Source organism: Streptomyces sp. NPDC096105, from assembly GCF_044763335.1.
Lineage (GTDB): Bacteria > Actinomycetota > Actinomycetes > Streptomycetales > Streptomycetaceae > Streptomyces.
This window is the reverse complement of the sequence record NZ_JBIWGC010000014.1, coordinates 1-56,258: the sequence shown is the minus strand read 5'-3', so window position 1 is coordinate 56,258 and position 56,258 is coordinate 1. Positions and strand designations below refer to the sequence as shown.

The following is a 56,258-nucleotide window of genomic DNA, read 5'->3' as shown; positions in this document are numbered from 1 at the left end:
TGCTCAAGGGCCTGCCGAGGATCAAGACGGACATGACCTGGGTGCCCTGGACCCACCGCAGGCTGTCCCGGGCCGGCGGCTACGGCGCGGGCATCGACTCCCCGGGGTGGTACGCGCACCTGTTCGCCGCCCCGGACCGGCCGGTCGAGCGGTGGCTGATCAAGGTCGCGGGGCTGCTGCGGGCCGAGGACCGGACCGTGTCGCCCGGCCACGTCATCGAGGCGGTGCGGCTCGCGGAGACCCTCGCCGCGCTGCGCGGAAGGCCGCTGCCCGGCCTGGGCGAGGCCACCGACGCCGTACGGGCGGTGATGTGCGAGGGGTCCGACGTGCCGCTGGCGCTGGTGCGCGACCGGTTGGTCGTCGACGATGTGCTGGGGGACGTGCCGGATTCGGCGCCCGCGGTCCCGCTGCAGCGGGACCTGGAGCGGACGCAGCGCCGGTTGCGGCTGAAACCGGAGGCGGCCGAGCGGGAGCTGGACCTCGACCTGCGCAGGGAGACCGACGCGGGCCGCAGCCGCCTGCTGCACCGGCTGCGGCTGCTCGGCATCGCCTGGGGCCGGCCGGCCGCCTCGCGGGGCGGCACCGGCACCTTCCGGGAGACCTGGCGGCTGCGCTGGGAGCCGGAGCTGGCCGTGCGCACGGCGGAGGCGGGGATGTGGGGGACGACCGTGCTCGCCGCCGCGACCGCCAAGGCGGAGGCGGACGCGGTCGCCGCGCGCGGCCTCGCCGACGTCACCGGCCTCGCGGAGCACTGCCTGCTGGCCGCCCTGCCCGAGGCGCTGCCGACGGTGATGCGGGTCCTCGCCGACCGGGCGGCCCTCGACACCGATGTCGCCCACCTCGCGCAGGCGCTCCCCGCCCTGGTCCGCTCGCTGCGCTACGGCGACGTCCGGGGCACCGACACCGCCGCGCTCGCCGGCGTCGCCGCGGGTCTCGCCGAGCGGGTCTTCGTCGGACTGCCCCCCGCCTGCACCGGCCTGGACGCCGACGCGGCCGAGGAGATGCGGCGCCGCGTCGACGCGGTGCACGGCGCGCTGGGCCTGCTCGGCGACGCCCCCGCGGCACGCGACGGGGGACTGCGCGCGCGCTGGCGCTCCGTGCTGCGGACGCTGTCCGCGCGGGACACCGTGCCGGGGGTGCTGCGCGGCCGGGCCGTGCGGCTGCTGCTGGACGAGGGGGAACTGGCGCAGGACGAGGCGGCGCGGCTCATGGGGCTCGTGCTCTCGCCCGGCACACCCCCGGCGGACGCGGCCGCGTGGATCGAGGGGTTCGTCGGAGGCTCCGGCGGCGGGCTGCTCCTGGTGCACGACGAGCGGCTGTTCGGCCTGGTCGACCGGTGGCTGACGGCCGTCCCGGCGGAGACGTTCACCGATGTGCTGCCGCTGCTGCGGCGGACGTTCTCCGCCTACGAGCCGGGGGTGCGGCGCACGCTCGGGGAACTGGTGCGCCGCGGGCCGGGCGGACCCGGCCGCACGGACGCCTTCACGGCCGGCGCGCCCGGTTTTGGACCGGGTGTGGACGCGGCGCGGGCGGACGCCGTCCTGCCGGTGCTGCGGCTGCTGCTGGGGCCGGACGCCGACGAGGAGACGCACGGGGAGCGAGCGGAGGTGCGGCGATGACGGAGGACGCGGCGGGGGAGCGGCTGCGCCGGTGGCGGCTCGTGCTCGGCGGGGACACGGCCGACGGCACCGGACACGCGCTGTCCGGACGGGACGCCGCGATCGACGACGCGCTCACCGCCCTCTACGGCAAGGACGACACCCCCAGGGCGGGGCGCGACCGGGCGGGAGGGCTCGGGGCGTCGGCACCCTCGGTGGCGCGCTGGCTCGGGGACATCCGCACGTACTTCCCCACCTCCGTCGTCCAGGTCGTGCAGCGCGACGCCATCGACCGGCTCGGCCTGGGCACGCTGCTGCTGGAGCCGGAGATGCTGGAGGCGGTCGAGGCCGACGTACACCTCGTCGGCACGCTGCTCTCCCTCGCCAAGGCGATGCCGGAGACGACGCGGGAGACGGCACGGGAGGTCGTGCGCAAGGTCGTCGAGGACCTGGAGCGGAGGCTCGCCACCCGCACCCGGGCCACCCTCACCGGCGCCCTCGACCGCGGCGCCCGCGTCCGCCGGCCCCGCCACCACGACATCGACTGGAACCGCACCGTCGCGGCCAACCTCCGGCACTACCTCCCCGACCACGGCACGGTCGTGCCCGAGCGGCTCGTCGGCTACGGGCGCGCCTCGAGGTCGGTGAAGAAGGAGGTGGTGCTCTGCGTGGACCAGTCCGGGTCGATGGCGTCGTCGGTCGTGTACGCCTCGGTGTTCGGGGCGGTCCTCGCGTCCATGCGGGCGGTCGCCACCCGGCTCGTCGTCTTCGACACCGAGGTGGCCGACCTGACCGAGCGTCTCGACGACCCGGTCGACGTGCTCTTCGCCACCCGGCTCGGCGGCGGCACGGACATCAACCGGGCGCTCGCCTACTGCCAGTCGCGCATCACCCGCCCCGCCGACACGGTCGTCGTGCTGATCAGCGACCTCTACGAAGGGGGGATACGCGACGAGATGCTCAAGCGGGTGGCGGCCGTCAAGGCGTCGGGCGCGCAGTTCGTGACACTGCTCGCCCTGTCCGACGAAGGGGCGCCCGCCTACGACAGGGAACACGCGGCGGCCCTCGCGGCGCTGGGGGCGCCGGCGTTCGCCTGCACCCCCGATCTGTTCCCGGAGGTGATGGCGGCGGCGATCGAGAAGCGCCCGCTGCCGATACCGGACGCGGGGGCCGGACCGGACTCCCCGCACTGAGACGGACGTGAGCGCCCATCGGCGACGCGGGGCACGCGGGCACGCGGGCGTCGCGTGCGAGAACCGGGGCCGTTCGATCGGGACCGTTGGATCGAGGACCCGCGAAGGCGCCCGCCTCGGACCCCCGCGCCCCCGCCCGCCGGGGCGCACAGCCCCGCGGCACCCGCACCGGCCGGCTGCCCCCGCCGCCTACGGCCCGCCGACCCCCGTAGCCGCCGCAAGCGCCACGGCCCCGGCAGCCACCCCCACACCCCCGCACCCCCCGCACCCCCCGCACCCCCCGCACCCCCCGCACCCCCCGCACCTCCCGCACCTCCCGCACCTCCCGCACCCCCCGCACCCCCCGTCCCGGCCGGAACCGCCGTGAACCGCCCCTCCCCGCGTCCTCCGGCGCGCACCCGCCTGCCGTCCGTTCCTGACTCACGGGTAATAAAAGATTCCGCGGGACACCAGGACCCGGACAGCCGAAAGCCGTCGGTTCGTCCGGACGCGGCCTCGCGGAGGGGTGGACGGCCCTCGTCGGGGAAGGGAGGCCGACCGCCCCGCAATCCCGGACCACGGGCGTGCCACGCCCCGTCCGGGTTGTCCGGCAGGGCCTCACCGGGCCGGCCCCAGCCCGGTGAGGCCCCTCACGCACGGCACGGCGTGCCGGAGAAGGCGGCATCATGTGACAGGTATCACCGCTCACGTGTGACCCGCGATTTAGAGCCTCCCCCTGTGCGGCGATAACCTGCGAGGCGGACATGCCGCGCGCTCGGACACCGTGTGCGCCTCCCTTGTGACAGAGCGGACGTCACGTTGCCCTTCGCGGCACGCCCACGCATCCAACGAACCGCGAGATCACTGATAGGGACGGAAGCGCGTGGACCTGTTCGAGTACCAGGCGAGGGACCTCTTCGCCAAGCACGATGTACCGGTGCTGGCCGGTGAAGTCATCGACACGCCTGAGGCGGCCCGCGCAGCCACGGAGCGTCTCGGCGGCAAGTCCGTCGTCAAGGCCCAGGTGAAGGTCGGCGGCCGTGGCAAGGCCGGCGGCGTGAAGCTCGCCGCGACCCCGGACGAGGCCGTCGCCCGCGCGACGGACATCCTCGGCATGGACATCAAGGGCCACACGGTCCACAAGGTGATGATCGCCGAGACGGCCCCGGAGATCCTGGAGGAGTACTACGTCTCCTTCCTCCTCGACCGTGCCAACCGCACCTTCCTCTCCATCGCGTCCGTCGAGGGCGGCGTGGAGATCGAGGAGGTGGCGGCCACCCGTCCGGAGGCCGTCGCCAAGATCGCGATCGACGCCATCGACGGTGTGGACGAGGCCAAGGCCCGCGAGATCGTCGAGGCCGCCAAGTTCCCGGCCGAGGTCGCGGACAAGGTCGCGAACGTCCTGATCAAGCTGTGGGACACCTTCATCAAGTCGGACGCCCTCCTCGTCGAGGTCAACCCGCTGGCGAAGGTCGCCTCCGGTGACGTCATCGCCCTGGACGGCAAGGTGTCGCTCGACGACAACGCCGAGTTCCGTCACCCCGAGTACGAGGAGCTCCAGGACAAGGCCGCGGCGAACCCGCTCGAGGCCGCCGCCAAGGAGAAGAACCTCAACTACGTCAAGCTCGACGGCGAGGTCGGCATCATCGGCAACGGCGCGGGTCTCGTCATGAGCACCCTGGACGTCGTCGCGTACGCCGGTGAGAAGCACGGCAACGTCAAGCCGGCCAACTTCCTGGACATCGGCGGTGGCGCCTCCGCCCAGGTCATGGCCAACGGCCTCGAGATCATCCTCGGCGACCCGGACGTCAAGTCCGTCTTCGTCAACGTCTTCGGCGGCATCACCGCCTGCGACGAGGTCGCCAACGGCATCGTCCAGGCCCTGAAGCTGCTGGAGGACCGCGGCGAGAAGGTCGAGAAGCCGCTCGTCGTCCGCCTCGACGGCAACAACGCCGAGCTCGGCCGGCAGATCCTCACCGACGCGAACCACCCGCTGGTGCAGCGCGTCGACACCATGGACGGCGCGGCCGACAAGGCCGCCGAGCTGGCCCACGCCGCCAAGTAAGCACTCAGGACGAGGACACCAACACACCATGGCTATCTGGCTCAACAAGGACAGCAAGGTCATCGTCCAGGGCATGACCGGCGCCACGGGCATGAAGCACACCAAGCTCATGCTCGGTGACGGCACGAACGTCGTGGGCGGCGTGAACCCGCGCAAGGCGGGTCAGACCGTGGACTTCGACGGCACCGAGGTACCCGTCTTCGGGACCGTCAAGGAGGCCATCGAGAAGACCGGCGCCAACGTCTCCGTCATCTTCGTGCCGGAGAAGTTCACCAAGGACGCGGTCGTCGAGGCCATCGACGCCGAGATCCCGCTGGCCGTCGTGATCACCGAGGGCATCGCCGTGCACGACACGGCCGCCTTCTGGGCGCACGCCGGCAAGAAGGGCAACAAGACCCGGATCATCGGCCCGAACTGCCCCGGCATCATCACCCCGGGCCAGTCGAACGTCGGTATCATCCCGGGCGACATCACCAAGCCGGGCCGCATCGGCCTGGTCTCGAAGTCCGGCACGCTGACGTACCAGATGATGTACGAGCTGCGTGACATCGGCTTCTCGACCGCCGTCGGCATCGGTGGCGACCCGATCATCGGCACCACGCACATCGACGCGCTCGCCGCGTTCGAGGCCGACCCCGAGACCGACCTCATCGTGATGATCGGTGAGATCGGCGGTGACGCCGAGGAGCGTGCCGCGGCGTTCATCAAGGACAACGTGACCAAGCCGGTCGTCGGCTACGTCGCGGGCTTCACCGCGCCGGAGGGCAAGACCATGGGTCACGCCGGCGCCATCGTCTCCGGTTCCTCCGGCACCGCGCAGGCGAAGAAGGAGGCCCTCGAGGCCGCCGGCGTCAAGGTCGGCAAGACGCCGACCGAGACCGCCAAGCTGGCGCGCGCGATCCTCGCCGGCTGAACCGCCGGCGCGACAGCGCATCGTACGGGTGGGCCCGTTCCCCGCGGTGGGGGGCGGGCCCACCCGTCTTCGCGTACCGCCCCTGCCCCGCCCGGTGGGGTCAGCGGGCCTGGGGCGTCAGGCGTTCGGGGCCGTCGAGCAGGGCCTCGCGCAGCCGAGCGCGCAGCTCACGCCGCTCGTCCGGGAGCGGGCCGGGCGCCACCCGGGGCGGCAGGCCCCGCACCGTCTCGCCCGGCGGCACGGGCGGCACGTAGTGCGTGGGCGCCGTGTGCAGGGTCATCGCCGTGCTGCCGATCAGGACGACGGTGACGGCCGTCACCGTCCGCGTCCGCAGACGCGCCCGGCGCTCGCCGCCGCCGCGCACCGCCGCCGGCTCCGCCGCCCGCGTCCGTCCGGTGGACGCCAGCTCCGCCAGCCGGTCGTGCAGTTCCCCCGGATCGGCCAGCTCCGGCAGCCGCTCCGCGAGGACCTCCCGCGCGCACATCAGCCGCCCGGCCGCCGCCCGGGTGCTGGCCTCCGTCTCCGCCGCCGTCTCGGGCAGGTCCAGGCCGACGCCGTCGTACAGCACGAGCGTGCGGCGGTACGGCGGCGGCAGGCTCAGCAGCGCGTCCAGCAGCACGCGGTCCTCCTCCTCGGGCGGCGGGGGGTCGGGGTGCCGGTAGCGGTGGCGGAGGCGGTGCCAGGGGGAGAGGGCCCAGTCGTGCGTGGCCGCGCGCACCCAGCCGGCCGGGTCCGGGTCGCGCGCCACCTCCGGCCAGTGGTCCCACGCCCGCTGGAAGGCCCGCTCCACGGACTCGTGCGCGAGGTCGCGCCGTCCGGTGAGCAGGTACGCCTGCCGGACGAGGGTGGGCGCGCAGTACGCGTACAGCGCGTCGAAGGCCTGAGCGGGCGCCAGGTACGGGGACGCCTCCCGCGGGGCGGGGGCGGTCACCGACGCGCGGCCCCTGCCCGCCGACCGCCCGCCCCGCCCCGGCAACAACGCCCGCGCCCAGGACGGCCCCCTCCGCCTCCGCGACCCGGTCCCGGACGAGCGGCCGCGGCTCGATCCCGGCTCGTCCTTCGGTCCCGGCTCGCCCTCCGACCTAGGCTCGTCCTTCGGTCCCGGCTCGTCCTTCGGCCTCGGCTCGCCCTCCGACCTCGGCCTGCCTTCTGCCCCCGGCTTGTCCCGCGACCCCGGCTTGTCCTCCGGCTCGGCTCCGCCTTCCGAACCCGGCCCGTCTTCCGAACCCGGCCCGTCTTCCGAACCCGGCCCGTCTTCCGAACCCGGCCCGTCTTCCGAACCCGGCCCGTCTTCCGAACCCGGCCCGCCTTCCGACACGCGTCCGCTCTCCGGCTCCGGTCCGCCTCCCGGCGGGGACGCGTCTTCCGGCTCCCGGCCGCCGCCCGACCCGTGTCCCGCTTCTCGCGACGGTCCGGCTCCGGGTTCCGGCTTGTCCGCCGGTTCCCGTTCGGCATCCGGATTCGCCCCGTCTTCCGGCACCGGTTCGCCGTGCGGCGCGGGTTCACCCTCGGGCACCGGTCCGCTTCCCGGCGTCGGACCGGCCGCCGGCTCCGCTGCACCTGCCCCGGCCTCCGGCCACGGGCCGCCGGCAGGGGACGGCCGGGCCTCCGGCGGCGGAGGCGGGACCGGAGGTGACGGCGTGTCCGCTTCCGTCGGAGAGGTCGTCACCGTGATCCCGGGCACCGGTGCCAGGACGAACGCGGCGGGGTCGGTGGGCGTACCCCGGTCCGAGCCGTCGCCGCTTCCGGCCGCCGTCGCACGGATCGTCACCATGGCGGGCCGACCAGCCGGCTGACTCTCCGTCGCAAGGGCGGTCAGCAGGTCCGCGTACGCCTTGCGGTTCCGGCCTCGTGGCGTGCTGCGGCCGGACTCCCACGCCCGCACCGTGTCGGGGCGCACGCCGAGCCGTCCGGCGAGCTGAGCGCGTGTCAGCGAGCCGGCCTCACGCAGGCGTCGGCGTTCCTTGGGCGGGGGGAGCGGGATGGCGGGGCGCCGTGTCACTGGACGTCCCTCAGTACGAAAAAGCACATAAGCGTATTTTTAGCGACACAGCCGGTCTTCGCTCGTTACACCGGAAAAGCGCGTGTCGTTGGGAGCATGGCGGGCGTGATCCAGACGACCGTACGCCGATCGACGCCGGCCTCCCTGCTCCTCCGGCGGCGCCGCCGCTCGCCCGGACTGGCCTCCGGCCTTGTCGGTGGCGCCCTCGCGGCCGGGCTGGGCCTCGCGGCGTTCACCGTGCTCGTGATGCTGCTGTGGGTCAGCTCGCCGTACCCGGACAGCGGACCCGGTGGAGCCCTGCACGTCGCGGCGGCGCTCTGGCTGCTGGCGCACGGCGCCGAACTGGTCCGTGTGGACACCCTCTCCGGCGCCCCCGCCCCGATGGGCGTGCCCCCGCTGCTGCTCCTCGTGGTGCCGCTGTGGCTGCTGCACCGGGCGGCGCGGGACACCGCCGAGGGAGGCGCCCGCGACGACGCCCCGCTGGTGCCCGGACGTACCGCGTGGGCGGGCGTCGTCCTCGGCTACCTCGCCGTCGGCGCCCCCGCCGCCCTCCACGCCGCCGGCGGTGTGCTGCGGCCCGCGTGGGCGCCGACGGCGGTGTGCGTGCCGCTGGTCGCGGCGGTGGCTGCCGGGGCGGGGGTGTGGACCGCGTACGGACGGCCCAGCGGACCGCTGGAGCGACTGCTGGGTGCGGTACTGCCCCGGGGCGCGCGCCACCTGGTGCTGGGCCCGGACGGCCGCCCCGGTGTGGCGGCGCGCGCGGCGGCGGCGGGGGCGACGGTGCTGGTCGCGGGCGGGGCGGTGCTGCTGACGGTGTCGCTGGTGTGGCACGGCGGCGAGACCCGCGGGGCGTTCGGGCGGCTGGCCGAGGGCTGGTCGGGGTGGGTGGCGGTGGCGCTCCTCTGCGTCACGCTGCTGCCGAACGCGGCGGTGTGGGCGGCGGCCTACGCCCTCGGCCCCGGCTTCCTGCTCGGCGCCGGGGCCTCGGTGACGCCGTTCGGTTCGCGGGACGCGCCGCTTCTGCCGCCGTTCCCGCTGCTGGCGGCGGTGCCGGACCCGGGCGCGGGCACGGCGCTGCACGGGGCGGTCGTGGCGGTGCCGCTGGCGGCGGGGGCGGTGGTCGGCTGGTTCGTCGGCCGGGGGTCCGTGACGGGCGGGGGGCGGCTCGGCGCCCGGACGGCGGGCCGGACCGCGGGTGCGGCGGTTCTCGCGGCGGCACTGTGCGGGATGCTGCTGGCGCTGCTCGCCGGGCTGGCGGGCGGTCCGCTGGGCACGGCCGCGCTGGCCCGGTTCGGCCCGGTGTGGTGGCAGGTGGGCGCGGCGACGGCGGTGTGGCTCGGGCTGACGGCGGCCCCGACGGCCCTGACCGTACGGGCCTGGCGCCGCCGGCGGTCGTACGGGCGGGACGGGGGCGACGGGCGTCCGGGCCGTGTGGCCGCGCCCCGTCGCCGTCCGGTCGTTCCGCGTCCGGCCGGAAGGACGCGGCGCCCCCGCCGCCGCTGACTCGTCCGGAACCACGAGCAGGGCGTCCCGCGGCCGGTCCCGCCCGCCGCCCAGGACGAGCCCTGCCTGCTCCTCGACCACGACGACGGCGACGACGGCGACAACGACAACGACGGCGACGGCACCTCACCCTCCGCCCTCGACGTACGCCAGTGGCGCTCGGCCCCCAGAACGCCGGACCCCGTCCGCCCGCGTGAGCGGGCGGACGGGGTCCGGCGGACTCCCCGCGCGCTTCCCGTCAGCCTTCCTCGTCCAGCAGACCGCGCAGCTGCTCCGGCAGATGGTCGCCGCAGGACTGGCGCGCCTGCTGCGTGAGGGCGTCGCTGGTGCACTCGTAGTAGTCGCTGTAGACCAGGCGGGCGCCGAAGACCCCGGCCACCAGGAGCAGCGCCAGCGACCCCAGGACCAGGCCGCTGATCGCCGCCGTGGTCTGCGGGCGGGCCTTCTGCTCGGACGCCGGGGTGTCCGGGTCCTGCCCGCGGGGCTTGACGCGCAGGGCGCTGATGCCCCAGTACAGGGCGAGAGCGCCCAGCAGCAGCGCCAGGTACGGCCAGTTGAAGAGGGCGAAGAAGAAGGCCCACATGCCGCCCAGCAGGGCGTAGCGCGCGCGGCGCTGCGCCGGGTCCGTGGGGTCCCAGCGCATGCCCGGGCCCTGCTGGCCGCCGCCTTGCCCCTCCGGGCCGCGCGGGCGCTCGCCGAAGCCGCCGGGCGAGCGGCCGGGCTGCCGGTCGCTCCAGTTGCGGCCCCAGGGTGAACGGCCGCCCCCCTCCCCGCCGCCCGAGGGGTGACGGGGCTGCCAGGGGCGGTCGGGCGTGCCCTCCGGCGGGGGCGCGAACGGGTTGTCGTCCTGACCGGCCCCCTGGCCCTGGGCGTCGCGGCGGTCGTCGCCGGCCTCGCCCTGGGAGGCGTCGGGGGACGAGGACGGGCGCTCCCGCAGCAGCACGGCGCCACGCTCCCCTCCCTGGGCCGACTGCTGGGGGAACGTGAGGAGTCGCAGGCTGCGGTCCGGCATCAAGTGAGCGTCTTCCCCTTTGTGAAGCACGGCGTGGGTGCGGTGTGACCGCCTCGCACGACGTATCGACTACGAGTGAGCTGTGAGCTGGTGCGTTCCCGTCAGCTCCGCGCGGCCCGGGTCCGTCGCCCTGTGAACGATCGGTGCGCGGTCCGCGTTCCCGTGCGCCCCGGCGTCCAGGACTCGCGTACCCCGGCCGGCTCCCACCAGACGCTACCTTCCGGCCACGCCCCCGTCCCGTGGGGGCCCGTCGGGGGTGCCGGTATCGTTGCTGCCGGTCGGCCGCTTCGTAGGCTTCCCCGTATCAGGGGGCGCGAAGCATTCGGAGGAATGTACAAAGCGCTGTGCCGCCGACCGCACAGACGCTCCCCGAGAAAGGGCCCCACCGTGGCCGAGCACGCCAGGCGTCTCGTCGTGCTGGTCTCCGGATCCGGCACCAACCTGCAGGCGCTCCTCGACGAGATCGCCGCCGTCGGAGCCGAGGCCTACGGGGCCGAGGTCGTCGCCGTCGGCGCGGACCGCGAGGGCATCGAAGGGCTGGCCCGGGCCCGGCGCGCCGGGCTGCCGACCTTCGTGTGCACGGTCAAGGACCACGCGACCCGTGCGGAGTGGGACGCGGCGCTCGCCGAGGCCGTCGCCGCGTACGAGCCCGACCTCGTGGTGTCCGCCGGGTTCATGAAGATCGTGGGGAAGGAGTTCCTCGCGCGCTTCGGCGGGCGGTTCGTCAACACCCACCCCGCCCTGCTGCCCAGTTTCCCGGGAGCCCACGGCGTACGGGACGCGCTCGCGTACGGCGCCAAGGTCACCGGCTGCACCGTCCACTTCGTCGACGACGGCGTCGACACCGGTCCGATCATCGCGCAGGGCGTGGTGGAGGTCCGGGACGAGGACGACGAGAGCGCTCTGCACGAGCGCATCAAGGAAGTCGAGCGAAAGCTGCTCGTCGAGGTCGTGGGGCGCCTCGCCCGCAACGGCTATCGCATCGAGGGACGAAAGGTAGTTATCCAGTGACCGCCGAGAGCAACAAGCGGGCCATTCGACGGGCGCTCGTCAGCGTCTACGACAAGACCGGCCTCGAGGATCTCGCGCGCGGCCTGCACGAGGCCGGGGTGGAGCTGGTCTCCACCGGGTCCACCGCCGCGAAGATCGCCGCCGCGGGCGTCCCCGTGACCAAGGTCGAGGAGCTGACCGGCTTCCCCGAGTGCCTGGACGGCCGGGTCAAGACCCTGCACCCGAAGGTGCACGCCGGCATCCTCGCCGACCTGCGTCTCGCCGACCACGAGCAGCAGCTCGAGGACCTCGGTGTGGAGCCGTTCGACCTGGTGGTCGTGAACCTCTACCCGTTCCGCGAGACCGTCGCCTCCGGGGCCACGCCCGACGAGTGCGTGGAGCAGATCGACATCGGCGGCCCCTCGATGGTCCGCGCCGCCGCCAAGAACCACCCGTCGGTCGCCGTCGTCACCAGCCCCGCCCGCTACGGCGACGTGCTCGCCGCGGTCCAGGGCGGCGGTTTCGACCTCGCCACCCGCAAGCGGCTCGCCGCCGAGGCCTTCCAGCACACGGCCGCGTACGACGTCGCCGTCGCGAGCTGGTTCGCCTCCGCGTACGCGCCCGTCGACGACTCCCCGTTCCCCGACTTCCTCGGCGCCACCTGGGAGCGCAAGAACACCCTCCGCTACGGCGAGAACCCGCACCAGCCGGCCGCCCTCTACGTGTCGGGGACGGGCGGTCTCGCCGAGGCCGAGCAGCTGCACGGCAAGGAGATGTCGTACAACAACTACACGGACACGGACGCCGCGCTCCGTGCCGCGTACGACCACGACGCCCCGGCCGTCGCGATCATCAAGCACGCCAACCCGTGCGGCATCGCGGTCGGCGCGGACGTCGCCGAGGCGCACCGCAAGGCGCACGCCTGCGACCCGCTGTCCGCGTTCGGCGGTGTGATCGCGGTCAACCGGCCGGTGTCGAAGGAGATGGCCGAGCAGGTCGCGGAGATCTTCACCGAGGTCATCGTCGCGCCGGACTACGAGGACGGCGCGCTCGAGGCCCTCACCAAGAAGAAGAACATCCGCGTGCTGCGCGCCCCGCAGGCGCCGTCCGCCCCGGTCGAGGTCAAGCCGATCGACGGCGGCGCGCTGCTCCAGGTCACCGACCGGCTCCAGGCCGAGGGCGACGACCCGGCCACCTGGACGCTGGCCACCGGCGAGGCCCTGTCCGAGGCCGAGCTGGCCGACCTGGCCTTCGCCTGGAAGGCCTGCCGCGCGGTGAAGTCCAACGCGATCCTGCTCGCCAAGGACGGCGCCTCCGTCGGCGTCGGCATGGGCCAGGTCAACCGCGTCGACTCCGCGAAGCTGGCGGTCGAGCGGGCCGGCGCCGAACGCGCCCGCGGCTCCTTCGCCGCCTCCGACGCGTTCTTCCCGTTCCCCGACGGCCTGGAGATCCTCACCGAGGCCGGCGTGAAGGCCGTCGTCCAGCCCGGCGGCTCGGTCCGCGACGAACTGGTCGTGGAGGCCGCCGAGAAGGCGGGCGTGACGATGTACTTCACGGGGACGCGGCACTTCTTCCACTGATCCCGCGCACGACGGGGGGCGGCCCCGGTCCCGAGGAGGGACCGGGGCCGCCCCCCGTCACGCCCGCCGCGTCAGCAGGGGCGCAGGTACCAGATCGGGTCCCAGGTGGCCGTGCCCGACTCGTACGCCGTGGACGTCCAGCGGACGCTGCCGTCCTTGTTGTAGAAGCGGGCGACCGTGCCCGGCGTCTGGTTGTTGGTGAACGGGCCGTCGCCGGTCCAGTTGCTCAGCTTCCACGTCCGGCACGTGTAGAAGTCGAACTTCGTGCCGTTGACGACCATGCACAGGTGCCCGTAGCCGCAGGACAGGGCCTTGGTGGACGCCTCGCCCCGGGGCGCGGCCGTGACGGTCAGGCCGTCGTAGCGGACCGCGTCGGCGGTCACCTCCCGCGGCTTCGCGTCGGTGCCCACCACCCGCTCGGCCGCCTTCCGGAGCGCGGTGACGCGGGTGCCGTCGGGGCCGGGGGCGGCGGTGGCCGCGACCGAGCCGCCGGCGACGAGTGCGGTGGCCGCGACGAGCAGCGCGGCGGACCTGAACGTGTTCACTGTTTCCCTCATGGCTGTTTCCCCCATGGACGAACTGGTCGGTGGCACCGCCGAGGCGGTGTGCTCACACCGTGCCGGGGGATCCCGCCGCCCGGTACCTCACAGCTGCGAGGGTCACCTCCCGCCCGGCGGGGTGTACTCCTCGAGGTAATGGGCGACGCGGTCGGCGTAGGCGCGGTACTTGGCGGGGACGCCCCCCGCGTCGTTGACCCGGCGCCACGACGTGCGGTAGGCGGCGGCGATCAGCACCCGCCGGTCCTCCCGCAGCCCCTCGTCCAGCCGCGGCGCGATCCAGCACAGGTAGCGGCCCATCGCGGGCACCGACTCGGCGGGCGGGAACGGCGGTTCGGGCACGTTCTCGGCGGGCGTGCCGTCCTCGTTCATCCACCACCGCAGCACCTTCGGGGTCCAGCGCGCGATGCCGTACTCGTCGGTGACCGGGTCGGCCAGGTCGGGGTCGAAGTCGCTCTCCACCTTCAGCATCGCCGCGATCAGCGGCGCGGAGACGTCCTCGTTCGGGCAGTCGTGCGCCGTCTCCACGATCAGCAGCCGGTAGGCGGCCGGCACGCCCCGGTCGGTGCGCAGCACGCCGGCACCGTACGTGGCGGCGGCGTCCGTGCGCGCGCCCGGCTCGCCGCCGGACGCGGCCCACCGGTCGACGCCGTACCCGAGGGCGGCCACCGTGGCGGTGGCGAGGGCCGCCGAGACGGCGACCGCCCGCCGGGAGCGGCGCCGGGCGGGCAGCAGCCGGGGCAGCGGGAACGGGCGCCCCGTGCCGGCCGCCTCCCGCACCCGCCGCAGCAGGTCCGCCACGCCGATCCGCTCCTCGTGGGTGCGGGCCAGACAGGCGCGGACGATGTCCCGCCAGGCGTCCGGCAGCTCGGGGGAGAGCCGCAGCTCGTCCGTGCCGGAGGCGTAGGCGGCGGCGGCCGTGCGACGGGCCGCGGGCGTGGCGCCGGGCAGCGGGAAGGCGCCGGTGAGGACCAGGTGGGCGAGCACCCCGAACGCCCACACGTCGGCGGACGCGCGGATCCGGCGGCCCCGCTCGCCGATCTCGGACCACAGCAGCTCGGGCGGGGTGTAGTCGGGCGTGGCGAACGCGGACGTGTAGGCGTGGGTGCCCTCCAGCTCGGCGGCCATGTTGAAGTCGGCGAGGCGGACCGAACCGTCCGCCATCAGCAGCACGTTGGCCGGCTTCAGGTCACCGTGCACCCAGCCCGCCCGGTGCAGCTGGGCCAGCCCCTCGCAGGTCTGGGCGAGCAGGCCGGGGCCGGCGCCGGGGCGGGGCGAGGCGGCCAGCAGCGCCGACAGGGAGCCCTCCGCCCTCTCCAGCACCAGCACGGTGGCGCCGTCCAGCTCCGGGCGGCCGGGATCGTCGACGGTGAGCGTCTCGTACATGCGGATCAGGCGCGGCTGCCTCAGCCGGCGCAGCACGTCCACCTCCCGCTCGGCCAGTTCGCGCAGGTGGTGCAGCTGGCGCGGGGTGCGGGTGCCGGTGGGCAGGAACTTCAGCGCGACCGTGCGCGGCCCGTCCCCGCCGCCCTCGGCGCGGCGGCCGGCGTACACGCTGCCGAACGCGCCCGTCGCGAGCGGCTCGCGCACCTCCCACGCGCCCACCCGGTACCCCTTGGGCACCGGCACGGCGTACGTCCCGGTCACCGGCCCCCCTGGCGGAGCGGGGCCGCCAGGACCGCCAGGTCGTCCTCGCGGACCAGGTCGAAACGGAGCGCCAGGGAGACCAGCGACTCCTTCTTGCCGTTCAGCCGCGGCCCCGGCTCCGCGGTCTCCGGACCGGGTTTGAGGCGCAGCTTCACCGCCAGGTAGTCGATGTTCCACTGCACCGAGGCGCGGGACGCGGCCGGCCACAGCGGGCGCAGCCGCTCCACCGCCTGCTCGACCGTGGGCAGCGGGGCGTGCGGCTCGCCGCGCAGCCGGGGCTCGCACAGCGCGGCCAGCACGGCGAAGTAGCGCTTGGAGCGGTCCAGGGAGAAGGCGGGCGCGGTGGCGGCGCCGTCGTCACCGGCGTCGTGGCGGACGTGATCGTGGCACGGCGCCCACACTTCCAGCGGCAGCAGGTCGCCGCAGGCCGGCAGCACGATCCGGGAGAACTCGAACGGCACCGGGGCGTCCAGGCGGCCCGGCCCGACCTTGATGTGCTCGCCCGCCCCCTCCGGGTTCTCCACGACGTACGTCTGCTCCCGGCTGAGGTTGCTCAGCAGCCAGAAGGCGCCCTGCGCGGTGATCTCCCCCGCTCTGCGGGACACGCCGTCGTGGACGATGCGCAGGCCGTCGCCCTGCGGGGCGCGGCCGAAGGAGAGACGCTCGCCGGGAGCCAGACGGTACTGGTCACGGCGGCCGGAGTGCTCCGGCGCGGTCGCCGGAGGTACGACGATGATGCTGTACACGGTGCGTCCCCCCATGCCTGACAGCTACTCGGTCAGGGTAGGGGGGCGCCCCGCCGCCGGACCTCCCCCGATCGGGTGCGACACGGGTGTGCGGCGGGCCCGGCGCGCGCCGGGCGGTGCGTACGACGGGGCCGTGTCCCCCTCGCCCCGGAGGGGGGCACGGCCCCGTGAGGTGTGCCGCGGCGCGCGGACCGGGACGGCTCAGTACTGCGGCGGCCGGTTGAACCAGTAGCTGCCGTTCCTGTTGGCACAGAACACGATGATCAGGATGCCGAGCACCAGGCTGACCAGCGCGAAGATGTTGGCGCCCAGCAGGCTGATCACGCTGAACAGGGTGACGACCGAGGCGTAGATGATCGCGGAGACGCGTGTCCCGCCACGGCCCGTCCCGAACTTGGCGGCCGTGAGGATCGCCCAGGCGGCGAACGCCAGCACGATCACCCCGAACACGATCATGAAGCCCGCGCCGACGCTCGACACGTTGTCCACGTCCTCCGCGGTGAAGGACGGGTCGTCGGCCAGGATGTCTTCCAGCTGTTCGGCGAACCAGCCGCTCGCGACCACCATGAGGAGGCCGCCGAGCGCCTGAAGGCCGCCGAGCACGAAGAGCATCACGCGCGCGGCCTTGACGCTGCCGGGCATGGACACCGGCCCGCCGGGGTGACCGTAGGGCTGGACCGGCGGGGCGGAGGGGTACCCGTAACCGGGCTGGCCGGGCTGCTGGGGGTAGCCGTAGCCGGGCGGCTGGCCCTGCGGAGCCCCGTAGGGGTTGTTCGGGTCGCCGAAACTCATGGCGGTTCTTCCTCCGTTGCGCTTCTGGTGCGGGGACGGCGCGGGGCGCGGCGCGGAGGAAGTACTGCAGATGCGGTCCGTCCCCCCCCGGTTCTGCCCGCGGCACTGCGCGTTCATCGTTCTTGACCGTTCCTTTCCTTGTCCAGCGGTACGACATATGTGTTGTGCAAGTGCAACATCGCGATCTTGTTCGCATTGGTGGCGATCCTGATCGGATGTCCGGCGCGGCGTCCCGGCCGACCGGAATGCGGGCTGATTGGAACAGCGGCCCGGTCATCCGCGAGGATGGGGCCATGACCGCCCAGATTCTCGATGGCAAGGCCACCGCAGCCGAGATCAAGTCCGATCTGACCGCCCGCGTGGCGGCGCTGAAGGAGAAGGGCGTCACGCCCGGCCTCGGCACGATCCTCGTGGGGGACGACCCCGGCAGCCAGAAGTACGTCGCCGGCAAGCACCGCGACTGCGCCCAGGTGGGCATCGCCTCCATCCAGCGTGAACTGCCCGCCACCGCCACGCAGGAGGAGATCGAGGCGGTCGTCCGCGAGCTGAACGAGGACCCGGCCTGCACCGGTTACATCGTCCAGCTCCCGCTCCCCAAGGGCATCGACGAGAACCGCATCCTCGAGCTGATGGACCCCGGGAAGGACGCCGACGGCCTCCACCCGATGAACCTCGGCCGTCTCGTGCTCAACGAGCCCGCCCCGCTGCCCTGCACGCCGAACGGCATCATCACCCTGCTGCGCCGCCACGGCGTGGAGATCAAGGGCGCCGAGGTCGTGGTCGTCGGGCGCGGCGTCACCATCGGCCGTCCCATGCCGCTGCTGCTGACCCGGCGCAGCGAGAACGCCACCGTGACCCAGTGCCACACCGGCACCCGCGACCTCTCCGCCCACCTCAAGCGGGCGGACATCATCGTCGCCGCGGCCGGCAGCGCCCACCTGATCCGTCCCGAGGACGTCAAGCCGGGCGCGGCCGTCCTGGACGTCGGCGTCTCGCGCAGCGCCGAGGGCAAGATCGTCGGCGACGTCCACCCGGGCGTGGCCGAGGTGGCCGGCTGGGTCGCCCCGAACCCCGGCGGCGTCGGTCCGATGACCCGGGCGCAGCTGCTGGTCAACGTGGTCGAGGCGGCGGAGCGCAGTGTCGGCTGAGCGGAAGGCGCCGGAGGCCTCCGAGGCCCCCGCGGCGGCGGAGGCCGGGGAGGAGCTCACGGTCCGTGACGCGATCAGCGCCCCCGACGCCGAGGGCACCCCGCGCCGGGCCACCCGCAGGTTCCCGCTGTTCACCCGGGACACCGCGCGGCCCGAGGGCGGCGGCCGGGCGGCCCCCGGTGACGCCCCCGCGCCCGCCCGGCAGTGGCCGATCCTGGCCGTGCTGCTCACCGTGGGGCTGGGACTGCTGCTGACCGCGGTGGACGTGTTCCGGGCCGGGCTGCTGCTGATCGGCGCGGCGCTGGTCGCCGGGGCGGTCCTGCGGTGGGCGGTGCCGCACGTCGGGATGCTCGCCGTGCGCTCCCGCTTCACCGACATCGTCACCTACGGCGGCCTGGGGCTGGTGATCGTGCTGCTGGCGCTGATGGTGCAGCCGGACCCGCTGCTGCGGATCCCCTTCCTGCAGGACATGCTGCACTTCACGGTCGACGGCTGAGCCGCCGGCGCGGGGAGCGGCGGCCCGTCCGCACCCCCGTGAGCGGACGGGCCGCGCACCACGTTCCTGCACGGCGGGCGGCCCGTTCAACGGCGGCCCGGCCGCTGTGGCACGGAAGTGACCGTTCCGCTACGCGCCCCGGAAGCCCTCTACACCCTTGTGACGACTCCGGCACGTGTTCGCGACACGGAGGCTCCGCCCAGGGGTGATGTGGCCACGGACACCTCCGCGCGGAGGCACCGGGGTGGTAGGACAGGAAGACGGTGGGACGGTCGTACCGGTCCGGTCCACCCGGTCCGTGGGTTCCGGGGTTCCGTTCGGCCGGGCGGCCGACCGGTGGGACACTGATGCACAAGCGACTGGGCGTGCAATGCCGCACGCGTCCTGTCGCTCCCGTGCGCCCCCACCCCGGGAACTGAAGGCCCGTCCCCGTGGCATCCCTGTGGGTAGCCAGACGGGGCGTGGCAGAGGGCACCATGCGCGAGGGAAACACCAGCACGAACCGGGGGAAGAGGGGGAGAGCAATGCCTCGTTGGAAGGCTTTGCCGGATGAGCTCGATCCGCAGATCAGGGAGTTCACCAGCCAGCTCAGGCGGCTGGTGGACCGCAGCGGCCTGAGCGTCGCGTCGGTCGCCGACCGCACGGGCTACAGCAAGACGTCCTGGGAGCGCTATCTGAACGGCCGGCTGCTCGCGCCGAAGGGCGCGATCGTGGCGCTGGCCGAGGTCACCAAGACCAACCCGGTGCACCTGACCACCATGTGGGAGCTCGCCGAGCGCGCCTGGAGCCGCTCGGAGATGCGGCACGACATGACCATGGAGGCGATCCGGATCTCGCAGGCGCGCGCCGCGCTGAGCGAGCTGGCCCCCCCGCCGTCGGGCGGGGGCGGACGGCGGGGCGGCGGGGCCCGTACGGGGGTCGCCGGTCCGGCCGGCGTGTCGCCGAGCGTGCCGCCCCAGCCGACCGCCACCGACGTCCGCGACGCGTCGGGCAGCGGCAACTCCTGGGGGGTCGCAGGCCGGGACGCCGGCCGCCCGGGGGCGTACGGCCCCGGCGCGCCCGTGGCGGGCGGGTACGGTCCGCCGCCCGCGGACCCGTCCGGTCCCGGCGGCGGCCCCGGCCGTCCCGAGGGCAAGCGGCGCACGGCGATGTTCCTGGTCGGCGCGCTGGGCGCGCTGGTGGTGGTCGCCGCCGGGCTGTACGTCACCGAGACGCAGGGCGACACGACGAAGGCGAAGCCCTCCCCGTCGCCCACCGTCACCAGGGAGGCGCAACTGCCGCCGGGCGTGAAGTGCAGCGGCGAGAGCTGCGACGGCAAGGACGCCGAGGTCATGGGGTGCAGCGGCGACCTGGTCACCACGGCCGGCACCGCGACCGTCGGCGCCACCACCGTCGAGGTCCGCTACAGCGAGGTCTGCGGTGCCGCGTGGGGCCGCATCACCCAGGCCACGCAGGGGGACACGGTCGAGATCACCTCGGGGGCGTACCAGCAGACCGACTCCGTCGACGCGCCGGGTGACACGGTCACCTACACGATGATGGTCCCGGCCGCCGCCGCCACCGAGGCCAAGGCCTGCGCGGTGCTGGCCGCGACGGGCGAGAAGGGCTGCACGGAGTAGGCAGCGCGCCCCGGGCCGCCTGTTCGTGCGACGCGACTCCTGTTCGACGCGCCCGGTGGGCGCGGCGTGCGGACGCCGGCGGCGCACACCGGCCGGCCGGCGCCGGCGTCCGGCCGCTCGCCGGAGCCGGCCCGGTGACCCGGTGCCGGCGCGGGCCGCGTGGATGCGGGCGACGGCAGCCGTCACGGCCGGCGAGGGCGGCCGGAACCACGTCCGTGTGGGCCGTCCGGGGCATGACATGTGAGGGATCCGTGGTGACGTGAATGCGGCGGCGCGGGGCGGGCACGCGAGAAGTACCCCCACGGGATTCCGGCACGGTCGGTCCCGGACGGCGGCCGCCCCGTCCCCACCTCTCCCGGGCGGGGCGGCCGCCCCCTCCCTCACCTCTCCGCCGCCCCGGTTACCCGCGTGCGCGGGCGGTCACTCTGTGGGACGGGCCACAGGGAGCCCGACCGTGCGCGCCGACGGATGCGCGATAGCCTGACCGCTGGATCTCTCTTGACGCCAAGAGATCGATCATTCGAACCGGTGATCGATCATCGTGGCGGACGCCGGTCACGAGCCGGAGCGGGATCCCGCACCAGGGGGCAGGGACCGCCCCACCGCCAGCTGTCATACGGAGAACGCCATGACCCGCACTCCCGTGAACGTCACCGTCACCGGCGCGGCCGGCCAGATCGGTTACGCCCTGCTCTTCCGCATCGCCTCCGGCCAGCTGCTCGGCGCGGACGTGCCGGTCAAGCTGCGCCTGCTGGAGATCACCCCGGCGCTCAAGGCCGCCGAGGGCACCGCCATGGAGCTGGACGACTGCGCGTTCCCGCTCCTGCAGGGCATCGACATCACGGACGACCCGAACGTGGCCTTCGACGGCGCCAACGTCGCCCTCCTCGTCGGCGCCCGGCCGCGGACCAAGGGCATGGAACGCGGTGACCTCCTCGAGGCCAACGGCGGCATCTTCAAGCCGCAGGGCCAGGCCATCAACGCCCACGCCGCGGACGACATCCGCGTCCTGGTCGTCGGCAACCCGGCCAACACCAACGCGCTGATCGCCCAGGCCGCCGCGCCGGACGTCCCGGCCGAGCGCTTCACCGCCATGACCCGCCTGGACCACAACCGCGCGCTGACCCAGCTCTCGAAGAAGACCGGCGTCCCGGTCTCCGAGATCAAGAAGCTGACGATCTGGGGCAACCACTCCGCCACCCAGTACCCGGACATCTTCCACGCCACCGTCGCCGGCAAGAACGCCGCCGAGGTCGTGAACGACGAGAAGTGGCTGGCCGAGGACTTCATCCCGACCGTCGCCAAGCGCGGCGCCGCCATCATCGAGGCCCGCGGCGCCTCGTCGGCCGCCTCCGCCGCCAACGCCGCCGTCGACCACGTCCACTCCTGGGTCAACGGCACCCCGGAGGGCGACTGGGTCTCCATGGGCATCCCGTCCGACGGCTCCTACGGCGTGCCCGAGGGCCTCATCTCCTCCTTCCCGGTCACCGTGAAGGACGGGAAGTACGAGATCGTCCAGGGTCTGGAGATCAACGAGTTCTCCCGCGCCCGCATCGACGCCTCCGTCAAGGAGCTCGAGGAGGAGCGCGAGGCGGTCCGCGGGCTCGGCCTCATCTGAGCCCGGCCACCGCGGCCTTCGCGGGGCCCCGCACCGGTTCGCCGGTACGGGGCCCCGCGCGCGTCCGGCACGGGGCTCCGCACCGGCGCCGCCCCACAGGTCACCGCCGTCAGAACCTGTTCGCACGCGCCCGCCCCTCCCTGTGCTGATGCCCCGTCACCCCCTGTGGCCGTGACGTCCATTCGCGTATCGGGATCCGCGTGAGCACCGCGTTCGCGCCGCAGCAGCAGCCACAGCACCCGGGCGGGACGCCGGACGGTCCGCCGCCCGTGCCGCCGTACGCCAGCGAGGCGTCCCGGCTGCTGTGCGCGGGGGCCTACCTGGACCCCGGCTACCGCGACCGTGTCATCGAGGAGCTGTACCTCCACGAACAGCGGGCCGTGGCGCCCTCGCTCGGTTTCGACGCCGCCCGCGTCCTCGCCCACGCACTGCGCGCCCGGCGCCTGGCGACGCTGTGGGCGGCGGCCGTCCTCGGCCTGTGGATCGTGGGCACCCCGATCAGCGGCAACCTGCTCCCCCACTTCGTGGGGCCCAGCCTGCTGCTCGCCGTCGCGCCCCTGCTGCGCGGGCGGGCCGCCCGGCCGCCCCGGTACCGCTCGCCCGCCGCGTTCCTGGCCCGCTGGGGCGGGCGCGCCCTGACCGTGTTCGCCCTGTTCACCCTGGCCTCCGTGGCGTTCGGCGAGGAACGGGGGAGTTCCTCGTACGGGTCCTCCTCCTACGGCTCCTCCGGCGACGACGACCTGCTGGGGGCGGTCACCGACGGGCTCGCCGAGGGCGCCGAGCCCTGGCAGGCGTGGTTCGGGATCGGCGTGCTCGTGGTCATCGGCCTGTGCGCCGCGGGGCGGCGCACCCAGTTCGCCCGGGTCATCGCCGTCGAGCTGTCCCCGGCCCGCTTCCCCGACGCCGCCGGCGACCCCGCCGAACGGACCGGCGGACCGCGGTTCCGCGGGCTGTCGCAGCGCATCCGGCTGGAGCAGCACACCCCGCTCGCCATGTACCACGAGGCGCGCCCGTTCTGCGGGGCGGGCACGGCGCACGACACCTGGGTGCTCGCCGTCGAGCTGCGGCCCGAAGGGCGGAGCCGCGGCGGCGGGGGTCGCCGGGGCCCTGGTCCTGAGCCTCGTCGTCGGCGACGACGGCACGGACGCTCGTGCGGACGACCGGACCGGCGGTACGGCCGCGGCGCAGACGTCGCCGTCGCCGGCGGGGGAGTCGGAACCCGTGGCGACGGAGGGGTCCGACACCGCCGAGCCGTGGTCCGCCCCCGAGCCGTCGCCCCTCCCCGAGGGCTTCGGACTGCACCGTGACGCCGAGGGCCTCACCGTCGCCCGCCCGACGGGCCGGGAACGGGAGGCGGTGCCCTCCCCGCACGGCTTCGACGTCGTCAGCCACCGCAGCCCGGACGGCCTCCGCCGCCTCCAGGCGTACGAGGCCGAGGAGCGCTCGCCGGAGGAGTCCTTCGACCTGTACCTGTCCGGCCGGACGCCGAAGGCGGACGGCTTCGAGAAGGTCACGCTGGCGCCCCTGGAGACGGAGGGAGTGTCCGGCCTGCGCCTCGAGTACCGCGCCGACTCGCTGCGCGGAGAGCCCGACGTGGGCAGCTGGCACGTCCAGGACGCGCGCTTCCGCTCACCGGCCGACGGCAAGGTGTACGCCATCGCCGCGTACGGCGCCCCCACGGACGGCATCGACCCCGAACTCGCCCTGGTCCTCACGGCGGTCGCCCACTTCTGCCCCCGTCGGCGCCGTGCCCGTCGCCCTGACCGAGGCGGGTCCGCCGGCCGCCCGCTTCCGGTGACCGCCGTGGCCCCTCCCCACGGCCTGCCTGAGCCGGGCATCGCGGCGTGGCCGGGGGCGCGCCGTGCCGGCCCCTCCGCACGGCGCCCGTGCGGGCCGCCGTGCCGCGACCGTGCACGCTCGGCGTCCGGCTCCACGCCGTCCCGCATCCGGCCCGCCCGGCCGGCGCGTACCGGACCCGCCCCCGCCGGAGGGTCCCGCGGCGGGGCCGTGACGAAACGCACTCCGGGCCCGCGTTCCGCATGCATTCCGTCCGGCAGGGCAGGAGCACCCGGTCCCGGGGGTAGCAGGAATGTGACTCACGGGCGTGGAGAAGAACGGAAGGCAGCAAGCGATCATGGCGGACAGCACAGAACTGCGGGCACGCGACACCATTCACGCGGGAGGCGAGTGGCGAGCCGCCGTCTCCGGGGCCACCCGGGAGATCCTCGACCCGGCGGACGCCCGGCCGTTCGCCCTGGTCGCGGAGGGCGACGAGCAGGACACCGACCTCGCGGTCGCGGCCGCGCGCCGCGCCTTCGACGAGGGCGACTGGCCGCGCACCCCCGCCGCCGAACGGGCCGCGCTGCTGCGCCGCGTCGCCGACCTGCTGGTCCGGGACCGCGAGGAACTGGGTCTTCTGGAGAGCCGGGACGCGGGCAAGACCCTGGAGGAGGGCCGCGTCGACATCGACTGCGTGGCCGACGCCTTCCGTTACTTCGCCGACCTGGTCGCCGCCGAGGCGCCCGGCCGGGTCGTGGACGCGGGTTCGCCCGACGTCCACAGCGTCGTCGTGCACGAGCCGGTCGGCGTCTGCGCCCTGATCACCCCCTGGAACTACCCGCTTCTCCAGGCCAGTTGGAAGATCGCCCCGGCGCTCGCCGCGGGCAACACCTTCGTGGTCAAGCCCAGCGAGATCACCCCGCTGACCACGGTCGCCCTGATCGGCCTGCTGACCGAGGCGGGGCTGCCCGCGGGCGTCGCCAACATCGTCACCGGCCCCGGCCACACCGTCGGCGCGCGGATGGCCGAGCACCCCGACGTCGACCTGGTCTCCTTCACCGGCGGCCTGGTCAGCGGCACCAAGGTCGCCCAGGCCGCCGCGCCGACCGTGAAGAAGGTCGCCCTCGAACTCGGCGGCAAGAACCCCAACGTGGTGTTCGCCGACGCCTGCGCCACCGAGGAGGGCTTCGACACCGCCGTGGACCAGGCCCTCAACGCGGCCTTCATCCACAGTGGCCAGGTCTGCTCGGCCGGCGCGCGGCTGATCGTCGAGGAGTCCGTGCGGGATCGTTTCGTCGCCGAACTCGCCCGCCGTGCCGAGAGGATCCGGCTCGGCCGGGGCACCGAGGACGGCGTCGAGTGCGGCCCGCTGGTCTCCGCGCAGCAGCGCGAGAAGGTCGAGGCGTACGTCGAGTCCGCGCTCAAGGAGGGCGCGGTGCTGCGCTGCGGCGGCAAGCGGCCCGAGCCGGCGCCCGAGCGCCCCGCGTCCGGCTACTTCTACGAGCCGACCGTCCTCGACCGCTGCCACCGTGAGATGCGGGTGGTGCGCGAGGAGGTCTTCGGACCGGTCCTCACCGTCGAGACCTTCCGCACCGAGGAGGAGGCCGTCGCCCTCGCCAACGACACCGAGTACGGGCTGGCCGGCGGCGTGTGGACGGCCGACGCGGGCCGCGCCCGCCGGGTGGCCGGACGGCTGCGCCACGGCACCGTGTGGATCAACGACTTCCACCCCTACCTCCCGCAGGCGGAGTGGGGCGGCTTCGGCAGGAGCGGCACGGGCCGCGAACTCGGCCCGGCGGGGCTCGCCGAGTACCGCGAGACCAAGCACGTCTACCAGAACCTGGCGCCGGCGCCGGTGCGCTGGTTCGCCGGCTGAGCGGCGGACGACGCGGGGTGCGGGGCGATGTCCCCCCACCGCCACGGCGGCGGCCGTCCCGGCGCCCGCGCTGTCCGCCCCGTACGCGCCCCCGTACGGGACGCGCTCCTCCAGCCCCCTCCGGGCGGGCCGCGTCCCGTACGAGCCGTCCCCGAGCGGCCCCACCGAGTCGCCGCCTCCGCGGGACGCCCGTCCCGCACGACGCGAGACGACCCACCCACCTGCCCCGAGCCCCCGAGGAGTACCGTCCCGATGCCCGCCGAAACCCCCGCGCGCGAGACCGAGTACGACTACGTCGTCATAGGCGGCGGCACCGCAGGTTCCGTCATCGCCTCCCGCCTCACCGAGAACCCGGACGTCACCGTCGCCGTCATCGAGGGCGGCCCCAGCGACGTCGGCCGCGACGACGTGCTGACGCTGCGCCGCTGGATGGGCCTGCTCGGCGGCGAGCTCGACTACGACTACCCCACCACCGAGCAGCCGCGCGGCAACTCGCACATCCGGCACAGCCGCGCCCGCGTCCTCGGCGGCTGCTCCTCGCACAACACGCTCATCGCGTTCAAGCCGCTGCCGTCCGACTGGGAGGAGTGGGAGCGGGCCGGCGCCACGGGCTGGGGCGCCGTGCAGATGGAGGCGTACTACGCCCGGCTGAGGAACAACATCGTCCCGGTCGACGAGAAGGACCGGAACGCCATCGCCCGCGACTTCGTCGACGCCGCGCAGACCGCGCTCCGGGTGCCCCGCATCGAGGGCTTCAACAAGGAGCCGTTCGACGAGGGCGTCGGCTTCTTCGACCTGGCCTACCACCCCGAGACCAACAAGCGGTCCTCGGCGTCGGTGGCGTACCTGCACCCGGTGATGGACGAGCGGTCCAACCTGACGATCTGGCTGGAGACCTGGGCGTACCGGCTGGAGCTGAACGGCACCCGCGCCGAGGGCGTCCACGTGCGCACCAAGGACGGCGAGGAGGTGCTGATCCGGGCCCGTGACGAGGTGGTGCTGTGCGCCGGCGCCGTCGACTCGCCGCGGCTGCTGCTGCACTCCGGCATCGGGCCGCGCGCCGACCTGGAGGCGCTCGGCATCCCCGTGGCGCACCACCTGCCGGGTGTCGGCGAGAACCTGCTCGACCACCCGGAGTCGGTGATCGTGTGGGAGACCGACGGGCCCCTCCCGGAGAACTCGGCGATGGACTCCGACGCGGGCCTGTTCGTGCGCCGCGACCCCGGCCACGCGGGCCCGGACCTGATGTTCCACTTCTACCAGATCCCGTTCACCGACCATCCGGAGCGACTGGGCTACCGGCGGCCGGAGTTCGGCGTCTCCATGACCCCGAACATCCCCAAGCCGAAGAGCCGCGGACGGCTGTACCTGACCAGCGCCGACCCCGAGGCGAAGCCGGCGCTGGACTTCCGGTACTTCACCGACGAGGACGACTACGACGGCCGCACGCTCGTCGACGGCATCCGCATCGCCCGCGAGATCGCCAGGACCGAGCCGCTCGCACACTGGCTCAAGCGCGAGGTGGCGCCCGGCCCGGACGTCACCGGCGACGAGGAGCTCAGCGAGTACGCCCGCAAGGTCGCGCACACCGTCTACCACCCGGCCGGCACCTGCAGGATGGGCGCCGCCGACGACGAACTCGCGGTCGTGGACCCCGAGCTGCGCGTCCGCGGGCTCCAGGGCCTCCGCATCGCGGACGCCTCCGTCTTCCCGACCATGACCGCCGTGAACCCGATGATCGGCGTGCTGATGGTCGGCGAGCGCGCCGTCGATCTCCTCGGCGGCGACACCCGCTGAGCGCGGCGGCCACGAACGTCACCGCCGGCTTCGCACACGGCTTCCGCCCGGCGATCACCGGGGAGGCGGCGAAGCAGTGGGTGGGCAGCCACCGCTCCGTGCGGGAGGAGCGGCTGCCCTGACCCGCTAGCGGTGCTGTCCCGGCTGGTAGTGACCGGGCGCCATCCGGCAGGTCACGCCGAACCGGTTCCAGGCGTTGATCACCGCGACGGCGGCGATCAGATGGGACAGCTCCGTCTCGTCGAACTGCTGGGCGGCCCGCTCGTACACCTCGTCCGGCACGAAGCCTCCCCCGGACTTCGTCTGGGAGGCGCCCCCGGCCAGAACCGTGACCGCCTCGGTCAGCTCGATCGCGGCGAGCTCCTTCTCCGTGTAGAAGTGCCGCGACTCCTCCCACGCGGCGAGCTGGACGATCCGCTCGACGCTCTCGCCCGCCGCGAGGGCGTCCTTGGTGTGCATGTCCAGGCAGAACGCGCAGTGATTGAGCTGCGAGGCGCGGATCTTCACCAGCTCGGCCAGCTTCGGGTCCAGCCCCTGCCGGGCCGCGGCGTCCAGCCGGACCATCGCCTTGTAGACCTCGGGGGCGTGCTTCGCCCACTCCAGGCGGGCGGGCTCCTCCGCCGCGTAGGGGACCGTCCCGGTCGTGTCGGTGTGCGTCATGCCGTCGACCCTAGGAGCGAGGCAGCCCAGGAGTATGGTCCACTTCCATGGCGGAACGCTGGGCCACTTTCGGCATCGACCTCCACCTCGACCCGCGCGGGCCCGGACTGCGGCGCGGCCTCACCGACGCCCTGCGGGAGGCCGTCCGCGGCGGCCGGCTCGCCCCCGGCACCCGGCTGCCCTCCTCCCGCTCCCTCGCCGCCGACCTGGGCATCGCCCGCAACACCGTCGCCGACGCCTACGCCGACCTGGTCGCCGAGGGCTGGCTCACCGCACGCCAGGGCTCCGGCACCCGGGTCGCCGACCGCGCCGCCCCCGGCCGCCCGGCCGCGGCCCCCACGCCCCGCCGCACCCCCGGCCGGCTCCCGTACAGCCTGATGCCCGGCACCCCCGACCTCGCGTCCTTCCCCCGCGCCGCGTGGCTGCGGGCCACCCGCCGCGCCCTCGCCGCCGCGCCCCACGACGCCTTCGGCTACGGCGACCCGCGCGGCCGCCCGGAACTGCGCGAGGCCCTCGCCGGGTACCTGTCCCGGGTCCGGGGCGTGCGCGCCGACCCCGAGCACGTCGTCGTCTGCTCCGGCTTCGCACACGGCCTCCGGCTGCTGTGCGAGGTGCTGCGCGCCCGCGGCGCCCGCACCCTCGCCGTGGAGCCGTACGGCCTCGACGTGCACTGGGCCCTGGTCCGCCGCGCCGGCCTGGAGACCGTCCCGCTGGCCCGGGACGACCTCGGCACCCGCGCCGGGGACCCGGGCGACGCCGACGCGGTGCTGCTCAACCCGGCCCACCAGTTCCCGCTCGGCGGGGCGCTGCGCCCGGAGCGCCGGGCCGCCGTGGTCGAGTGGGCGCGCCGCACCGGCGGCCTGATCCTGGAGGACGACTACGACGGCGAGTTCCGCTACGACCGCCAGCCCGTCGGCGCCCTCCAGGACCTCGACCCCGGGCGGGTGGTCTACCTCGGCACCGCCAGCAAGTCCCTCGCCCCCGGCCTGCGGCTGGGCTGGATGGTGGTGCCGCCGTGGCTGCTGCCGGACGTCCTCGCGCACGGCGGCGGCCGCACGGTGAGCGTCGTGGAACAGCTCGTCCTCGCCGAGTTCCTCTCCTCCGGCGCCCACGACCGGCAGGTCCGCGCCGCCCGCCTGCGCTACCGCCGCCGCAGGGACGCCCTCGTACGGGCCCTCGCCGAACGGGCGCCGCACGTCCGCGTCACCGGCATCGCCGCCGGACTGCACGCCGTCCTCGAACTGCCGCCCGGCACCGAGCAAGCGGTCCAGCGGGCGGCCGTCTGGCAGGGGCTCGCCGTCAAGGGCCTGGACTTCTTCCGCCACCCCGGCGTCACCGACCCGGCCGGCGACGCCCTCGTGGTCGGCTACGCCACCCCGCCCGACCACGCCTGGAACGGCACCCTGGAGGCCCTGCTCCGCGCCCTGCCGTGACCGGGGTCCCGCACCCTCCCGTGGCCGGCGCCTGTGGATCTCCCGTGAGCACTGAACGGCCATTTTCCGCCAAAGAGTGACAAAGCGTCAGCGGTGGAACGGGTGAGCCCGGGGGCTCCCGTGCGGCCCGGCCGAACGGTCTCTAGGCTGTCCGCCGCGAGCCGGGACGACACGGAAACGACACGGAAACGATTCGGCGCGACACACAGGGGGAGCGGAAGGCATGGCGCGGACACGGCGACGGCTGCGGTCCAGCACGGTGGTGCTGGGCGGCATGGGAGTACTCGCGGCGGCACTGTCGGCCTGCGGGTCCGATCCGGACCGGCGGTGCGTGGACCGCGACAGCTACACCCTCGGCGACGGTTACAAGGTCGTCTCCGACAAGAACTGCTCCAGCGGCTCCCGTTCCTCCGGCTCCGTGGGCAAGGGCCGGTCGTCCCGCGCCGCCGACGCCGAGTGGTACTACGACTCCGACGTCCGCAGCGGTTACGCCCGCAACGGCACCTTCAGCCGCAGCGAGGCCGTCGACCGGGGCGGCTTCGGCTGCTCCGGCAGCGGCGGGGGCTGATCCGCCGTGGAACGGCGCACCACCGAGCCCCGCCCCGGCTGGCAGCAGACCGTCGAGGAGCAGGGGCTCATCTACCCGCTGACCCGCTACCCCGACGACTCCCTGCGCCCCTACTGGGACGAGAGCGCCTACTACGTCTTCGCCCTGGACGAGGTCGAGGCGCTCGAGGAGACCGTCGAGGAACTGCACGCGATGAGCCTGGCGGCGGCCGGACACATCGTCGCCGAGGGCCGCTTCGCCGATCTCGGCATCACCGACCCCCGGGTCGTGGACGCGGTCACCGAGGCATGGCACCGGAGGGACGAACTGCCCTCCCTGTACGGCCGCTTCGACCTCCGCTACGACGGCACGGGCCCGGCGAAACTGCTGGAGTACAACGCGGACACCCCGACCTCCCTGGTGGAGGCGGCCTCCCCGCAGTGGTTCTGGATGGAGGAGCGCTTCCCCGGCGCCGACCAGTGGAACTCCCTGCACGAACGGCTCGTCGACGCCTGGAGGAAGCAGTCCGCCCTGCTCCCGCCGGGCAGCCCGCTGTACTTCGCCCACACCGCCGGCGACGAGAGCGGCGAGGACCTGATGACCGTCGCCTACCTCAAGGAGACCGCCGAACAGGCCGGCCTGGAGACCGACTGGCTCGCCATGGAGGAGATCGGCTGGGACCGGCTCTCCGGCCGCTTCGTCGACAACCGCCTGCGGTTCATCCGCAGCATCTTCAAGCTGTACCCGTGGGAGTGGCTGACCACCGACCGCTTCGCCGGCCATGTGCTCGACACCCTCGACAACGGCGGCGGCACCGGCTCCACCCTGTGGATCGAACCCGCCTGGAAGATGCTGCTCAGCAACAAGGCGCTGCTGGCGGTCCTCTGGGAACTCGACCCGGGCCACCCCAACCTCCTCCCCGCCTACCTCGACGGCCCGCGCGAACTGGCGGACACCACGGGCTGGGTCGCCAAGCCGCTGCTGGGCCGCGAGGGCGCCGGCGTCACCGTGCACCAGCCCGGCACCGCCCCGGAGCCCCGCGACGAGCCCTGCTGCTACCAGGAGCTCGCCCCGCTGCCCGACTTCGACGGCAACCGGGTCGTCCTCGGCGCCTGGGTGGTGGAGAACGAGGCCGCGGGTCTCGGCATCCGCGAGTCCTCCGGCCTGATCACCGACGCGTACGCCCGCTTCCTGCCGCACGTCATCCTGTAGCCGGCGGACGAAGGGGCGGGCGGCTCCCGCATCGCGGACACCCCCCACGCCGCTCCGGCACACCCGGTAACCTGGCCCACGGGCCGTGACTGGCGCGCTGGGATGGGACCGACCATCGGGGAGCGGCCCGGGAGGAACGTGCCGTGCGCCTGGGCCATCCGTACCGTGAACGCTGAACGCTACGTCCGGAGGTCCCCATGTCTGCCGAGCAGCCGCTCACCCCCGAGTCCACCGCCTTCCGCTCCGCCCTCGACGTGATCCGCGCCGTCGAGCCGCGCGTCGCCGACGCCATCGGGCAGGAGGTCGCCGACCAGCGCGAGATGCTCAAGCTGATCGCCTCCGAGAACTACGCCTCCCCGGCCACCCTGCTGGCGATGGGCAACTGGTTCAGCGACAAGTACGCCGAGGGCACCGTCGGCCGCCGCTTCTACGCCGGCTGCCGCAACGTGGACACGGTCGAGTCGCTCGCCGCCGAGCACGCCAAGGAGCTGTTCGGCGCCCGCCACGCCTACGTCCAGCCGCACTCCGGCATCGACGCCAACCTGGTCGCCTTCTGGGCCGTCCTCGCCGACCGCGTCGAGGCGCCGTTCCTGGAGAAGACCGGCGTCCGCCAGATCAACGACCTCTCCGAGGCCGACTGGGCCGAACTGCGCCAGGCCTTCGGCAACCAGCGCATGCTCGGCATGTCCCTGGACGCCGGCGGCCACCTCACCCACGGCTTCCGGCCCAACATCTCCGGCAAGATGTTCGACCAGCGCTCCTACGGCACCGACCCGGCCACCGGCCTGATCGACTACGACGCCCTGCGCGCCTCCGCCCGGGAGTTCAAGCCGCTGATCATCGTCGCCGGCTACTCCGCCTACCCCCGTCTGGTGAACTTCCGCATCATGCGCGAGATCGCCGACGAGGTCGGCGCCACGCTCATGGTCGACATGGCCCACTTCGCGGGCCTGGTCGCCGGCAAGGTCCTCACCGGCGACTTCGACCCCGTGCCGCACGCCCAGATCGTCACCACCACCACCCACAAGTCGCTGCGCGGCCCGCGCGGCGGCATGGTGCTGTGCGACGACTCCCTGAAGGACCAGGTCGACCGCGGCTGCCCGATGGTCCTCGGCGGCCCGCTGCCGCACGTCATGGCCGCCAAGGCCGTCGCCCTCGCCGAGGCCCGGCAGCCCGCCTTCCAGGACTACGCCCAGCGCATCGTGGACAACTCCCGCGCGCTCGCCGAGGGCCTGATGCGCCGTGGCGCCACGCTGGTCACCGGCGGCACCGACAACCACCTCAACCTGATCGACGTCGCCACCTCCTACGGCCTCACCGGCCGGCAGGCCGAGGCGGCCCTGCTCGCCTCGGGCATCGTCACCAACCGCAACGCCATCCCGGCCGACCCCAACGGGGCCTGGTACACCTCCGGCATCCGGGTCGGCACGCCCGCGCTGACCACGCGAGGGCTCGGGACGGCGGAGATGGACGAGGTCGCCGGTCTCATCGACCGCGTCCTCACCACCGCGGAGCCGGGCACCACCAAGTCCGGAGCGCCGTCCAAGGCGTCGCACGTGCTCGACGAGAAGGTCGCCGACGAGATCTCGCGGCGGGCCACCGGCCTGGTCGCCGGCTTCCCGCTGTACCCGGAGGTCGACCTCGGCTGAGGCCGCCCGCCGGCTGCCCGGTCATGCGTCCGGCAGCTCCTGGCGGGGGCGGCCGCCCGGGCCCTTGCGGGCGCGGGCGGCGGCCGCTCCCCGGAGCGCGTACGGGCGCAGTGCCAGGGCCAGGGCGGCTCCGGCCGCCAGGCCCGCTACGGCCCACCACCGGTCGGTGCCGTCGTCCGCGACGGGGGCGGCCGCCCGGGCGGGGGCTATGTGCAGGTCCTCCTGCGTGCCGCCGCGCGCACTGTGTTCCTCGTCTCATTGGCCACGATCGACAACAGCCACGGCCGGAAGGCCGCGCCGTCCTTGAACCGCCCCAGCGCGCAGTACGCCTTCACGAAGGCCTGCTGCACCACGTCCTCCGCGTCCGCTCCCGCCCCGAGCGCGGCGGCCGCCCTGAGCGCGATGCCCGTACGGGCCCGCACCAGCTCCGCGTACGCCTCCGGCTGTCCGGCGCGTACGCGGGCGATCACCGCGGCCTCATCGACGATGCGGCCCCCCTCCCGCGTCCTCACACCCTTGTTACACCCCGCGGAACGGATCGGTTCCCACCTGTTCCCGGTCCGTTCCGGACCGCTCTGCGGGACCTGAGAGAATGGGGGGCATGGCCTCTGATCGCCCCTCCGTCTCCCACCAGCACCCCCAGGGGAACGGCTCCGCCATGCGGCATCGTCCTCGTGTGCTCTCCGGGATCCAGCCCACCGCAGGCTCCTTCCACCTCGGCAACTACCTCGGCGCCGTCCGCCAGTGGGTGGCGCTCCAGGAGACCCACGACGCCTTCTACATGGTCGTCGACCTGCACGCGATCACGGTCCCGCAGGACCCCGAGGAGCTGCGGGACAACACCCGGCTCGCCGTGGCCCAGCTGCTGGCCGCCGGCCTCGACCCGGACCGCTGCACCCTCTTCGTGCAGAGCCACGTGCCGGAGCACGCCCAGCTCGCGTGGGTGATGAACTGCCTCACCGGCTTCGGCGAGGCCTCCCGCATGACCCAGTTCAAGGACAAGTCCGCCAAGCAGGGCGCCGACCGCGCCTCCGTCGGGCTGTTCACGTACCCGGTCCTCCAGGTCGCGGACATCCTGCTCTACCAGGCCCACGAGGTGCCGGTGGGCGAGGACCAGCGCCAGCACATCGAGCTCACGCGCGACCTCGCCACGCGCTTCAACGGCCGCTTCGGCGACACCTTCACGCTCCCGAAGCCGTACATCCTCAAGGAGACGGCGAAGATCTACGACCTCCAGGACCCGGCGGTCAAGATGAGCAAGTCGGCGTCCACGCCCAAGGGCCTGATCAACCTTCTGGACGAGCCGAGGACCACCGCGAAGAAGGTCAGGAGCGCGGTCACCGACACCGACACGGTGATCCGCTACGACGTGGTGGAGAAGCCCGGCGTCAGCAACCTGCTCACGATCTACTCCGTCCTCACCGGCACCGGCATCCCCGAGCTGGAGGAGAAGTACGCGGGCAAGGGCTACGGCGCGCTCAAGACGGACCTCGCCGAGGTCATGGTCGACTTCGTGACCCCGTTCCGGGAGCGCACCCAGCAGTACCTGGACGACCCGGAGACGCTCGACTCGATCCTCGCCAAGGGGGCCGAGAAGGCGCGCGCCGTCGCGGCCGAGACCCTCGCCCGGGCGTACGAACGGGTCGGCTTCCTGCCCGCCAAGCACTGAGCCGAGCACTGGGCCGACCACTGGGCCGCTCACTGGGCCACAGCACCGAACCGGCGCAGTGAACCGGCCCCCGGGCCCGTCCGTACCACCGCACGGCGCTCTACATCACTCCGACTGCGCCTGCCCGCATCCGGGTCGTGGTCGTACAGTCGAGGAACGGGTGACCGCTTCGGCGGCCACCCGGACGCGCATCCGTTCCACCACCGCGCTTCACCACCACAACGACAGGAGACGACGTGGGGACCGTAACGATCGGTGTGTCGATCGCGGTCCCGGAGCCTCACGGCAGCCGGCTTCAGCAGCTGCGCGCGGGCTTCGGCGACGCCGCCGCCTACGGCATCCCCACGCACGTCACCCTGCTGCCGCCCACGGAGGTCGCCGACACGGTCGTGCCGGCCGTCGAGGCGCACCTCGCCGAGGTCGCGGCGGCGGGCAGGCCGTTCCCGATGAGGCTGTCGGGCACGGGCACCTTCCGGCCGCTGTCGCCGGTGGTGTACGTCCGGGTCGTCGAGGGCGCGGAGGCCTGCGCCCGGCTGCAGCAGCAGGTCCGTGACCCCTCCGGGCCGGTCGCCCGCGAGCTGCAGTTCCCCTACCACCCGCACGTCACCGTGGCGCACGGCATCGACGAGGCGGCCATGGACCGCGCCTACGAGGACCTCGCCGGCTACGAGGCCGAGTGGGCCTGCACCGGCTTCGCCCTCTACGAGCAGGGCGCCGACGCGGTGTGGCGCAAGCTGCGCGACTTCCCCTTCGGGACCGTCGTGGTGCCCCCGCAGGCCGGACACGCCGGCCGGGGGTCGGTCTCCGCGCGGTGACCCCGGCGGCCCGGCCTCACACCGGCAGCCGGCGGAACACCCCGCGCGGCAGGTGCCGCAGCGCCGACATCACCACGCGCAGCGCGCCCGGCACCCACACCGTCTCCGAGCGGCGCCGCAGCCCCAGCTCGACGGCCGTCGCCACCGCCTCCGGGGTGGTCGCCAGCGGCGCCTCGGGCAGCCCCGCCGTCATCCGGGTGCGGACGAACCCAGGGCGCACCACCATCACGTGCACGCCCGTGCCGTACAGCGCGTCGCCCAGGCCCTGCGCGAACGCGTCCAGGCCGGCCTTGCTGGAGCCGTAGATGAAGTTGGCGCGGCGGGCCCGCTCGCCCGCGACGGACGACAGCACCACCAGCGAGCCGTGCCCCTGCGCCTGGAGGGCGGCCGCGCAGACCAGGCCCGCGGAGACCGCGCCGGTGTAGTTGGTCTGCGCGACCCGCACCGCGGCCCGCGGGTCCCGCTCGTCGCGCGCCTGGTCGCCCAGGGTGCCGAAGGCGAGCAGGACCAGGTCGACGTCGCCCTCGGCGAACACCTTGCCGAGCGCCTCCTCGTGGCCGGCCGGGTCGAGCGCGTCGAAGTCGATGGTGCGCACCTCGGCGCCGAGGCCGCGCAGCCGCCCGGCCGCCTCGTCGAGGCCGGGGGAGGGGCGGCCGGCCAGCCACACCGTGCGGGTGCGGCGGGCGATCAGCCGCCGCGCGACCGCCAGCGCGATCTCGGACGTGCCGCCGAGCACGAGCAGGGACTGGGGGAGGCCGAAGGCGTCCTTCACGACAGCTCCTCAGGGGGCCGGGTCGGGGGGAGGGAGGTCACAGGCGGAGGCGGCGGGACAGGTCCGAGGTGAACACGCCGCGCGGGTCCAGCTCGGCGCGCAGGGCGCGGAAGTCGTCCAGCCGGGGGTACATGGCCGCGAGCAGTTCGGGGCGCAGCCGGGAGTCCTTGGCGAGGTAGACGCGGCCGCCCGCGCCGGCGACCTCCTCGTCGAGCTCGTCGAGGAAGGCGCCGAGGCCGGGCAGCGACGCCGGGATGTCCAGCGCCAGGGTCCAGCCGGGCACGGGGAACGACAGCCAGCCCGGGTCGGCGTCCCCGAACCGTTTGAGGACGGCGAGGAACGACGGGCAGCGGCGCTGGGAGATCCGGCGCACGATCCGGCGCAGGGTGTCCTCCCGGCCGTGCCCGACGACGAACTGGTACTGCACGAAGCCGCCCCGCCCGTAGATCCGGTTCCAGTGCGGCACGCCGTCCAGCGGGTGGAAGAAGGCGGGGATCCGCTGCAGCTCCCCGGTCCGGGCGCGGGGCGCCTTGCGGTACCACAGCTCGTTGAACAGGCCCACGGTCGTCCGGCTGAGCAGGCCCTCCGGCACGAAGGAGGGAGCGGCGGGCAGGCGGGAGGTGCGGAACGACAGCGGCTCCCGGCGGGCGCGGGCGCCGCGGGGCAGGGCGTCCAGCGGGGCGTGGTCGCCGCGGGTGAGGACCGCCCGGCCGGTGGCCCGGCCGCGCGCCAGCAGGTCGATCCAGGCGACCGAGTAGCGGTAGCGGTGGTCGGCGCCGGTGAGACGGGCCATCAGGTCGTCGAGGTCGTCGGCGCGTTCGGTGTCGACGGACATCCAGGAGGTCTCGACGGGCTGGAGCCGCACCGTCGCGGTGAGGATCACCCCGGTCAGCCCCATGCCGCCCGCGGTCGCCTCGAACAGCGGCGTGCCCGGCGCCACGGTGCGGACCCGGCCGTCGGCGGTGAGCAGCTCGAACGACAGCACATGGCGCGAGAAGGACCCGCTGACGTGGTGGTTCTTGCCGTGGATGTCGGTGCCGATCGCCCCGCCGACCGTCACGTACCGGGTGCCGGGCGTCACCGGCACGAACCAGCCCAGCGGCAGCAGCACCTCCATCAGCCGGTGCAGGGACACGCCCGCGTCGCACCGCACGGTGCCGTCGTCGGCGTCGATCGCGTGGATGCGGTCCAGGCCGGTCATGTCGAAGACCTCGCCGCCCGCGTTCTGCGCCGCGTCCCCGTACGCCCGGCCCAGGCCCCGCGCGATGCCGCCGCGCGCCCCGCACCCCCGGACGGCCAGGGCGGCCTCCTCGCACGTCCGCGGACGGACCAGCCGGGCGGCGGACGGGGCGGTGCGGCCCCACCCCGTGACGGGAACGGTGTCGGCAGGCATGGCGGCGACCGTATCGCCCCTCTGTGCGCCGTTGGTTTCAAAACGTCAATCACGTCCCCGAAACGGGTGATTAATGGGATGTCGTCCCGAAGGGATGGAATTCCGGTGCGCCGGGGGTGAACAGTGAGCCACATGGACGACCAGCACGACCTCTCCCGGCCCCGCGGTCTGCGCGGGGTGGACCACCGGATCGTCTCCGCGCTCAGGGCGTGCGGCGCCGACCCCCGCGTGGCCGGAGCCGCGCGCGCCCTGTCCTGGGCGGGGGAGCACGGTGCCGTGTGGGTCGCGACGGGCCTCACGGGCGCCGTCGTGGACCGCCCGCGGCGCACCGCCTGGCTGCGCGGCACCGCTCTCACCGCCGGTGCGCACGCGACGAGTTCGCTGGTGAAGCGGGTCGTGCGCCGCCCCCGCCCGGCGCACGTCGAACCGCTGGTCGGCACCGTCGGACGGCACTCCTTCCCCAGCTCCCACGCCACCTCCGCGGCGGCCGCCGCCGTCGCCTTCGGCGCGCTCGGCGCCCGTGCGGTGCCTCCGCTGGCCGCCGCCGTGTGCGTGTCCCGCCTGGTGGCCGGCGTCCACTACCCGTCGGACGTGGCGGCCGGCGCCGCCCTCGGCGCGCTCGCCGCCCGGCTGGGCACCCGCTGGATGACGGGAGGCCCGGCGTGACGCTGCTGCGCGAGCGCCCCGGCCGCGGGCAGGCCGCGCCGGCCGCCCGGGGCGGGCTCCTCACCGGTCTGCTGCGCACCGCGCGGCCCAAGCAGTGGGTGAAGAACGTCCTGGTGGCCGCCGCCCCGGCCGCCGCCGGCGACCTCTTCTCCGTCCCCGCCCTGATCCGGCTCGCCCTGGTGTTCGTGCTGTTCACCGCCTGCGCCGCCGCCGTCTACCTGGTCAACGACGCGCGCGACGCCGAGGCCGACCGCGCCCACCCCGTCAAGCGCCGCCGCCCGGTCGCCGCCGGACAGGTCCCCGTGCCCGTCGCCTACGCCGCCGGAATCATCCTCGGCGTGCTCGCCCCGGCCGCCGCCGCGCTGCTCTGCCCGCCCGAGCTCGCCGCGCTCCTCGCCGGCTACCTCGTCATGCAACTGGCCTACTGCGTCAGCCTCAAGCACGTCCTCGTCGTCGATCTCGCCGTCGTCACCGCCGGGTTCGTGATGCGCGCGGTGGCCGGGGGGCTGGCCCTCGGCATCCCGCTGTCCCGCTGGTTCCTCATCACCACCGGCTTCGGCGCGCTGTTCATGGTCGCGGCCAAGCGCTACTCCGAGGCCGTGCAGCTCGCCGGGAACGGCGGCGCCACGCGCGCGCTGCTCACCGAGTACACCACCGGCTACCTGCGGTTCGTCTGGCAGCTCGCGGCCGGGGTCGCCGTCCTCGGCTACTGCCTGTGGGCGCTGGAGGAGGGCGGCGTGCCGCACACCAGCGTGCTGCCCTGGCGCCAGCTCTCCGTCGTCGCCTTCGTCCTCGCCGTGCTGCGCTACGCCGTCTTCGCCGACCGGGGCACCGCCGGCGAACCGGAGGACGTGGTGCTCGGCGACCGCGCGCTCGCCCTCATCGGCCTGGTGTGGGCGGCGATGTACGCCCTGGCGGTGGTCGACTGGTGAGGGACCGCCTGCGCCGGCACCGGCGGGAACTCCTCGGCTTCGCGACCGCCGGACTGCTCGCCTACGCCGTCGACCTGGCCCTCTTCCTCTGGCTGCGCGGCCCCGGCGGACTCGGCCCGCTCACCGCGAAGGCGCTGTCCTTCGTCGCCGGCTGCACCGTCGCCTACGCGGCCAACGCCCACGGCACCTACCGCCACAGGCGCGTGCACGGCGCCCGCCCCTACGCGATGTTCTTCGCCGTCAACCTCGCCGGCGCCGCCGTGCAGCTGCTGTGCCTGGCCGTCAGCCACTACGGGCTGGGGCTCACCTCGCAGCGCGCGGACACCGTGTCCGGCGCGGTGGTCGGCATGGCACTGGCCACCGTCGTCCGTTTCTGGGGCACCAGGACATTGGTCTTCCGTGACGCGGGCAGAGTCGGAACGTGGACTGGCTGAAAAAGCTTCCGGTGGTGGGGCCGTGGGTGACCCGGCTGTCGCTCACGCACGCGTGGCGGTCGTTCGAGCGGCTGGACCGGGTGCACTGGACGCGGCTGGCCGCGGCGATGACGTTCCGCAGCTTCGTCGCGCTGTTCCCGCTGCTCACGCTGGCGGCGGCGATCGGCGCGGCGGCCCTCGGCCGGGAGCGGCAGGACGCCCTCCAGAACACCCTCACCGACCAGGTGCCCGGCATCTCCGACCAGTTGGACGTCGGGGAGCTGGTGGACAACGCGGGCACCGCCGGTCTGATCGCCGGCGCCGCCCTGGTGTTCACCGGGATCAGCTGGGCCGGCGCCATGCGGGAGTGCCTGCGCGCGGTGTGGGAGCTGCCCGACGACGAGGAGAACCCCGTCCTGCGCAAGGGCAAGGACGCGGGCATCCTCGTCGGGCTCGGCGGGGCCGTCCTGGTCACCCTGGCCGCCTCCGCCGTCGCCACCGCGCTGGTCGGCCGGATCAGCGACGCCGCCGGGCTGGAGGAGGGCGGCTGGGGCGGGGTGGTCCTGCGGACCGCCGCGTTCGCCGTCGCCGCCGGCACCGACTTCCTGATCCTGCTGTACGTCCTCACCCTGCTGCCCGGCGTCCATCCGTCCCGGCGCCGGGTGACGGTCGCCGCGCTCACCGGCGCCGTCGGCATCGAACTGCTGAAGCTGCTGCTCAGCGGCTACATCCAGGGTGTGGCCGCGAAGAGCATGTACGGCGCGTTCGGCGTCCCGGTGGCGCTGCTGCTGTGGATCAACCTCACCACGAAACTCGTCCTGTTCTGCGCCGCCTGGACGGCCACCCCGAGCAGGGAGGACGAGGCCCCGCCGGTCACGGACGGGGACGGCGGCGCACCAGGTCCGGCAGCGGCCAGCGCCGGTTGACCAGGAACGCGCCGCCCGCGAGCAGCACCAGCACCCCGCCGGTGATGCCGAGCGCCACGCCCATGCCGTCGGCGCCGCCGCCCGTGTGCGCGCTCGCCACCGGCTTCGACCCGGCCACGGTGCCGCCCGCCTCACCGGGCGACGCGGACGGACCGGGCGCGGCGGTGGCCTGCGCGACGCTCCTCGGCGGCACCAGCTCGCCCACCGGCTCGACCTTGCCGGCCGCCGCGAAGCCCCAGTCCAGGAGCCGCGCGGTCTCCTTGTAGACCCCGTTCGACTCCTTCTCCTGCGGGTTCATCACGGTCACCAGCAGCACCTTGCCGTCGCGCTCGGCGACACCGGTGAAGGTCGAGCCGGCGTTGGTGGTGTTGCCGTTCTTCACCCCGGCTATGCCCTGGTAGACGGGCACGTCGTGGTCGCCGCTCAGCAGCCGGTTGGTGTTCTGGATCTCGAAGGACCCGCGGACCCGCTTGCCCTTCTTCCGCTTGGTCTCCCCGGGGAACTGCGCCCGCACCGTCGAGCTGTACTCCCGGAAGTCCTTCTTCTGCAGCCCGGAGCGGGCGATCAGGGTCAGGTCGTACGCGGAGGACACCTGGCCCGGGGCGTCGTAGCCGTCGGGGCTGACGGCGTGCGTGTCGAGGGCCTGCAGTTCCTCGGCGTGCTCGTTCATCTCCTCGACCGTCTTCTTCACGCCGCCGTTCATCGCGGACAGCACGTGCACCGCGTCGTTGCCGGAGCGCAGGAAGACGCCCAGCCACAGGTCGTGGACCGTGTAGGTCTCGTTCTCCTTGATGCCGACCATGCTGGAGTTCGGCCCGACACCGGCCATGTCCGAGGGCCGCACCCGGTACGTGGTCGTCCGCGGCCACTTCGGCAGCAGCGTGTCGGCGAACAGCATCTTCAGGGTGCTCGCCGGGGCGAGCCGCCAGTGCGCGTTGTGCGCGGCGAGCACGTCGCCGCTCTCGGCGTCCGCGACGATCCACGACCGGGCGGACAGCTCCTTCGGCAGCACCGGCACCCCGGCGGCCAGGTTCACCTGCGTCCCCGGCCTGCCGAGCCGCTCGCCGCCCACGGTCGACATCTTCGCCGGGGGAGCGGCCGACGGGGACGGCGACGGCCGGGGAGCCGCGAGGGCGGCCGGCGCGGTCAGCGCGGTGGACAGCAGGACGGCGGAGGCGACCAGCAGGGAGCGCCGGACGGTCTTCTCGGTAGCGGGCACGGTCCGCAAGGTACATGCCATGCCGGTGGACGTCCCGTCCCGGTCCCCACCCCGCGAAGGGAACCGGACACGGCGCGGCGATACTGGACGCATGAAGCTCAGCCGCCCCGTCTCCTGGTTCCTGCTCGCCTTCGGGGTGTGGAGCTGGGTCATCTGGATCACTTTCGTCAGGAACCTGGTCAAGGACAGCAGCGGGCTCGCCTTCGACGACGGGCACCCCACGGCGTACTTCTTCGTTCACCTGACGCTCGCCGTCGTCTCCTTCGTACTGGGGACGGTCGTCGGGGGCATCGGGTTGCGCGGTCTGCGCGCATTGAGCCGGACGTCACGGACGTCGTGACGCCGTAACGGGAAGCAGGGGAAGTCCGCCTCGTGGCCATCGTCTTCGTACTCGTCGCACTGCTGGTCGTCGCCGTCCTGGTGACGGGCAGCTGGTACGTGTGGCGCCGTCTGTTCCGGGACACCACAGCGGGGCCCGGCCCCGTGCGCCGCCTCGGCGCGGCGGTGATCACCGGGGGGTGGCTGCTGTTCGTCGGAGGCATGGTCGCCTCCCGCACCGAGGCGCCGTTCACCCTCCAGCGGGTGCTGGCCTGGCCGGGCTACCTGTGGCTCGTCCTCACCCTGTACCTGCTCCTGGCGCTGCTCGTCGGCGAACTGGTCCGCCCGGTGCTCCGCAGGGTCCTGGAGCGGAGGGCGGCGAAGCGGGCGCCGGCGCCCACGCCGACCCGCGACCTGATACCGGCGGGTCGGAACACGGGTGCGACCCCGGAACCGGCCGAGGGCCCGGAGACGACGGCCCCGGCGCAGGCCGTCCCCGCGGAAGGCGGCTCGGCGAAGAGCGGTACGGCGGAGAACGGTTCGGCGGCGGGCGGATCGACGGCTGCCGGCGCCGCGGGGCCGGGCGCCGGCCCCTCCCGCCGGCTGTTCGTCTCCCGCGTCGTCGGCGGAGCCGCCGCCGCGGCGGCGGTCGGCACCGTCGGGTACGGGACGTACGGCGTCCTGCGCGGGCCGAAGGTCAAGAGGGTCACCGTGCCGCTGGCCAAGCTGCCGCGTGCCGCGCACGGTTACCGCATCGCCGTGGTCAGCGACGTCCACCTGGGCCCGGTGCTCGGGCGCGGCTTCGCGCAGAAGGTCGTCGACACCGTCAACGCGACGCAGCCCGACCTGATCGCCGTCGTCGGCGACCTGGTGGACGGCAGCGTGCAGGACCTCGGTCCGGCGGCCGCCCCGCTGGCCCAGCTGACGGCGCGTCACGGCTCCTTCTTCGTCACCGGCAACCACGAGTACTTCTCCGGCGCCGAGCAGTGGGTCGAGGAGGTCCGCCGGCTCGGCCTGAACCCGCTGGAGAACGCCCGCACGGAGCTGCCCCACTTCGACCTCGCGGGCGTGAACGACGTGGCAGGCGAGGACGAGGGCCAGGGACCGGACTTCGCCCGCGCCCTCGGCGACCGGGACCGCGAACGGGCCTGCGTGCTGCTCGCCCACCAGCCGGTGCAGATCCACGAGGCCGTGGACCACGGCGTGGACCTCCAGCTCTCGGGTCACACCCACGGCGGCCAGCTCTGGCCGGCCAGCCTGATCGCGGGCGCCGCGAACCCGACCCTGGCGGGCCTCGACCGGTACGGCGACACGCAGCTCTACGTCAGCCGGGGCGCCGGCGCGTGGGGACCGCCCACCCGGGTGGGGGCGCCGTCGGACATCACGGTGATCGAGCTGGCCTCCCGCCAGGCGTGACCACGCCGTGCACGGCCGCGTCCGCGCCCCCGAGGGCGAGCCGGTGCGGGGCGCGGCCGTCACGCCGCTCGCGCCCGGCGGCCGTCAGGGGACCGGGGGTGTCCCTCGCCGGCGGGGCGTAGTACGTCGTGGCCGTCCCGCCGCCGGGCGCCTGTCCGCCCGCGGTGACGGCCTCGCCGTGCGGGGCGCGGGCGGCGCGTGTGGCCGTGGGGGACGGTCCGCACGTGCACGACGCGGAGCTGACGCCCGGCGGGGCGGACGGCCGTCAGCCGGCGCCGTCGGGGCGTCCGCCGGAGGCGGGCGTCCCCTCGCCGTCGTCCTGCGCGTCCTGCCCGCGCACGTCCCGCCGGCCGGGGTCCTTCCGGCCGGCGGGGTCGGGCAGTGCCCGCGTCATCCCGGGCAGGAACTCCGTGAACAGCTCGTGCACGTCCCGCACCAGCGGCCGCAGCACCCGGAACCGGGCCAGGGCGACGCCCCGCGCGGTGAGCCGGGCGCCCCGCTCGGCGAGCCGGTAGCTGCGCTCGCGGCCCTCGGTGCGGTCGAAGATCCAGTACAGGCACAGTCCCATCTGGGACAGCCACATCAACTCGGGCAGGATGTCCCGCAGTTCCTCGGGCACCTTGGTCCTCGTCCCGGCCAGCACGGCCCGGTGCACGCTGATCGCCTCCTCGCGCGCGTGCTCCGACTCCGGCGAGAAGGGGCTGAGCGGGCTGTCCGGGTCGGCGGCGTTCTTGAAGAACTGCACCGCGAACTCGTGGTACGGCGTGGCGATGTCCAGCCACGCCTTCAGCACCCCGGCGAGGCGCGCCTCCAGGTCGGTCTCCCGGGCGAGGATCTCCCGGACCGCCACCTGGTGCTCGGCGGCGATCCGGTCGTAGAACCCCTGGATCAGGTGTTCCTTGCCCTCGAAGTAGTAGTACGCGTTGCCGACGGAGACCCCGGCCTCCTTGGCGATCGCCCGCATGGTGGTCCGGTCGTAGCCGCGCTCCTGGAACAGCCGCATGGCCGTCTCCAGGATCAGGGCGCGGGTCTGCTCGGACTTGCTGAGGGGGGCGCCGGGGGCGGGGCCGTCGTTCTTCGCGGACACGGGAACAGAGCCTAACGCCCGCCGTGCGCGGCCTACGGGGCGGCGCAGGCGTCGGAGTCGCAGCCCGGCGGGGTGTAGTGCCAGCCGTCGCGCGGGTCGTACGCCCATCCGTCGCCCCGGCGGTACACGCCGCCGCCCCGCGAGGCGGTCGCGCCGCGCCACCTGGCGGCGGCCAGCACGGCGCCCTTGGCGAACCGCATCCCGGAGGGGGTGCTCAGCCGGTGCGCCAGCCGCCGGTGCTCGCGCAGCGCCCACAGGGTGACGATCCAGGCGGCGGCGCCCCGGTACACCTGGCCGCCGTCCCCGACCACGGTGATCTCGGACAGGGCGGACCGGTGGTCGAGGCCGGGGAAGCGGTCCCGGGCGGCCGGCGACCCCGCGGGCACGAACGTGAGGGGGACGAGCTGGGGCCGCTTCACCAGCCAGTCCCGGACGAACACGCACAGCGGGCAGTCCGCGTCGTACAGCACGGTCAGCCCGCGGACCGGGACGCGGCGCGCGTCCCGGTCCCCGTGCACCGGCGCGGCGCTCACGCCTGCGCCGCCGGGGCGGTCCAGCCCTGCGGGGGCACCGGCGGGTTCTGCTCCCGCTCCATCACCCGGCGCCGCCGGATCCTGTTCAGCACGTACACGTTGGCCAGGTGCATCACGCCCAGGACCAGCAGCACCACGCCCAGCTTGGCGGAGAGCGCCTCGAAGACGCCGCGGGTGTCGGTGACGGTGCCGTCGTCGCTCAGGTAGAGGGCGACGAAGCCGAGGTTCACCAGGTAGAAGCCGACCACCAGGAGGTGGTTGACGGCGTCCGCGAGCTTCTCGTCGCCGTGCAGCACGTCGGCGAGGAAGATCCGGCCGTTCCGGCTGAGCGTGCGGGCCACCCAGACGGTCAGTCCGATGCTGACGACCAGGTAGATGACGTAGGCGATGACGGTGCGGTCCATGCCCCACCCCTTCTTGAACGCGTTCAAAACGCTGACGGGACGACTGTAGCGCCTTTTTTTGAACATGTTCAACTCACGTGCGCGGGCCGCCCGGTGTCGTGTCCCGGCACCAGGGCGGCGCGGCCCCTGGTGCGGACGCACCAGGCGAGGACGGTGGCGGGCGACGATGCCCGCGGGGGCCGCCGGACGGAACCGTGGGAGGTGTTCACCCGGCCCCTACGAGAACGGGACGTCCATGTCCGGCACCCTGCTCCCGCCGCCGCGTCTACGGCGGCCCGCGATCGCCGCCCTCGGGGTGCTGGCGCTCGCCCTCGGCGCGCTCCAGTCCGTGGTGGAACCCGCCCTCCCGCTGCTCCAGCGCGAGCTGGGGCTCGGCCCCTCCGAGGGCGCGCTGGTCGCCAACACGCTGCTCGTCACCGGCGCGGTCCTCACCCCGGTCGCCGGGAAGCTCGGCGACCGCTACGGCGGCAAACGCGTCCTGATGCGGCTGATGGCCGTGGTCGCCGCCGGCGGACTGCTGGCCGGACTGGCCCCCGGGCTGCCCGTGCTGCTGCTCGGCCAGATCCTCCAGGGCGCCATGGTCGGCGTGCTGCCCCTGTCCTTCATCCTGGTCCGCGCCCATCTGCCGGCCGGACGCACCCAGGCGGCGATCGGCGTGGTCATCGCGCTCTTCACCGGCGGCGGCATGGTGGGCATGCTCGGCGCCGGGCTGATCGCGGAGCACCTCTCCTGGCACTGGATGTTCGTGCTGCCCACCCTCGCGGTCGTCGCGGCGACCGTCTCCGTGGCCCGGCTGATGCCGTCCGACGCGCCGGTCCGGCACGACGAGAGCATCGACTGGCCCGGCGTGGTCCTGCTGAGCGCCACCCTGCTCGCCTTCATGCTCGGGCTCATGCTGCTGACCGACGGCGGGCTGCCGCCCCTCGCCGCGGGCGCCCTGCTGACGCTCGTGGCCGTCCTCGCCGCCGCCTGGGTCCGCGTCGAGCGCCGGGCCGTCTCCCCGATGGTCGACCTGCGCATGCTCGCCCGGCCCGCGATGTGGCAGGCGTGCCTGCTCACCCTGCTCGTCACCACCACCCTCGGGATGGTCATCCTGCTGCTGCCGCAGCTCCTCGCCCTCTCGGGCGACGGCTACGGCTTCGGCGCCAGCACCACCGGCATCGGCCTCTACCTGCTGCCCGGCGCGGTCGCCGGGGCCGTGAGCGACGCGGTCGGCGGGGTCGCGGCCCGGCGGTTCGGCGCCCGCGCCGTGGTCGCCGTGGCCGCCCTCGCCACCGCCGCCGCCATGTTCGCCCTCGCGGCCCGGCACGACGCCGCCTGGCAGCTCGCCCTCGCCAAGACGCTGACCGCGTTCGCCGCGGGCATCGCCACCACCGCGCTGCTGGCCGGCGCCGCCACCGCCGTCGACCCCGGGGACACGGGCATCGCCACCAGCCTGCTCGTGGTCACGCGGGTGATCGGCCTCCTCGTGGGCAGCCAGATCGCGGGCGCGCTGCTCGACGCCGGCATCGACCCCGGCACGGGCCTGCCCGCCGAGGCGGCCTTCACCACCGGCTTCGCCGTCACCGGCGTCACCGCCGCGCTCGGCCTGCTGCTCGTGCGCGCCACGAGGGGCGCGCGTGCCGCCGCATCGCCGGAAACCGCCGAGCCCGCGCACACCCCCACGAAGGAAGGGACCCGTTCATGACCTCCCCGCGCACCGTCCTGATCTCCGGAGCCAGCGTCTCCGGACCCGCCCTCGCGTACTGGCTGCACCGGGCCGGGTTCGCGGTCACCGTCGTGGAGAAGGCCGGCGCCCCGCGCGGCGGCGGCTACCCCGTCGACATCCGCGGCACGGCGACGGAGGTGGTCCGGCGGATGGGCCTGTGGCCGCGGCTGCGCCAGGCGCATGTCGCCCCGAGGCGCGCCACCTTCCTCGACGCCGCCGGCCGCACCGTCGCCTCGCTCCGGGCCCGCGCCGACGAAGGGGAACCCCGCGACCTGGAGATACGGCGGGGCGACCTCGCCGACGCCCTGCACGGGCTGGTCCGCGACGACGTGGAGTTCGTCTTCGGCGACTCCGTCTCCGCCTTCGACCCGGCCGCGCACGGCGTCGACGTCACCTTCCGCAGCGGGCGGCAGGGCACGTACGACCTGGTGATCGGCGCCGACGGCGTGCACTCCGCGACCCGGGCCGCCCTGTTCGGCCCCGAGGACCGCTACCACCACTACCTCGGCCATTGCTTCGCCCTCTTCACCCTGCCGGACCCCGCGGGCCTCGACCGGGAACTCGTGCTGTGGAACACCCCGGGGAAGGCCGCCGCCCTCTACGCCACCGGGGACGGAGCCGAGGTGCACGGCTTCCTCACCTTCCACCGTCCGGAACCCCCGCGCGCCGCCCTCCGCGCCCCGGACGCCCAACGGGAGCTGGTGGCCCAGGTGTTCGCGGGCGAGGGCTGGGAGATCCCCCGCATGGTGGCGGCCCTGCGCGAGGCCGGCGACCTGTTCTTCGACACGGCGGGGCAGATCCGCATGCCCCGCTGGACGAGCGGCCGCGCCGCCCTCGTCGGCGACGCCGCCCACGCGCCGTCGTTCCTCACCGGCCAGGGCACCAGCCTCGCGCTGTCCGGCGCGTACGTGCTCGCCCGGGCCCTGGCCGCCCACCGGGACCACGCGGCCGCCTTCGCCGCCTACGAGGACCGCATGCGCCCGTACGTGACGGCCAACCAGGCGCTGGTCGACGAGGGCGGCGCCACGCTCTTCCCCGTCACCGCCCACGCCCTCGAGCAGCGCGACGCGCGGCTGCGCGCCCTGGACGCCCTGCCCCCGGCACGGTCCCGGCCGGCCCACACCGCGCTCACGCTGCCTCACGACGACGGCTGCCCGGAGCCGTCCTCCGGGGCGACCCGCGCCAGGCCGGTGCGGTAGGCGATGACGACGAGCTGCGCGCGGTCGCGGGCCTCCAGCTTCGTCATCGCGCGCTGCACATGGGCGCGCACCGTGAACGGACTGAGGACCATCCGCTCGGCGATCTCCTGGTTGGACAGGCCGGTCGCCACCAGCGCCACCATCTCCCGTTCGCGCGGGGTGAGCACGTCCAGCCGGCCGGCGTCCTGCGGCGGGGCGCCGGCCGGCACGGCCAGGAACCGGGCGACCAGGGAGCGGGTCGCGGCCGGGGACAGCAGCGTCTCGCCCTCGGCGACCGTCCGCACGGCGTCCGCCAGTTCCTCGGCCCCGATGCCCTTGCCGACGAAGCCGGCGGCGCCCGCGCGCAGCGCCCGCGCCACGTTCTCGTCCGTCTCGTACGTGGTGAGGATCAGCACGCGGGTGGCCCGCAGCTCCGGGTCCGCGCAGATCTCCGTGGTGGCGGCGAGCCCGTCCGTCCCGGGCATCCGGACGTCCATCACCACGACGTCCGGGCGCAGTGCGCGGGTGAGCCGCACCGCCTCCCGGCCGTCGCCCGCCTCGCCCACCACGGTGATGTCGTCGGTGCTCTCCAGCAGCAGCCGGAACGCGCCGCGCAGCAGCGCCTGGTCGTCGGCGAGCAGCACCCTCAGCGTCATGTCGTCCCCCCGGCCGTGCCCGGCCGTCCCTCGTCCGTCGCTCCGGGCATCCGCCCCTCCCCACCGGTCGTCGCCGTCTCGCGGGCGGGCGGCAGGGGCAGCCGGGCGGTCACCAGGAAGCCCCCCTCCGGGCGCGGGCCCGCGGTCAGCTCCCCGCCCACCGCGGCGGCGCGCTCCCGCATCCCGATCAGCCCGTACCCGGGCGCCCGCTCCGACAGGACGGGCGGCCCGCCCGGAGCGCCCCCGTCGTCGGAGACGGTGACGGTCAGCCGTCCGCCGCCCCAGTCGAGCCCCACCCGGGCGCCGCGCCCCGCGGCGTGCTTGGTCACGTTGGTCAGCGCCTCCTGCACGATCCGGTACGCCGTGAGGTCCACGCCCGGCGGCAGCGCCCGCGCCCGGCCCTCCTCACGCACCTCCACCTCCAGTCCCGCCCGCCGGAACGATTCCAGGAGGTCCGGCAGCCGCTCCAGACCGGGCGCCGGACCCTCGGACGTCTCCGCTTCCCCGTCCCCGGACTGCCGCAGCAGGCCGACCGTGGCCCGCAGTTCGTCCAGGGCGTGCCCGGTGGTCTCCACGAGCTCGCACAGGCTGACACGGGTCTGCTCCGGGCGGCTGTCGAAGAAGTGGGCGGCGACCGTGGCCTGCGCGTTGGCCAGGGTGATCTGGTGCGCCACCAGGTCGTGCAGCTCCCGCGCGATGCGCACCCGCTCCTCCGCGACCCGCCGCCGCGCCTCCAGCTCCCTGCTCTCCTCGGCCCGCCGCGCCCGCTCCTCCACGGCCGCCAGATACGCCCGCCGGGTCCGCACCGTGTGCCCGGCCAGCCCCGCCACCAGCGGGGCCGCCGCCACCGACCCCATGCGGCTCGCGTCCTGCCAGGAGAGGTCCCCGGACAGCGGGACGGACCCGGCCAGCAGCGCCACGGCGGCCAGCGTCACCGCGCCCGCGGCGCGCCGTTCGCCGGGCAGGCCGAGTGCGCAGGCGTAGGCGGCGACCAGGGCGGGTGCGATCACGGGCGGGCTGAGCACCAGGCCGAGGGGCTGCGCCGCCAGCCCGGCCGCGGTGGTGACCGCCAGCACGGCCGGAGGACGCCGGTGGCGCGCCGGGAGCACGGCGCAGGAGACCAGGGCGAGCAGACAGGCGGTGAGGGGCGGCGCGGTCAGGGTGTCCTCGACCCGCACGGTCCCGCCGAGCAGGCAGATCACGAACGCGGCCGCCGCGACCGCGGCCTCCCGCCCGCGTCCGGCCCGCGGCGCCGCCGTCCTCGTCCCGGCGTCCGGCTTCGGCAGCGTGCGGCCGGGGACAGGGGGCCGGGTCAGAGGTGAGCGCATGCTTCCACCCTCCGTTCCCGCCCCGGTCCGGGCATCGTCCTTCGGGACGGTCCCGTCTGGTGCGTACGCACCAGACGGACGCCCGCCCTGGTGCCTGCGCAGTACGCACGCCCGAGGGCCCCGTCTCCGGCGTGGAGAGGGGCCCTCGGGACCTGCGGCGGGGCGCCTCAGTAGCGGCGCGTGATGAGCGCGCGCTTCACCTCGGCGATCGCCTTGGTGACCTCGATGCCACGCGGGCAGGCGTCCGTGCAGTTGAAGGTCGTGCGGCAACGCCACACACCGTCACGGTCGTTGAGGATCTCCAGGCGCTGCTCGCCGGCCTCGTCACGCGAGTCGAAGATGAAGCGGTGCGCGTTGACGATCGCGGCCGGGCCGAAGTACTGGCCGTCGTTCCAGAACACCGGGCACGACGTGGTGCACGCGGCGCACAGGATGCACTTGGTCGTGTCGTCGAAGCGCTCGCGGTCCTCGGCGGACTGCAGCCGCTCACGCGTCGGCTCGTTGGTGTCCTTCGTGATCAGGAAGGGCATCACGTCCCGGTACGCCTGGAAGAACGGCTCCATGTCCACGACCAGGTCCTTGAGGACCGTCAGGCCCTTTATGGCCTCGATCGTGATCGGCTTCTCGGGGTTGATGTCCTTGATCAGCGTCTTGCACGCCAGGCGGTTCTTGCCGTTGATCCGCATGGCGTCGGAGCCGCAGATGCCGTGGGCGCAGGAGCGGCGGAAGGTCAGCGTGCCGTCCAGGTCCCACTTGATCTTGTGCAGACCGTCGAGGACGCGCTCCTTGGGGTCGATCTCCAGCTGGAAGTCTTCCCAGGTCGCCTCCGCCGAGACCTCCGGGTTGAACCGGCGGATCCGGAAGGTGACGGTGATGTAGGGGGAGTCGGCGAAGCCGGGCTCGGGGGAGCCGGCCGCGTCCGCCTTGTCCAGTACGGGGGTAGCCATCAGTACTTACGCTCCATCGGCTGGTAGCGGGTCTGGACGACCGGCTTGTAGTCCAGACGGACGGTCTCGGTGCCGTCGGCGCCGACCTCGCGGTACGCCATCGTGTGGCGCATGAAGTTGACGTCGTCGCGGTTCGGGTAGTCCTCGCGGTAGTGACCGCCGCGGGACTCCTTGCGGGCCAGCGCGGAGACGGCCATGACCTCGGCCAGGTCCAGCAGGTTGCCCAGCTCGACGGCCTCCAGCAGGTCGGTGTTGAACCGCTTGCCCTTGTCCTGGATGGCGACGTTCTTGTAGCGCTCGCGCAGCTCGGCGATCTTCTCGACCGCCGTCTTGATGGTCTGCTCGGTGCGGAACACCATGACGTTGGCGTCCATGGTCTCCTGCAGCTCGCGGCGCAGCTCGGCCACCCGCTCCTTGCCGGTGGAGGAACGCAGCCGCTCGATCTGCCCGACCACGAAGGACTCCGGGTCCTCCGGCAGCTCGACGAAGTCGGCGGTCTGCGCGTACTCCGCCGCCGCGATGCCGGCCCGCTTGCCGAACACGTTGATGTCCAGCAGCGAGTTGGTGCCCAGGCGGTTGGCGCCGTGCACCGACACGCAGGCCACCTCGCCGGCCGCGTACAGGCCGGGCACGACCGTGGTGTTGTCCGCGAGGACCTCACCCTTGACGTTGGTCGGGATGCCGCCCATCGCGTAGTGCGCGGTGGGCTGGATCGGGATCGGGTCCGTGTAGGGCTCGATGCCGAGGTAGGTCCGCGCGAACTCGGTGATGTCGGGCAGCTTGGCGTCCAGCTGCTCCGGCGGCAGGTGCGTGAGGTCCAGGTAGACGTGGTCGCCCTCGGGACCGCAGCCGCGGCCCTCGCGGATCTCCGTGTAGATGGAGCGGGAGACGACGTCGCGGGAGGCGAGGTCCTTCATGACGGGCGCGTACTTCTCCATGAAGCGCTCGCCGTCCTTGTTGCGCAGGATGCCGCCCTCACCGCGGGCGCCCTCCGTGAGCAGGATGCCCATGCGCCAGATGCCGGTCGGGTGGAACTGGAAGAACTCCATGTCCTCCAGCGGCAGCCCGCGCCGGTAGACGGCGGCCTGGCCGTCACCGGTCAGGGTGTGCGCGTTGGACGTCACCTTGAAGAACTTGCCGGTGCCGCCGGACGCGTAGATCACGGACTTCGCCTGGAAGATGTGGATCTCGCCGGTCGCCAGCTCGTACGCCACGACACCGGCCGACTTCTTGACGCCGTCGACCTCGGTGATCAGCTGGTCCAGGACGTAGAACTCGTTGAAGAACTCCACGCCCTCCTTGACGCAGTTCTGGTACAGCGTCTGGAGGATCATGTGGCCGGTGCGGTCCGCGGCGTAGCAGGACCGGCGGACCGGGGCCTCGCCGTGGTTGCGGGAGTGACCGCCGAAGCGGCGCTGGTCGATGGTGCCGTTCGGGGTGCGGTTGAACGGCAGGCCCATCTTCTCCAGGTCGAGGACGGAGTCGATGGCCTCCTTCGCCAGGATCTCGGCGGCGTCCTGGTCGACCAGGTAGTCACCGCCCTTGACCGTGTCGAAGGTGTGCCACTCCCAGTTGTCCTCCTCCACGTTGGCCAGCGCGGCGGCCATGCCGCCCTGCGCGGCGCCCGTGTGGGAGCGGGTGGGGTAGAGCTTGGTCAGCACGGCGGTGCGGCTGCGCTTGGTCGCCTCGATGGCGGCCCGCATACCGGCGCCACCGGCGCCGACGATGACGGTGTCGTACTTGTGGATCTTCATGATTCTCGCAGCCCCGTGCCTAGCGGATGTTCGGGTCGAAGGTGAAGATCACCAGCGTGCCCAGCAGGATGGTGAACACCGTGGCCGTGTAGAGCAGGCCCTTCAGCCACAGGCGGGTGCTCGGCCGCTCGGCGTAGTCGTTGATGACCGTGCGCAGGCCGTTGGCGCCGTGCAGCATCGCCAGCCACAGCATCAGCAGGTCCCAGACCTGCCAGAAGGGGCTCGCCCAGCGGCCCGCCACGAAGGCGAAGCCGATCTTGGACACACCGCCGTCCAGCACCAGCTGGATCAGCAGGTGGCCGATGACCAGCACGACCAGGACGACACCGGACAGGCGCATGAACAGCCACGCGGCCAGCTCGAAGTTGCCGCCGGTGCTCTTCGGGCTCTTCTTGGTCCGCTTGCGCGGGGGCTCGATGACCGGCGCCGGGTTGTCGACGGAGTACAGCGAGCCGCCCTCGACGGGGCCGACGCCCGAGGCGGAGGTTTCAGTGGTGGACATCAGCGTCAGCTCCCGAACAGTTCACGAGCGGCGTGGCCGAGGACGGGGTAGATCGCCCCGAGCATCAGCACGGTCCACAGGGCGACGACGGTCCAGAGCATCTGCTTCTGGTACCGGGCGCCCTTGATCCAGAAGTCGACGGCGATGACGCGCAGACCGTTGAGCGCGTGGAAGAGGATGGCGGCCACCAGGCCGTACTCCAGCAGCGCGACGATCGGCGTCTTGTACGTGGCCACGACGGTGTCGTAGGCCTCCGGGGACACGCGCACGAGGGCGGTGTCCAGCACGTGAACGAACAGGAAGAAGAAAATGAGGACGCCGGTGACTCGGTGAGCCACCCAGGACCACATTCCTTCCCGGCCGCGGTACAGCGTTCCAGCCGGCACGGAAATTTCCTCCGGGAGCGGGGATCGGGGCCGCGCCGGCTTTCCTTGTCGGTCGGGCCCGGCCGGGTACGGTCCACCGGCCCCCAGCATGGTAGCGACGGTTGCCCGCGGCGCTTACGGAGGGGCCTGTTTGTGTGATCAAACTTGCACTCGAAGGGGGGTGCGAGCGGGGTCGGGCGGCCGCCCCGGGCGGGGGGAGTGCGGTGAATTGCCGGGTGTGGTCGCCGGGGCCGCTCGCGCCTGCGCCGCGGAGCCGCGCATCGTCACGGCCCCGTGCCCCCGGCCAGCTTCCCCAGCCGCTCCCTGGCGAGGAGGCGGAGCTGCTCCTTGGTGATCTGGTGTTCGTCCTCCGGATCGTTCGCCAATCGTGACCGGATGCTGTCGAGGACGCGGTCCAGGGTCTCGTTCGCGGGGACGCCGTCCAGGCAGAGGACGAAGACGTGGCCGAACCTGGCCTCGTAGGCCGCGTGGGCGGCGTTCAGGGCGGTGTGGGCGGCCGAGTAGGCGTCCTCGGGGAGGACGGGGAGGGGCTCGGAGGCCAGGGCCTCGGCGATCTCCTCGGGGGAGAGGTCGTACGTCGCCTCGTCCGCGGCCGCCAGGAGGGACGCCGGGTCGGGGTAGGGGCGGTGGCCGGCCAGCAGCCGGGCCCAGCGGGGGCTGTGCAGGCAGGACAGCAGGGCGCGCTCGGCGTCGGGCCCGGGAGCGTCGTTGAACCGCTCGAGCGGGGACGGGGCGCCGGGCGCGCCGCGGGACTGTCCGGGTATGGCGACTCGGCCGGGGAGGTCTGGGAGTCGGTGCGCAGGCAGCGTGGGTCCTCGTGGGCGTGATGTGTGTGTCGTTGGCAGATGCTGTGAGAGTTGTGACGTCACGTTATCGAGTGAGTCCGGGACGTGTCCGATCGGTGCCCCCATTTCACCCGCACGGCAGAGTTTGGGGACGGTCCATGGGCGGTCCTCACCCGAACGGGTCGTACGTTGGCAGGGTGAGTCGGCACAGGCACAGGCGGCACGGTCAGCGCAGGCGGCGTCCCGGGGCGGAGGCGACGGCGAGACGACGGCGGGTCCTGGCCGTCGCGGTGGCCGCGGGGGCGGTGGTGGTCGCCTCCGGTGTGGGGCTGGGGCTGTGGGCCTCGGGGGACGACGGCGCGTCCGGCGGCCCGGCGGCCGCCCCGTCGTCGCCGTCGCCGAGTCCCACCCGCAGCTATCCGCTGTCCGAGGCGCCGCGGACCATACCCGCCGTGCGTGAGCACACGGCGGAGCGCGGGCCCGGGTGGCGGCCGGCCCCCGGGCACCGGGTGGTCGTGTCCGACCCGGCGCTGGCCGACGAGGGCCGGCTGACGGCCCGCGAGCTGGGGCTGGCGTACGCGGGCGAGCGCGGCGACGAGCGGCCCGGCGACGTGCGCCTGGAGCTGAACCGGGACGCGGGCGCGAACCCGGAGTCGTACACCCTGACCGTGCGCGGCGGACGGGTCACCGTCAGCGGGCCGGGCGAGGCGGGCGTCTTCTACGGCACCCGCACCCTCAAGCAGGAGATACGCGGGGCCGGCGCCGCACCCGAGGGCGTGGTGCGGGACGCGCCGGCCAAGCCGCGGCGCGGCATGATGCTGGACATCGCGCGCAAGCACTACAGCGCCGGCTGGATAGAGGACCGCATACGCGAGCTGGGCGACCTGAAGTACAACGAGATCGGCCTGCACTTCTCCGACGACCAGGGCTTCCGCATCGAGTCCGACTCGCACCCGGAGATCGTCTCGGAGGAGCATCTCACCAAGGCGCAGGTCCGGAGGATCGTCGAGCTGGCGGAGAGCCGGCACATCACCGTCGTCCCCGAGATCGACTCGCCCGGACACCTCGGCGCCGTCCTCGACGCCCACCCCGACCTCCAGCTGCGCAGGGCGGACGGCGAGGCGGTGCGCGGCGCCATCGACATCGCGAACCCGGAAGCCGCCGAGATCGTCGACGACCTGCTGGAGGAGTACGTGGACCTCTTCCCCGGCGACCAGTGGCACCTCGGCGGCGACGAGTACCAGGCCCTCGTCGTGTCCGACCCCGAGGCGTCCTTCCCCGGCCTCGCCGCCGCGGCCCGCGAGAAGTACGGCTCCGGCGCCACCGTCGAGGACCTGACCACGGGCTGGCTCAACGACCGCGCCGCCACCGTCCGCGCCCACGGCCGCGTCCCCCGTGCCTGGAACGACGGCTTCTTCCGCGACGGGTCCGTGCGGGCCGGCAAGGACATCCGGGCCGCCTACTGGACCGGCAAGGAGATCGGCGCGCGCAAGCCCGCCGAGTACCTGGCCGAGGGCCGCGAGGTGATCAACTACAACGACGAGTTCCTCTACTACGTCCTCGGCGAGCCGCTCACCTTCGTCTACCCGACCGGCGAGCGGATCTACGAGCAGTGGACGCCACGGGTGCTGCGCGGCACCGACCCCGTCCCCGCGCGGTACGACCGGCAGATCCTCGGCGGGTCCTTCGCCGTCTGGGGCGACCTGCCCCGCTCCCAGACCGAGGAGCAGGTCGCGCAGGGCATCCGGATGCCGCTGCGGGCCCTCGCCCAGAAGCTGTGGGACGCGGGTGAACCCGAGCTGTCGTGGACCGAGTTCCGCACCCTGGCGGACCGGCTGGGCTGACGGATCGCCGCGAACGCCTGCGAGGCCCCGCACGGCTGTGGTGATGTTCTGGACGAGCCGACGGCCCGGCGCGCCGGGCCGGGAGACGACATGCGGGGGGGGCCTCTATGTCTTTCGTCAAGGCGCCCCTGTCGGGGTTGGGGTGATTTGGTCTTGCTGGGGTCATGCGGCGAGTTCGACGTTCGCGGGCGTGCGG

At 74.0% G+C, this 56,258-nt stretch carries 50 protein-coding genes, 2 pseudogenes and 1 riboswitch (1 of these 53 running past the window's edge); of the genes and pseudogenes, 29 read left to right on the top strand and 23 right to left on the bottom strand.

The features are described from left to right. The 4 genes from ACIQ8B_RS21765 to sucD form a co-directional block, all read left to right on the top strand. Positions 1-1,619, top strand: partial view of a DUF5682 family protein gene (locus ACIQ8B_RS21765; RefSeq protein ID WP_403548862.1) — the 3' portion only. Its footprint begins 733 nt before the window's first position; 1,619 of the gene's 2,352 nt are visible here — the last part of the coding sequence; its start codon lies off the left edge, out of view; its stop codon occupies positions 1,617-1,619. Beyond that, a complete protein-coding gene (locus ACIQ8B_RS21760; protein WP_403548860.1) occupies positions 1,616-2,791 on the top strand; it encodes a VWA domain-containing protein in 1,176 nt (391 codons plus the stop codon). The genes ACIQ8B_RS21765 and ACIQ8B_RS21760 overlap by 4 nt, the downstream gene beginning before the upstream one ends. Positions 2,792-3,653: 862 nt before the next feature. Continuing rightward, the gene (gene sucC / locus ACIQ8B_RS21755; RefSeq protein WP_290009903.1) at positions 3,654-4,835 is read left to right on the top strand and encodes an ADP-forming succinate--CoA ligase subunit beta; all 1,182 of its coding nucleotides are present in this window, start codon (positions 3,654-3,656) and stop codon (positions 4,833-4,835) included. Positions 4,836-4,863: 28 nt separating this feature from the next. Next, entirely contained in the window at positions 4,864-5,748 is an 885-nt protein-coding gene (sucD, locus tag ACIQ8B_RS21750; protein WP_290009902.1) for a succinate--CoA ligase subunit alpha, read from the top strand. Between the two features lie 100 nt (positions 5,749-5,848). On the opposite strand, the gene ACIQ8B_RS21745 is transcribed toward sucD, so the two are convergent. Beyond that, on the bottom strand, positions 5,849-6,679 hold the full coding sequence (locus tag ACIQ8B_RS21745; protein ID WP_403549020.1) for an RNA polymerase sigma factor: 831 nt from the start codon (positions 6,677-6,679) through the stop codon (positions 5,849-5,851). Between the two features lie 900 nt (positions 6,680-7,579). Further along, positions 7,580-7,750 (bottom strand): annotated as a pseudogene (locus ACIQ8B_RS21740) (helix-turn-helix domain-containing protein); the annotation flags it as partial. 96 nt (positions 7,751-7,846) lie between these two features. Between ACIQ8B_RS21740 and ACIQ8B_RS21735 the strand changes: the two are divergent. Then, positions 7,847-9,253, top strand: a complete 1,407-nt coding sequence (locus tag ACIQ8B_RS21735; RefSeq protein ID WP_403548857.1) for a DUF6350 family protein — start codon at positions 7,847-7,849, stop codon at positions 9,251-9,253. A 238-nt stretch (positions 9,254-9,491) separates the two neighbouring features. Here the strand turns inward: ACIQ8B_RS21735 and ACIQ8B_RS21730 are convergent, their stop codons facing one another. Then, complete coding sequence (locus ACIQ8B_RS21730) at positions 9,492-10,265, bottom strand: hypothetical protein (RefSeq protein WP_403548855.1); 774 nt, start codon at positions 10,263-10,265, stop codon at positions 9,492-9,494. A gap of 330 nt (positions 10,266-10,595) precedes the next feature. Here ACIQ8B_RS21730 and purN point away from each other — a divergent pair, with 330 nt between their 5' ends. Together purN and purH are read left to right on the top strand one after the other, a co-directional pair. Further along, positions 10,596-11,276 (top strand): phosphoribosylglycinamide formyltransferase, encoded by a 681-nt coding sequence (purN, locus tag ACIQ8B_RS21725; protein WP_290009897.1) that lies wholly within the window; start codon positions 10,596-10,598, stop codon positions 11,274-11,276. Beyond that, positions 11,273-12,835 (top strand): bifunctional phosphoribosylaminoimidazolecarboxamide formyltransferase/IMP cyclohydrolase, encoded by a 1,563-nt coding sequence (gene purH, locus ACIQ8B_RS21720; RefSeq protein WP_403548852.1) that lies wholly within the window; start codon positions 11,273-11,275, stop codon positions 12,833-12,835. The genes purN and purH overlap by 4 nt, the downstream gene beginning before the upstream one ends. Positions 12,836-12,906: 71 nt before the next feature. Here purH and ACIQ8B_RS21715 read toward each other — a convergent pair whose 3' ends face one another. The 4 genes from ACIQ8B_RS21715 to ACIQ8B_RS21700 all read right to left on the bottom strand — a co-directional run bounded on the left by ACIQ8B_RS21715 (position 12,907) and on the right by ACIQ8B_RS21700 (position 16,577). Further along, entirely contained in the window at positions 12,907-13,392 is a 486-nt protein-coding gene (locus ACIQ8B_RS21715; RefSeq protein ID WP_403548850.1) for a hypothetical protein, read from the bottom strand. A gap of 102 nt (positions 13,393-13,494) precedes the next feature. Then, complete coding sequence (locus tag ACIQ8B_RS21710) at positions 13,495-15,039, bottom strand: protein kinase (RefSeq protein WP_403548849.1); 1,545 nt, start codon at positions 15,037-15,039, stop codon at positions 13,495-13,497. Beyond that, positions 15,036-15,785 (bottom strand): FHA domain-containing protein, encoded by a 750-nt coding sequence (locus ACIQ8B_RS21705; RefSeq protein ID WP_403549018.1) that lies wholly within the window; start codon positions 15,783-15,785, stop codon positions 15,036-15,038. The genes ACIQ8B_RS21710 and ACIQ8B_RS21705 overlap by 4 nt, the downstream gene beginning before the upstream one ends. Before the next feature lie 201 nt (positions 15,786-15,986). After that, complete coding sequence (locus ACIQ8B_RS21700) at positions 15,987-16,577, bottom strand: proline-rich domain-containing protein (RefSeq protein WP_403548847.1); 591 nt, start codon at positions 16,575-16,577, stop codon at positions 15,987-15,989. Between the two features lie 293 nt (positions 16,578-16,870). On the opposite strand from ACIQ8B_RS21700, the gene ACIQ8B_RS21695 reads away from it, so the two are divergent. From ACIQ8B_RS21695 to ACIQ8B_RS21665, 7 genes are all read left to right on the top strand, one after another. Next, on the top strand, positions 16,871-17,725 hold the full coding sequence (locus ACIQ8B_RS21695; protein ID WP_106412812.1) for a bifunctional methylenetetrahydrofolate dehydrogenase/methenyltetrahydrofolate cyclohydrolase: 855 nt from the start codon (positions 16,871-16,873) through the stop codon (positions 17,723-17,725). After that, positions 17,715-18,221, top strand: coding sequence for a DUF3017 domain-containing protein (locus ACIQ8B_RS21690; RefSeq protein WP_403548845.1), 507 nt, complete (start codon positions 17,715-17,717; stop codon positions 18,219-18,221). Before ACIQ8B_RS21695 ends, ACIQ8B_RS21690 begins: the two co-directional genes overlap by 11 nt. A 542-nt stretch (positions 18,222-18,763) precedes the next feature. After that, the gene (locus ACIQ8B_RS21685) at positions 18,764-19,840 is read left to right on the top strand and encodes a DUF2690 domain-containing protein (protein ID WP_403548843.1); all 1,077 of its coding nucleotides are present in this window, start codon (positions 18,764-18,766) and stop codon (positions 19,838-19,840) included. 628 nt (positions 19,841-20,468) lie between these two features. Beyond that, positions 20,469-21,458: a malate dehydrogenase gene (locus ACIQ8B_RS21680; RefSeq protein ID WP_106412809.1), complete on the top strand. Its 990-nt coding sequence runs from the start codon at positions 20,469-20,471 to the stop codon at positions 21,456-21,458. Positions 21,459-21,658: 200 nt separating this feature from the next. Continuing rightward, a complete protein-coding gene (locus ACIQ8B_RS21675) occupies positions 21,659-22,765 on the top strand; it encodes a hypothetical protein (protein WP_403548842.1) in 1,107 nt (368 codons plus the stop codon). A gap of 827 nt (positions 22,766-23,592) precedes the next feature. After that, the gene (locus ACIQ8B_RS21670) at positions 23,593-25,113 is read left to right on the top strand and encodes an aldehyde dehydrogenase family protein (RefSeq protein WP_403548841.1); all 1,521 of its coding nucleotides are present in this window, start codon (positions 23,593-23,595) and stop codon (positions 25,111-25,113) included. A gap of 252 nt (positions 25,114-25,365) precedes the next feature. Further along, entirely contained in the window at positions 25,366-26,910 is a 1,545-nt protein-coding gene (locus ACIQ8B_RS21665; RefSeq protein WP_403548839.1) for a GMC family oxidoreductase, read from the top strand. Between the two features lie 126 nt (positions 26,911-27,036). On the opposite strand, the gene ACIQ8B_RS21660 is transcribed toward ACIQ8B_RS21665, so the two are convergent. Next, entirely contained in the window at positions 27,037-27,570 is a 534-nt protein-coding gene (locus tag ACIQ8B_RS21660; protein ID WP_106412803.1) for a carboxymuconolactone decarboxylase family protein, read from the bottom strand. A gap of 47 nt (positions 27,571-27,617) precedes the next feature. Here ACIQ8B_RS21660 and ACIQ8B_RS21655 point away from each other — a divergent pair, with 47 nt between their 5' ends. The 4 genes from ACIQ8B_RS21655 to ACIQ8B_RS21640 all read left to right on the top strand — a co-directional run bounded on the left by ACIQ8B_RS21655 (position 27,618) and on the right by ACIQ8B_RS21640 (position 32,411). Further along, entirely contained in the window at positions 27,618-29,003 is a 1,386-nt protein-coding gene (locus ACIQ8B_RS21655) for a PLP-dependent aminotransferase family protein (protein ID WP_403548837.1), read from the top strand. Positions 29,004-29,226: 223 nt separating this feature from the next. Next, complete coding sequence (locus ACIQ8B_RS21650) at positions 29,227-29,571, top strand: hypothetical protein (protein WP_403548835.1); 345 nt, start codon at positions 29,227-29,229, stop codon at positions 29,569-29,571. 6 nt (positions 29,572-29,577) lie between these two features. After that, on the top strand, positions 29,578-30,762 hold the full coding sequence (locus ACIQ8B_RS21645) for a glutathionylspermidine synthase family protein (RefSeq protein ID WP_403548833.1): 1,185 nt from the start codon (positions 29,578-29,580) through the stop codon (positions 30,760-30,762). A gap of 75 nt (positions 30,763-30,837) precedes the next feature. Then, a riboswitch (ZMP/ZTP riboswitch) is annotated at positions 30,838-30,924 on the top strand. 35 nt (positions 30,925-30,959) lie between these two features. Continuing rightward, positions 30,960-32,411, top strand: a complete 1,452-nt coding sequence (locus ACIQ8B_RS21640; RefSeq protein WP_403548831.1) for a glycine hydroxymethyltransferase — start codon at positions 30,960-30,962, stop codon at positions 32,409-32,411. A gap of 215 nt (positions 32,412-32,626) precedes the next feature. Here ACIQ8B_RS21640 and ACIQ8B_RS21635 read toward each other — a convergent pair. Beyond that, positions 32,627-32,923, bottom strand: a pseudogene (locus ACIQ8B_RS21635) (RNA polymerase sigma factor); the annotation flags it as partial. Positions 32,924-33,087: 164 nt separating this feature from the next. On the opposite strand from ACIQ8B_RS21635, the gene trpS reads away from it, so the two are divergent. Next, complete coding sequence (gene trpS / locus ACIQ8B_RS21630) at positions 33,088-34,080, top strand: tryptophan--tRNA ligase (RefSeq protein ID WP_290011351.1); 993 nt, start codon at positions 33,088-33,090, stop codon at positions 34,078-34,080. A 236-nt stretch (positions 34,081-34,316) separates the two neighbouring features. After that, complete coding sequence (locus tag ACIQ8B_RS21625; RefSeq protein WP_290011341.1) at positions 34,317-34,895, top strand: 2'-5' RNA ligase family protein; 579 nt, start codon at positions 34,317-34,319, stop codon at positions 34,893-34,895. Between the two features lie 16 nt (positions 34,896-34,911). On the opposite strand, the gene ACIQ8B_RS21620 is transcribed toward ACIQ8B_RS21625, so the two are convergent. Continuing rightward, complete coding sequence (locus tag ACIQ8B_RS21620) at positions 34,912-35,667, bottom strand: decaprenylphospho-beta-D-erythro-pentofuranosid-2-ulose 2-reductase (protein WP_403548829.1); 756 nt, start codon at positions 35,665-35,667, stop codon at positions 34,912-34,914. Positions 35,668-35,704: 37 nt separating this feature from the next. Next, on the bottom strand, positions 35,705-37,060 hold the full coding sequence (locus tag ACIQ8B_RS21615) for an FAD-binding protein (RefSeq protein ID WP_403548827.1): 1,356 nt from the start codon (positions 37,058-37,060) through the stop codon (positions 35,705-35,707). A gap of 132 nt (positions 37,061-37,192) precedes the next feature. On the opposite strand from ACIQ8B_RS21615, the gene ACIQ8B_RS21610 reads away from it, so the two are divergent. The 4 genes from ACIQ8B_RS21610 to ACIQ8B_RS21595 are packed head-to-tail and all read left to right on the top strand — an operon-like array spanning position 37,193 to position 39,997. Next, positions 37,193-37,726 (top strand): phosphatase PAP2 family protein, encoded by a 534-nt coding sequence (locus ACIQ8B_RS21610; RefSeq protein ID WP_403548825.1) that lies wholly within the window; start codon positions 37,193-37,195, stop codon positions 37,724-37,726. After that, positions 37,723-38,658 carry a decaprenyl-phosphate phosphoribosyltransferase gene (locus ACIQ8B_RS21605; RefSeq protein WP_403548823.1) on the top strand — a complete coding sequence of 312 codons (936 nt, stop codon included), beginning with the start codon at positions 37,723-37,725 and terminating at the stop codon, positions 38,656-38,658. The genes ACIQ8B_RS21610 and ACIQ8B_RS21605 overlap by 4 nt, the downstream gene beginning before the upstream one ends. Beyond that, a complete protein-coding gene (locus tag ACIQ8B_RS21600; RefSeq protein WP_403548821.1) occupies positions 38,655-39,092 on the top strand; it encodes a GtrA family protein in 438 nt (145 codons plus the stop codon). The genes ACIQ8B_RS21605 and ACIQ8B_RS21600 overlap by 4 nt, the downstream gene beginning before the upstream one ends. Further along, complete coding sequence (locus ACIQ8B_RS21595) at positions 39,080-39,997, top strand: YihY/virulence factor BrkB family protein (RefSeq protein ID WP_403548819.1); 918 nt, start codon at positions 39,080-39,082, stop codon at positions 39,995-39,997. The genes ACIQ8B_RS21600 and ACIQ8B_RS21595 overlap by 13 nt, the downstream gene beginning before the upstream one ends. On the opposite strand, the gene ACIQ8B_RS21590 is transcribed toward ACIQ8B_RS21595, so the two are convergent. Then, positions 39,945-41,216 (bottom strand): D-alanyl-D-alanine carboxypeptidase, encoded by a 1,272-nt coding sequence (locus ACIQ8B_RS21590; protein WP_354671053.1) that lies wholly within the window; start codon positions 41,214-41,216, stop codon positions 39,945-39,947. The two genes, ACIQ8B_RS21595 and ACIQ8B_RS21590, sit on opposite strands and share 53 nt — an antisense overlap. A gap of 91 nt (positions 41,217-41,307) precedes the next feature. Here ACIQ8B_RS21590 and ACIQ8B_RS21585 point away from each other — a divergent pair, with 91 nt between their 5' ends. Together ACIQ8B_RS21585 and ACIQ8B_RS21580 are read left to right on the top strand one after the other, a co-directional pair. Beyond that, positions 41,308-41,556, top strand: coding sequence for an SCO4848 family membrane protein (locus tag ACIQ8B_RS21585; RefSeq protein ID WP_121720228.1), 249 nt, complete (start codon positions 41,308-41,310; stop codon positions 41,554-41,556). Positions 41,557-41,588: 32 nt separating this feature from the next. Next, positions 41,589-42,950 carry a metallophosphoesterase gene (locus ACIQ8B_RS21580; RefSeq protein ID WP_403548816.1) on the top strand — a complete coding sequence of 454 codons (1,362 nt, stop codon included), beginning with the start codon at positions 41,589-41,591 and terminating at the stop codon, positions 42,948-42,950. Positions 42,951-43,215: 265 nt separating this feature from the next. On the opposite strand, the gene ACIQ8B_RS21575 is transcribed toward ACIQ8B_RS21580, so the two are convergent. Genes ACIQ8B_RS21575 through ACIQ8B_RS21565 form a run of 3 tightly spaced genes read right to left on the bottom strand, consistent with a single transcriptional unit; the run spans position 43,216 to position 44,974 of the window. Next, on the bottom strand, positions 43,216-44,037 hold the full coding sequence (locus ACIQ8B_RS21575; protein WP_403548814.1) for a TetR/AcrR family transcriptional regulator: 822 nt from the start codon (positions 44,035-44,037) through the stop codon (positions 43,216-43,218). Between the two features lie 32 nt (positions 44,038-44,069). Next, positions 44,070-44,570 (bottom strand): thiol-disulfide oxidoreductase DCC family protein, encoded by a 501-nt coding sequence (locus ACIQ8B_RS21570; protein WP_403548812.1) that lies wholly within the window; start codon positions 44,568-44,570, stop codon positions 44,070-44,072. After that, the gene (locus ACIQ8B_RS21565) at positions 44,567-44,974 is read right to left on the bottom strand and encodes a hypothetical protein (RefSeq protein WP_106416276.1); all 408 of its coding nucleotides are present in this window, start codon (positions 44,972-44,974) and stop codon (positions 44,567-44,569) included. The genes ACIQ8B_RS21570 and ACIQ8B_RS21565 overlap by 4 nt, the downstream gene beginning before the upstream one ends. Positions 44,975-45,209: 235 nt before the next feature. On the opposite strand from ACIQ8B_RS21565, the gene ACIQ8B_RS21560 reads away from it, so the two are divergent. Together ACIQ8B_RS21560 and ACIQ8B_RS21555 are read left to right on the top strand one after the other, a co-directional pair. Further along, positions 45,210-46,661 (top strand): MFS transporter, encoded by a 1,452-nt coding sequence (locus ACIQ8B_RS21560; protein WP_403548810.1) that lies wholly within the window; start codon positions 45,210-45,212, stop codon positions 46,659-46,661. Then, positions 46,658-47,881, top strand: a complete 1,224-nt coding sequence (locus ACIQ8B_RS21555) for an FAD-dependent monooxygenase (protein WP_403548808.1) — start codon at positions 46,658-46,660, stop codon at positions 47,879-47,881. Before ACIQ8B_RS21560 ends, ACIQ8B_RS21555 begins: the two co-directional genes overlap by 4 nt. Here the strand turns inward: ACIQ8B_RS21555 and ACIQ8B_RS21550 are convergent. From ACIQ8B_RS21550 to ACIQ8B_RS21515, 8 genes are all read right to left on the bottom strand, one after another. After that, positions 47,821-48,516 (bottom strand): response regulator, encoded by a 696-nt coding sequence (locus ACIQ8B_RS21550; RefSeq protein ID WP_403548806.1) that lies wholly within the window; start codon positions 48,514-48,516, stop codon positions 47,821-47,823. The two genes, ACIQ8B_RS21555 and ACIQ8B_RS21550, sit on opposite strands and share 61 nt — an antisense overlap. After that, positions 48,513-49,844: a sensor histidine kinase gene (locus tag ACIQ8B_RS21545; RefSeq protein ID WP_403548804.1), complete on the bottom strand. Its 1,332-nt coding sequence runs from the start codon at positions 49,842-49,844 to the stop codon at positions 48,513-48,515. Before ACIQ8B_RS21545 ends, ACIQ8B_RS21550 begins: the two co-directional genes overlap by 4 nt. Positions 49,845-50,011: 167 nt before the next feature. Beyond that, positions 50,012-50,791 carry a succinate dehydrogenase iron-sulfur subunit gene (locus ACIQ8B_RS21540; protein ID WP_106412783.1) on the bottom strand — a complete coding sequence of 260 codons (780 nt, stop codon included), beginning with the start codon at positions 50,789-50,791 and terminating at the stop codon, positions 50,012-50,014. Beyond that, positions 50,791-52,545: a succinate dehydrogenase flavoprotein subunit gene (gene sdhA / locus ACIQ8B_RS21535; protein ID WP_106412782.1), complete on the bottom strand. Its 1,755-nt coding sequence runs from the start codon at positions 52,543-52,545 to the stop codon at positions 50,791-50,793. Before sdhA ends, ACIQ8B_RS21540 begins: the two co-directional genes overlap by 1 nt. A gap of 19 nt (positions 52,546-52,564) precedes the next feature. Continuing rightward, positions 52,565-53,047, bottom strand: coding sequence for a succinate dehydrogenase hydrophobic membrane anchor subunit (locus ACIQ8B_RS21530; protein ID WP_106412781.1), 483 nt, complete (start codon positions 53,045-53,047; stop codon positions 52,565-52,567). A 5-nt stretch (positions 53,048-53,052) separates the two neighbouring features. Continuing rightward, positions 53,053-53,433, bottom strand: coding sequence for a succinate dehydrogenase, cytochrome b556 subunit (sdhC, locus tag ACIQ8B_RS21525; RefSeq protein WP_106412780.1), 381 nt, complete (start codon positions 53,431-53,433; stop codon positions 53,053-53,055). Positions 53,434-53,696: 263 nt separating this feature from the next. Continuing rightward, positions 53,697-54,302 carry a 2-oxo-4-hydroxy-4-carboxy-5-ureidoimidazoline decarboxylase gene (locus ACIQ8B_RS21520; RefSeq protein WP_403548801.1) on the bottom strand — a complete coding sequence of 202 codons (606 nt, stop codon included), beginning with the start codon at positions 54,300-54,302 and terminating at the stop codon, positions 53,697-53,699. A gap of 142 nt (positions 54,303-54,444) precedes the next feature. Then, on the bottom strand, positions 54,445-54,627 hold the full coding sequence (locus ACIQ8B_RS21515; RefSeq protein ID WP_241911485.1) for a hypothetical protein: 183 nt from the start codon (positions 54,625-54,627) through the stop codon (positions 54,445-54,447). On the opposite strand from ACIQ8B_RS21515, the gene ACIQ8B_RS21510 reads away from it, so the two are divergent. Further along, complete coding sequence (locus ACIQ8B_RS21510; RefSeq protein ID WP_403549016.1) at positions 54,542-56,062, top strand: glycoside hydrolase family 20 protein; 1,521 nt, start codon at positions 54,542-54,544, stop codon at positions 56,060-56,062. The genes ACIQ8B_RS21515 and ACIQ8B_RS21510 overlap by 86 nt on opposite strands. Positions 56,063-56,258: the final 196 nt, after the last annotated feature.

What these genes read in the sequence shown, in the direction of transcription:
- ACIQ8B_RS21760 (WP_403548860.1), top strand. Translation starts at nt 1,616, where the DNA reads ATGACGGAGGACGCGGCGGGGGAGCGGCTGCGCCGGTGGCGGCTCGTG.
- sucD (WP_290009902.1), top strand. Translation starts at nt 4,864, where the DNA reads ATGGCTATCTGGCTCAACAAGGACAGCAAGGTCATCGTCCAGGGCATG.
- ACIQ8B_RS21735 (WP_403548857.1), top strand. Translation starts at nt 7,847, where the DNA reads ATGGCGGGCGTGATCCAGACGACCGTACGCCGATCGACGCCGGCCTCC.
- ACIQ8B_RS21730 (WP_403548855.1), bottom strand. Translation starts at nt 10,265, where the DNA reads ATGCCGGACCGCAGCCTGCGACTCCTCACGTTCCCCCAGCAGTCGGCC.
- purN (WP_290009897.1), top strand. Translation starts at nt 10,596, where the DNA reads ATGTACAAAGCGCTGTGCCGCCGACCGCACAGACGCTCCCCGAGAAAG.
- ACIQ8B_RS21715 (WP_403548850.1), bottom strand. Translation starts at nt 13,392, where the DNA reads ATGAGGGAAACAGTGAACACGTTCAGGTCCGCCGCGCTGCTCGTCGCG.
- ACIQ8B_RS21700 (WP_403548847.1), bottom strand. Translation starts at nt 16,577, where the DNA reads ATGAGTTTCGGCGACCCGAACAACCCCTACGGGGCTCCGCAGGGCCAG.
- ACIQ8B_RS21695 (WP_106412812.1), top strand. Translation starts at nt 16,871, where the DNA reads ATGACCGCCCAGATTCTCGATGGCAAGGCCACCGCAGCCGAGATCAAG.
- ACIQ8B_RS21680 (WP_106412809.1), top strand. Translation starts at nt 20,469, where the DNA reads ATGACCCGCACTCCCGTGAACGTCACCGTCACCGGCGCGGCCGGCCAG.
- ACIQ8B_RS21670 (WP_403548841.1), top strand. Translation starts at nt 23,593, where the DNA reads ATGGCGGACAGCACAGAACTGCGGGCACGCGACACCATTCACGCGGGA.
- ACIQ8B_RS21665 (WP_403548839.1), top strand. Translation starts at nt 25,366, where the DNA reads ATGCCCGCCGAAACCCCCGCGCGCGAGACCGAGTACGACTACGTCGTC.
- ACIQ8B_RS21660 (WP_106412803.1), bottom strand. Translation starts at nt 27,570, where the DNA reads ATGACGCACACCGACACGACCGGGACGGTCCCCTACGCGGCGGAGGAG.
- ACIQ8B_RS21655 (WP_403548837.1), top strand. Translation starts at nt 27,618, where the DNA reads ATGGCGGAACGCTGGGCCACTTTCGGCATCGACCTCCACCTCGACCCG.
- ACIQ8B_RS21650 (WP_403548835.1), top strand. Translation starts at nt 29,227, where the DNA reads ATGGCGCGGACACGGCGACGGCTGCGGTCCAGCACGGTGGTGCTGGGC.
- ACIQ8B_RS21640 (WP_403548831.1), top strand. Translation starts at nt 30,960, where the DNA reads ATGTCTGCCGAGCAGCCGCTCACCCCCGAGTCCACCGCCTTCCGCTCC.
- ACIQ8B_RS21615 (WP_403548827.1), bottom strand. Translation starts at nt 37,060, where the DNA reads ATGCCTGCCGACACCGTTCCCGTCACGGGGTGGGGCCGCACCGCCCCG.
- ACIQ8B_RS21610 (WP_403548825.1), top strand. Translation starts at nt 37,193, where the DNA reads ATGGACGACCAGCACGACCTCTCCCGGCCCCGCGGTCTGCGCGGGGTG.
- ACIQ8B_RS21585 (WP_121720228.1), top strand. Translation starts at nt 41,308, where the DNA reads ATGAAGCTCAGCCGCCCCGTCTCCTGGTTCCTGCTCGCCTTCGGGGTG.
- ACIQ8B_RS21565 (WP_106416276.1), bottom strand. Translation starts at nt 44,974, where the DNA reads ATGGACCGCACCGTCATCGCCTACGTCATCTACCTGGTCGTCAGCATC.
- ACIQ8B_RS21560 (WP_403548810.1), top strand. Translation starts at nt 45,210, where the DNA reads ATGTCCGGCACCCTGCTCCCGCCGCCGCGTCTACGGCGGCCCGCGATC.
- ACIQ8B_RS21555 (WP_403548808.1), top strand. Translation starts at nt 46,658, where the DNA reads ATGACCTCCCCGCGCACCGTCCTGATCTCCGGAGCCAGCGTCTCCGGA.
- ACIQ8B_RS21550 (WP_403548806.1), bottom strand. Translation starts at nt 48,516, where the DNA reads ATGACGCTGAGGGTGCTGCTCGCCGACGACCAGGCGCTGCTGCGCGGC.
- ACIQ8B_RS21545 (WP_403548804.1), bottom strand. Translation starts at nt 49,844, where the DNA reads ATGCGCTCACCTCTGACCCGGCCCCCTGTCCCCGGCCGCACGCTGCCG.
- ACIQ8B_RS21540 (WP_106412783.1), bottom strand. Translation starts at nt 50,791, where the DNA reads ATGGCTACCCCCGTACTGGACAAGGCGGACGCGGCCGGCTCCCCCGAG.
- sdhA (WP_106412782.1), bottom strand. Translation starts at nt 52,545, where the DNA reads ATGAAGATCCACAAGTACGACACCGTCATCGTCGGCGCCGGTGGCGCC.
- ACIQ8B_RS21530 (WP_106412781.1), bottom strand. Translation starts at nt 53,047, where the DNA reads ATGTCCACCACTGAAACCTCCGCCTCGGGCGTCGGCCCCGTCGAGGGC.